The sequence below is a fragment of the Marinomonas sp. PE14-40 genome (genome assembly GCF_051623805.1).
In the GTDB taxonomy this organism is placed as follows: Bacteria; Pseudomonadota; Gammaproteobacteria; order Pseudomonadales; family Marinomonadaceae; genus Marinomonas.
Genome location: NZ_CP130700.1, coordinates 4,753,087 through 4,810,757, shown reverse-complemented (window position 1 = coordinate 4,810,757; position 57,671 = coordinate 4,753,087). Strand labels below are relative to the sequence as shown.

The window sequence follows — 57,671 nt, the reverse complement described above, 5'->3', positions numbered from 1 at the left end:
TAGTCGCAACTATCACTCTCATTGATACCTATGCAGTGTTCTCAAAAATACGACAAGAGACCTATATCGTCTATGAACCCTTACTCTTCATGACAGCGATATACTTATCTTTAGCAGGTATTATTGCTCTATTATTTAGCTATTTGGAAAAAAGAAATGGGGCACACTAGCCCCATTTCAAATATATTGATAAGAGCTTAATAGGCCTAATCCCAGTTCTTTTTACGCAGCGCCTTAACTTGACCCTTCTGCTTTTTATGGTCAACACGTTTTCGTTGAGAAGACTTAGTTGGCTTGGTTGCCCGTCTCACCTTTTCTACCTTGATCGCATCTAGAATTAAGGCTTTCAGTCTAGCAAGGGCATCCTCTCTATTTAGCTCTTGAGTTCTATGCTGCTGTGCTTTAATAATCACAACACCCTCTTTAGTAATGCGTGAATCCTTAAGCGCTAACAATCGACTTTTATGAAATTCAGGTAACGAAGATGCTTTAATATCAAACCTTAAATGAATAGCAGAAGAAACTTTATTAACATTTTGCCCACCCGCACCTTGAGAGCGAATTGCAGTCAATTCCATTTCATGATCCGCAATAGAGACTGCAATTGATATTTTTAACATGGGCATTTTCCGTACAAATAGACAGGCATTAGACTAAAGTTGTGTGATTTACCTAGTCTAGATTTGATAAAAACGGCATATTGTAACAGTTATCCTAAACATAAAGACATTTTGAGGAAGCAGAGGTTTGAATAAGGTACAATCAGGCCATATTTATTCAGCTTATTTTATGCATTTTTTTGACATTGTTTGGAGCAATTAGATTGACTAAATTTCGACCCTGTATCGACCTTCATCAAGGTAAAGTGAAGCAAATCGTTGGCGGCAGTTTGAATGATCATGGCGCTAAAGAAAACTTTATCAGTGAACATGATGCAGCTTATTATGCAGCTCTCTACAAGGAACATAAGTTAACTGGTGGTCATGTCATCGCCTTAGGGCCTGGTAATAAAGAAGAAGCCATTAAAGCATTAAAAGCCTACCCAAATGGTTTGCAGTTTGGTGGTGGTGTCAATCATAAAAATGCAAGCGAGTTTTTAAAAGCCGGTGCATCTCACCTTATCGTTACCTCTTACCTATTTGAAAATGGCGAATTTTCATGGGACAGATTAGATAGAATAAAACGCGAAACAGGGACAGAAAAGCTCATTTTAGACCTAAGTTGTCGTCGCACCGAAACCGGCTGGAACATCGCTACAGATCGCTGGCAAACAGTCACTTCTACTCAGATAAATTTAGAAAACCTTGAAGAATTAGCCGACCATTGTGATGAGTTTTTAATTCACGCTGCCGATGTTGAAGGTTTACAGGCTGGCATAGATAAAGAATTAGTTGAGTTACTTGGCCAGCATTGCTCTATACCAACTACCTATGCAGGCGGAGCAAGAACCCTTGAAGACTTAGCCTTGGTTCAAACCCTTTCAAAAGGAAAAGTCGATCTAACAATAGGCAGTGCGTTAGATATTTTTGGTGGTGAAGGCGTTACTTTAGAACAATGCATTGAGTGGAATCAAAAAACCTAATTCAATATTTTTTTGCTAGACCCGTTCTGTAAATCCCCCATATTCAGCGTCATTTAGAAGTATTTACGCTCAGATAAGTATTTAATCCTTCTTATCTGAGCGACGATTCGCTAGATCTAGCTGACTACTTTCTTCCTCAACCAGATCAAATCGAAACATCACTAAAATGAAGAGTTGCAGAACAATGGCCGCATAAATAATCAATGGCCAAGCAGAGTGCAATAGTAAGGCAGCCAATAGAGTGAGCAACCCTGAACAATAACAAATGCACTGAACCGCCCATCTAACTTTAGCTGTCACACTAAAGTCATTACCACAAAGATGACAGGTCGCTTTACCAAAAGATCCCATAAAGATATTAAATACATGCCTTAAATCGTGTCCTTGGCAATGGGGACAAGTTAACATCCCAGCCTCCTTTACATCAGTTAAAACCCGATAGCAGTTTTCTTTACTTTACTATCTCTGTTAATTCCCCTTTTAGAAATAACAGACTATTACCCAAATAGAGAACATCCTTAAAGATTAGCGTTATTTATCCTTCATGGACGAGAACTCACGGTCTAAATCAAACTTTTTAGAAGTAACGTATTTTTCCATTTCTTCAATACGACGGCTTGCTTGATTCATCCTATCTCTTGCACGCTTTAATCGAATAGATGATGAGTCCGAATACTTAAACATCTTTTTGGGGCCGTATTGATGGCGCCTTTCATCATACTCATACCTTAATTCACCGCCACCAGGCTTTAGGAAATACCAAAGGCCAATATAAGCAAACAGTGTAAAACCACCAAGAAAGAGAAAGCCTGCAAAGAAGCTAATACGTACAACCCAAGGTTCAATATCAAAATGGTCAGCAAGCCCTGCACAAACACCACCTATATAGCCTTTATCAGGGTTTCTATACAGATTCATATTCCATCCCTTTTGCTTATTCTCATTAAAAATCTGCTGACATCTAGACTTAAATTTATGCTTATTCATCCTACTCTCCTCCCGAAGAAGACTCTCTTTTAGTCTCTTCTTGATTTCGATAAGCTCCACGAGCTTCTTTATCCCGCCAGTTTGGGCTATCGATATCTAAAATTCTTTCCAATATTTCAATTCGATCCGTCAGTTTGTCTGCGGTTTTTAAAAGATCATCTAACTCCACTCTATCTTCCTCCGCTAATCCTTTCGCTGAACGCCTTTTACTAAAATAGTGCAAGACAAGCCAAAGTGGGGCGACAAGCCCCATAAAAATGATGACTGGCACAAAAAAGAAAACAGCCATATTCATAGGTACATCCTTAATAATCTATTAGGTTAAAAGCGCAAATTAATCACGAATTTACTTACTTGCCATCTTAGCTTTGAGTTGTGCTAACTCATCATTAATTTCATCATTCTCTTTTAAAGCATCAATCTCAGATTTAAGGTTTGTTTTTGCATTTGCCCCCATATCCATAGATTCAAGCTCGCCTTCCAAGGTGTCCATACGACGCTCAAAGCGCTCAAACTTATCAAAGGCATCATCCAGATTAGAGCGCTGGTTTTGTCTTCTTACTTTAAGACGATTCTCAACACTTGTTTGACGCATCAACATCGCCTTTTGTTTTGCCTTAGCATCATCTAGTTTAGTTTGAAGCTGAGAAATTTCGTCGTTCAAACTGGCTAAATGCTCATCTAATTCACCTAACTCTTGCTCAATCACATCCACTTCTTTTGCTGTTGCCTGTTTTTCAGATAAAGCGGCACGCGCCAGATCTTCACGACCTTTATCAATTGCCAACATAGCTTTGTCTGTCCACTCAGCGATTTCATCCTTAATTCTGGCAAGACGACGAGCAGCTGTTTTACGATCAGCAATCACCCTGGCAGAACTGGATCTCACTTCAACTAAGGTTTCTTCCATTTCTTGAATAATCATACGAATCATTTTTTGCGGATCTTCTGCCTTATCCAGCAAAGAAGTGATGTTGCTGTTAATGATGTCTGTCATTCTTGAAAATATACCCATTGCATTACTCCTTTAGGAATTAACTTTTAACATTAAGTCTTATGAATTTGTTATGTCTATATCAGGATGTGTGCCAAGTTTTAAAAATGCTTAATTTTCAGTAACTTAATAGATATTAGTATATTTACTGTAAGAAAACCAAAACCATAATGGTTAATAAAACCACAAAAATGGTTTTATTAACCTTAAAAAAAGGCTATTTTAACCATCTCAATTAAAGTAAATCAGACTAAATATGACCTCAAGTCCTCAAAGAGCAATAGGCAGCTCAGCTGCACTTGCCCAAGCCCTAGAACAAGCCTCGGCACTTGCTAGTATCAACCGCCCAGTTCTCGTATTAGGGGAAAGAGGGACAGGTAAAGAGTTAATCGCTGAGAGACTGCACTATCTGTCGCCCCGCTGGGATCAGGCATTTGTGTCCCTTAACTGTGCCACGATTAGTGAAGACTTGATGGAAAGCGAATTATTCGGCCATGAACCTGGGGCCTTTACTGGCGCCCAAAAAATACATCATGGTCGCTTTGAACGCGCCGATGGGGGCTCTCTCTTTTTAGATGAGTTAGGTGCTATGTCCACCAGACTGCAAGAGAAGCTATTAAGAGTCATAGAGTACGGAGAGTTCGAACGTCTTGGTGGCCACAAAACCTTAAAGGTAGATGTACGTTTGATTGCCGCAACCAATGCTGATTTAAAAAACATGGCTGCAAAAGGGGAATTTAGAGCCGATTTACTTGATAGGCTTGCCTTTGATGTAATCCCTACCCCACCTCTTAGAGAGCGCAAAGAAGACATAGAAGAACTGGCTGATTACTTTGCTATGCGTATGAGCATAGAACTAGGTTGGGAGAGCTTTGCAGGCTTTAGTGATAAAGCCATGGAAGCATTAAAACAACATGCTTGGCCTGGCAATATTCGTGAGCTCAAAAACTGTATTGAGCGCTCTGTTTTTAGACAAGGGGAAACTAACGAGCCGCTTGAGAACATCATCATAGACCCTTTTCCTCAGCATTTTAATAGCACTAATACCGAAGAAAAAGTGGCAGAAGAAACAGACAAGCAATCAGCCATAGACACTCAACATACTGAGCCAGTTAAAATATCAAACCAGAAAATTGATTTTAAACAGAGGCTAAATAAATTAGAAAAAGAGCTACTTATTCAAGCATTAGAACAAAACCAACAAAGTCAGAAACAAGCCGCGAAAGCACTAAACCTAAGTTATGACCAAATCCGCGGCTTGATGAAGAAGCATTTGAAATAAAGCAGATTGCCTACATATATAGAGCTATCACAAAGCTTTTATTTCAAGGATGATAAATGACAGACCATAACACTTCATCAGATCTCGACAATCAAGCTGCATTTTCAGACTGCGCTTATGGCGACAGAGAAAAGCTCGCAAGACGCTTCACTCAGTATCTTGATCATAGAAACACCACAAAGGGAGCTTATGTTGCCAACCTCAATGGCGCTTGGGGCACAGGTAAAACTTTCTTTGTTGATAACTGGTGTCAACAACTTAAAGAAGACAATCGACTCGCTATTAAGATAGATGCATGGGAATCGGATTATCTAAAAGATCCTTTGGCGATTATCGTGGCTGAGCTATTGGAGCAAGTGAATGAACAGTCAGGGTTAACAGATTTTACTGAAAAAGAAATTAAAATCGCCAAGCTAACTCTAAAGCTTGTCAAAAATGCCGCACCAACAATCCTTATGGCGCTTGCTAAACATTTCTTAGGCGATGATTGGAAAGAGATCGCACAAGCGCTAGGAACTAGCGCAAAAGACCTAATAGATGATGAAACAAATACAGAATCAACAAAGCTAGGTGAGTTCGGAAAAGAAGTTTTAGCAACTCATAGTAAGCACAAAGAGTTTGTTGAGGCGTTCAGAGATTCTTTTATTCAATTACTTAGTCAAGCAAATGGAAATAATGGACATAGTCACAATAAAAAGACCTACATATTTATCGATGAACTAGACAGATGTCGCCCCACTTACGCAATTGAGATGCTAGAAACAGTCAAACATTTGTTCAACATCCCAAATTTAGTCTTTGTGCTATCTACCGATACAGCTCAGTTAGAACACTCTATTAAAGCTGTGTATGGAGAAGGCTTTGATGCTAGAGAGTACCTAAGCCGCTTTTTTGAGCAAAGACTATTGCTACCAACACCAGACCATTTCACATTTCTAAAATCTAAGAACAGCTTTGAAAGCTTAGGTTTAGATGTAAATAGTCAGCACCTATTCCCAGCAATAGACACGAAAGAAAAAGTCAGTGCGGTTTTGGCGATGTTTTGTGAAGCCAGCAATATATCCCTAAGAAGAACACTCCAGCTTGCAGATAAGCTTGAGATGATTTTATTAAATGTGTTATCTCATGTTTTTGACACATCCAAACAAACTAACCTTTTTGAATTAGTCGCCTGCTTAATAACCAGAGAGCTTTATTTTGATCATGCTGAAAAACTTATTTGGTTATGCACCTATAAAACACCACCAAAAGAGGGAAAAGCTGGATATGAAAATGACCCTAGAATAGTTCATTCAGAAAAGCTAAGTGACAAAATTATGCCTCTGTTAATTTTTGAGAAAAATTTAAGCCGCAAAACTAACCTAGATCTAATAGAAAAAATGATTGAATGGTCAGATAAAGTTCGAAGTATTGGTAATTTCGGCTCGTCAAAAAGTCATATAAAAGAAACCATTCTCGGTAAAGATATAACTAGCGGGCACGATGACTATAAAACTATATTTGATTCAAGCTTTTTATCTTTATCAAACACATTTCAAACCCAAGCAATGCTTAGAAATAAAAGAGAGAGCTTTTTAAGTAAAAAGGATATCGATACTCTAGTCACTCTCAATTCAAATCAAATAGATCATTTTAATGAAGCACAGGCTGCTCCCCCTCACATTCCAGTTGGATTCAATATGTAGTTAAAAATACTCCCCAGTAATTACCCTAGCAGGCTCTCTTTGCATTATGGTTTGACCCTCTTTCACTGAGAGCAGCACTTCACCTTGTTTGCGAATTACGCTGTAGTCGTCTTCACCATCCAGTAAAATAAAGCTAGCAGGCTTACCCACTTCAATACCGTAAACATCTTCTATACAGAGGGTTTTAGCACTGTTATCTGTGATGAAACTCAATGCAGTACTAAAGTCTTGATAACCCATCATTTGGCAAATGTGTAAGGCAAAATCTAAGGTGCGAAGTAGCTTGCCATTACCAAGGGAATACCAAGGATCAAAAATAGAATCTTCCCCAAGGCATACATTGATACCCGCAGCATTAAGCTCTTTAACTCGTGTCACGCCACGGCGTTTAGGATAGGTATCAAATCGGCCCTGCAGGTGAATACTTTCTGTAGGGCAAGAGACAAAGTTGATACCTGAATTCTTTAATAAGCGAAAGAGTTTAGAGCAGTAGGCATTATCGTAAGAATGCATGGCTGTAGTGTGGCTTGCAGTCACTCTGTGCCCCATCTTATTAAACAGGGCTTCACAGGCAAGGAGCTCTAAAAAACGAGAATTAGCATCGTCGGTTTCATCGCAATGCACATCAATTAACTTGTTGTATTTCTGGGCTAATTCAATGATTTTTTTGACTGAGGCTTCGCCTAATTCGCGAGTATATTCAAAGTGTGGAATCCCCCCCACCACATCTGCGCCAATTTCTAGCGCTTCTATCATGAGGTCTAAACCGCCTTCATAAGACAGCAAACCATCTTGTGGAAAAGCCACCACCTGAATATTAATTTTACCCTTTAGCTCATCACGAATAGCACAAAGCGTTTTCACGCCAATCAAACTAGGATCTGTCGTATCTGCATGCGTTCTGACATGTTGCACGCCATTTTCAACAAGGAGCTCTAAGGTTTGATAAACTCGGTTGCGAATATCCTCTTCATTGAGCATGGGCTTACGTTCACTCCAACGCTCTATTCCTTCAAATAAGGTGCCTGAGTTATTCCAGTTTGGCTCGCCAGCGGTTAACGCTGCATCAAGATGGATATGAGGTTCTACAAAAGGCGCACAAGCAAGCTTACCTTGTGCATCAAATACGCCGTCATGCTGAGGTAAATCAAGGTAGTCATGTTGCTCATCAATTGAGGCAAATTGTCCGTTAACTATTTTAATTCTGTGAAGTTCTTTTTTGCCACGTAAGCGTGCGTTAATTAGTTCCTTCATAATTCGCCCTCAAGACTTCTCTGTATTAATTAAATAACTAGTTTGATCGCTTCGCCAGCCATTTAGTAATGATAGGTAACGCGGATGTTGGTACTTGAATAGCCCCAGCCAATGGCAAGAACATAGGCCCTAGCAATGAACCCGCGATAGTGTGAGTTAGCAACACATTACGGTTTCCCGCTGTTACCGCTGCCATAAACGCCTGCTCTTTACCTAACTTTTTATATAAAACAAAAGCGGCCACAAAAAACAAGGTCACCAAAAAGGTTGAAATCCCAATCAGCTGATATGCCAGCATAGGGTCTTGATCCCACTGCAATCTAAAATTACTGATCAAACCAAATGGGAAAGCAAATACGACTAAAATGGTATAAGGAGAAATTTTAACCAACGCCCTCCCTAGTTTATCTTCTGGTACATATTTATGAATAACAAATGAGAGCAACATAGGGCCAAAGATAAAAATAACCAAGCGCATAATATAAGCCTGCATATCTAAGCTCACTTCACCCGACTGCAGTAAAAACAAAGAAATATAAATAGCGACTGGCAATAAAATGGTGGAAGCAATCGTCATGGCCATGGAGGTCATCACGTCGAAACCTAAAGCACGAATAATCGCAGGGGTAGCAAACAATGAACCTGTCGCCGCCACTGCAACAATAGCCAAAGTAAGCGCCTCATCGGCCCCTATCATTTTGGCAAAACCAAAACTTAGTAACATTAAGAAAAATGAATGGAAGCATGCGTACCACCAGACATATAACTGCTTAAGCTTAATCACAAGCTCGTTTTGCTTCATACCAATCAAGGTTAATGTCATCAAAACAAAAAGACAGTAAGGTAAAATGGGAAAGACTTTTAAGGAGTATTCAGGCAATAAAAAGCCAAGAATGGCCGCCGCAAAAATAAATACCAAAGAATGGCGTATTAAAAAAGAAAACATACTATCTGTTGCCGAAGAGGAAAGTTAAATTTTGAAGGTTTATAGCTTTACGGCATTTTAGCATCAAGTTTTGCTAAATTGTCATGATCAGTGAATCTATTGTTTTTACAATCCAGATTCATCAATGAAAAATGGTATTTATAAAATAGAATGGAGTTTATTTTTCTCAGGCAATTCAGCTTCTTCTTCAGGCCAGTCTAATCTTGCCTTATCAAAAGCTTCTCTTAGGCGCATCAAATCTAAATCGTTCATTTGGTCGATAAGACCAAACGATTCTTCAAGACGTTCATCCTGCGTCTTAGACTCAGAAGATTGAAGTTTGTTTTTCTCATCTCTCTGAGCGGTTAATTCTTTAGGAAAACGTAGCACATTGCTCTTCATAAATTCTCTCTATTGAACTTCACTATAGATATCTATCGTTACTCTATGGATAATCTGTAACAAACGCAATATATCTTGCCCTTTATGTTACAGGATTCCCAATGAAGTTTTTAATTTCTCCCGCAAAAACATTAGATTTAGACAGCAAGTTACCGACAGAAGAATCAAGTCAGCCTATCGCTTTATCTCAAGCTCAGGCACTTATTGATACAATTAAGCCATATACTCCTGCTGACGTTGCTTCTTTAATGAAGCTAAGCGACAAACTTGCTGCGCTAAATGTAAACCGCTATCACGAGTGGGAACAAAACCACACAGAAGCAAATAGTCGCCCAGCACTATTTACCTTCAAAGGCGATGTTTATACCGGTCTTGATGCTCACTCCCTGAGTCAAGATGACATTGAATATGCTCAAGGTCATCTTCGCATGCTTAGCGGCCTATATGGTTTATTAAAACCATTAGACTTGATGCAGGCTTACCGCCTAGAGATGGGAACACGCTTAGGGAATGACAAAGGCACGAACCTTTACCAATTCTGGGGAGATGATATTGCCAATATGATTATTAACGAGCTAGCTGATAATGAGTTATTAGTGAATCTAGCGTCTAACGAATACTTTAAAGCAGTGAACACAAAAATCATTTCACAGCGTATCGTTTCGCCTATTTTCTTGGATGAGAAAAACGGTAAATTTAAGGTTATCAGTTTTTACGCGAAAAAAGCCCGTGGATTGATGGCACGCTATCTGATTCAAGAACAGTGTGAGACATATGAAGATATGCTGAACTTTAATCTAGCAGGCTACCGTTATGATCCTGACCAGTCTAAAGCCGACGAACCTGTTTTCGTTCGCCCTGAGAACATGCAACCTGCAAAATAGAAGCTTGATTACGCCTTCGTAAATAAATAATTCTGATGATACAAAAAAGCTAGGTTTTAATACCTAGCTTTTACTTTTTAGAGAGGAAAAAAACGTACCTTATATCCCTTTAGCATTCCGAATATTGGCCTAAAGTCACTCTGTCGTTACCACCATAATCTTTGCGTGTTTCTATCTTATGGTAGCCATTTTTCTCAAGTATCTTTCTAGCACCTTCACCTTGATCATAACCATGCTCAAAGGCTAACCAGCCATTTATAGCTAAATACGCTTTTGCATCCCGTGCAATAATTTCAATGTCTGAATAGCCCTTTTGCTCTGCAATCAAAGCAGTTTTCGGCTCGAACCTAACATCACCTTCATCAAGGTGATGATCTTCTGGATCAATATAAGGTGGATTCGAAACAATCAGAGTCAAATCAGTTACAGCAACATTGTCAAACCAACTACTTTGCTGAATATCCACATTAAGATTTAACTTTTGGCTATTCTGCTTAGCAAGCGCAACCGCCTCTGGAATAAGGTCAACGCCACTCACACTCGCATCAGACCTTTCACTGGCTAACGCTAACGCTACGGCACCGGTACCTGTACCTAGGTCCAAAATGCTAGGGGATTTAACATCTGCAATTAACTCAAGGCCAATTTCAACCAAACATTCTGTGTCTGACCTGGGTATCAAGGTAAATTCTGATACCGCTAACTCAAAGGTCCAAAATGCCTGATAACCTAATATATAAGCAATCGGCTTACCTTTAACTCGCTGCGCTAGCAAAGCATCAAACTTTACCCTGTCCTCTTCTGATACCAGCTTTTCTGGCCAAGTATAAAAATAAGATGTATTTACACCCAGTACTTCAGCCAATAACAGTTGAACATCTAGATCAGGTGTTTCAGTGAGTTTATTAGAACTAGAAAGGGTCGCTAATTGTGCGACCCCTTGCTGGATAACTTGATCAATTCTCATGTTATTTCATCATGCCAATTGTCATTTATCGATTCTCTTCACTCAATGCAGCAAGCTGACCAGCTTGGTGTTCATTGATAAGAGGTTGAACCAAATTATCCAAATCACCTGTGATGATTTCGTCTAGTTTATACAGTGTTAAGTTGATTCTATGATCTGTTACACGACCTTGAGGGTAGTTATAAGTACGAATACGCTCTGACCTGTCACCACTGCCTACCAAAGATTTACGTGCTTCAGACTGCTCAGCTGCATGCTTTTCATCTTCCGCTGCTTGTAAACGAGAAGCAAGTAATGCCATCGCTTTAGCACGGTTCTTATGCTGAGAACGTTCGTCCTGACATTCCACAACAACACCTGTTGGTATGTGAGTTAAACGTATTGCTGAGTCAGTTTTGTTGACGTGCTGACCACCGGCACCAGATGCTCTGAAAGTATCAACACGCAAATCAGCTTTATTGATTTCAATGGCATCCTGCTCATCCATTTCTGGCATGATAGCGACTGTGCAGGCAGAAGTATGAATACGGCCTTGGGATTCTGTCGCAGGCACTCGCTGTACTCTGTGTACACCAGATTCAAACTTAAGCAAAGAGTAAGCCCCTTCGCCGACAATGCGAGCGATAACTTCTTTATAGCCACCATGCTCACCTTCGTTACAGCTGATCATTTCAACTTTCCAACGTCGAGTTTCTGCATAACGAGAGTACATACGGAATAAATCACCCGCAAAAATAGACGCTTCGTCACCACCTGTTCCGGCACGCACTTCTACAAACACGTTACGTCCGTCATTAGGGTCTTTTGGCAATAAAAGCTTTTGTAAATCAACCAACAACTCTTCTTTTTGCATCTGACATGCCTTCATCTCTTCCACACCCATTTCTTTAATATCTGGGTCGGAATCCGTCATCATCAGTTGCGCTTCTTCCAAGTTCTCATCGTTTTCTTGGAATGCTTCAAAGCATTTAACAACAGGCTCAAGTTCTGCGTATTCTTTTGAATAAGCACGAAACAAATCTTGATTCATGATGATTTCAGCATCGCTTAATAAAGCCGCTAGCTCTTCATAACGATCTGCTAAATTTTCTAATTTTAATTTAATCGATTCTTTCATGGTTAAGGTCTTTTTAGTAAATTCTTTAAAGTGAGCACTTACGCTAGATTGTTACACGAAATAAGCTGGCTAATTTTTATCGTCTTTCAATTCTGTCATGCCCAACACTTTAAGTGCGACTTCTAGGCTTGCTTGATCATCATCAGCGCCTGCTTCACGCAAGAACTGAGTAGGCGTATGAATAAGCTTATTCATTAAATTGTGCGCCATTTTCTGTAAAACCTGTTCAGGTTCTTGGCCTGCACTTAAATTTTTCAAGGCTCTTTCATATTCAAAAGATTTAATGTCTTCTGCTTTTTGGCGATAAGAGACAATAACATTAGATACTTTACGCGAATCTAAATTACGTCTGAACTCAACCACACCCGCATCAATAATGGCTTCAGCTGCCGTCGCGGCATCCTGTCTTGATTTTACGTTCTGCTCTATCACTGAATGCAGATCATCTACCGTATAAAGGTAAACATCGTTTATGTCTTCAACTTCAGGTTCGATATCCCTAGGAACAGCAATATCAATTAACAAAATAGGTTTATGGCGACGTTTTGATACTGCTTTCTCAACCATGCCTTTACCAATAATCGGTAACTGACTGGCGGTTGAAGAAATAACCAAGTCTGCTTGAGATAAGTATTCACCTATATCAGCGAGTAAAATGGCTTCTGCCCCCATCTCTGCAGCAAGCACTTGTGCTCTTTCTAAGGTTCTGTTCGCCACAATAATGCGTTTTACACCACTCTCTTTTAGGTGCCTAGCAACTAACTCTATCGTTTGGCCTGCGCCGATCAAAAGCGCCGTGCTGCGTTTTACATCAGCAAAGATACGTTGAGCTAAGCTGACAGCAGCAAAAGCAATTGAAACTGGATTTTCACCAATAGCGGTATCTGTGCGTACTTTTTTCGCAATAGAGAAAGTACGCTGAAATAAAGATTGTAATGATTGGCCTATATATTTGCCTTCTTGAGACACGGCATAAGCGGATTTCACCTGCCCTAAAATTTGCGGCTCGCCTAATACGAGAGAATCCAGCCCTGATGCCACTCGCATAATATGCCTAACACTCTCATCATCTTGATGGGCGTAGCAGTATTGCTCTAACTCAGCGGCAGGAATTTGATGATACTCACCTAGCCATTGAATAATTTGCTTGATACTCGCGCCTTCTGGCACGGCACAATAAAGCTCCGTTCTATTGCAGGTAGAAACGATAACAGCCTCATCTGCTCGATCACGGGTGATCAAGGAAGATAAAGCGTCGAACATTTTCTCCGGCGCAAACGCAACTTTTTCTCGTATCGCAACGGGTGCTGTTTTGTGGTTGATACCAACCGTAATTAGCGGCATTAAGGGAACTCTTCACAGGTAATGAGATCTTAGCATCTAAGCTAAGTAAGGCTTTTTAAACCAGGCCTCAAAAATTAAGGCCTCGCATTATACGTGTAAACATCACATTTTCGCACCCCATGTGATCAATAAAAACGAGAAAGCTTGTCGTAATGTGATGGATACACTACTGACATTACTATTACTAAGGGATAGTATAAGGAAATAACTTGAACAATTGTTTTAATCTATTTCTGTTAAACATTAGGTTTTTAGCATCTTTTAAGATCAAATCAATATTAAACAGGGTTTTATAACTCATGACATCGCCTATTTCTAAAAAAGGATTTGCTGTCTTAACAGGATTAAGCCCTCGCTTTAACAAGTTAAAACAACAGCCTTTGTTAGCATGGATAAAACCCAAGCAAGCATTCATAGCAGGATTATCACTGAGTCTTCTTGCCTGCTCTTCTGCCTCAATACCTTTAAATACTGCAAGCTCAAGCAAACAATTAAGCATCATTGATGAAACACCTATTGCAACAACTGAAATTGAAAGTAAACAGAATCCTTTGCTTAAGCAGATGCTTGTTGCAGAGTTCAACCTGCATAGAGGCAATTTAAATGCAGCCTACAAAAGCTACTTAACACTGGCACAAGAAGAGCAAAATTTAACTGCGGTTAGCCGCGCAACAGACATAGCTGTCGCTATGAACAACTTATTTTTGATCGAACAAGCCAGCACCCTCTGGCTTACATTAGAAAACAACGAAGTTAGACCCTACAAGTTGAATTACGCGATTCAAATTAATTACTTAAAAAGTGAAGCTGGCCGAGACATTCTACAAAAAGCCTTAGAAAATCAGGTTGAGATACGCTTTATTCATGAAGAAATTAATAAAAACGCAAGAAAACCAGAACAGATCGACAGCATTAAAGAGAGCTTAGAGCAATTAAAAGCGGATTACCCCACTAATGTTGATCTTGACGTTGCCATCGCTCGAATCAATTTTTTACAAGGTGACTTTGACGCCGCTTTAGCCAGCAGCAAACGCTTAAAAGAGACATTAGGTGATGACAAATTTGGCATTGAGAGCTATCTCATTCTGGCTTTTAGTCAAAACCAAAATGATCAACATAAAGAGGCTATTAAGAGTTTAGAACAAGCCTCTCAATATCATAAAGACACACTAAGAATTCTGACACCTTTACTCAACTTTTTACTGCAAGATGATCAAGTTGAATTATCCAAGCAATATTATCGAGATCACTCATTAGCGCCGCAAGAGTCAACTCAACTTTCGCTTAACTATATCGGCCAACTCCTTGAGTACAAGCATAACGAGCTTGCCCTAACATTATTGAAAGAGCTTGATTACCCATCAACAGGTCTTGCTGATCAGTTCTATTATCTAGAAGCAAACGCCCTCTCTCAGCTAAATAAAAAAGAAGATGGCGTAGAGCTTTTATTAAAAACCACTGGCCCACTTAAGTTGAATGCAACTGAACAAGCTGCGTCTTGGCTTTACGAATTAGGACAGGAAAGTCGCATTAACCCTATCGTCATGTCACGAGTAAATGAACAACAGAACTTAGACATGGTGCTAAGCATCTGCTTTTTACATGAGGATGAAGGCCGCCTTGACCTTGCCGATCAACTATTAACATCCGCTTTAGATATTTATAAAAATGCCAACTCGATCCGTTATAAAAGAGCGTTACTTGCGGATCAAAGAGGTCTTTGGCTAGAAACCGAAAAAGAACTCTCTTATTTGATCTCCCTTGAGCCAGAAAACCCTCAATATCTAAATGCATTAGGCTACACCCTTTTGCAATATACAAAGCGCTTAGACGAAGCGATGCAATTGATTGAAAAAGCCTACCAAATTAACGCCGATGATCCAGCCATTATCGATAGCCTTGGTTGGGGACACTTTTTACTGGGCAATAACGATCAAGCCATTTTTTACCTTAAGAAAGCATGGAGCTTATTAAAAGACCCAGAGATAGGTGCTCATTTCGGAGAAGCCTTATGGCAAAAGAACCCAGAACAAGCCAACCTTATCTGGCGACAAGCATTAGATAATGAACAAAATCACGACACATTAAAGGACACTATTAAGCGCTTAAACCCAAGCTTTGAATTTCCAAATAATGATATACAACCACCTTCACCCTATACGGACGTAGCACAGGACCAAACACCATGATAAGAGCGTTTTTTCTCTTATGTATCACCATTTTAATTACAGCCTGCTCAACCAACTCAAAAGTCGTCGTTCCTGCACCAGAAAGTGTCGATGCCATCACTCAATGGCAAACGAGCGGTCGAGTCGGTATTAGAACGGATGAAGATGCCATTTCAGGAAACTTTAATTGGCAACATAATCCAACGGGATTCAACTTAGTTATCAGCGGCCCTTTTGGCCAAGGTACAACTAAAATTTACCAAGATGAAAGTCAGCTAGTCACCCTTGAATATAAAGACACAAAGGCAACAGGACCTGATTCTCAACGTTTATTAGAACAGCACTTTGGTTGGCAGTTCCCTGTAAAACAAATTGCATATTGGGCGAGAGGTCTAGCTGAACCAAACTCAGCAGCAGCATTTAGCTATAATGTCGATACGCAATTACTTGAAGAAATCGCTCAAGATGGCTGGATAGTTAAGTATAAAGAATTTACTCAAGTGGAAGGCTTAGACTTACCAAGAAAGCTGCAAGCTATTAAAGCCCCCTTTAGAGTCAACCTTATCATTAATGATTGGTCGATCCAGTAACCGGCCTTCATACCAACATCTAGCAAAGATTTTTAGCATAATGAATAGATCGACTATCACACTTCCTTCACCGGCTAAGTTGAACCTCTTTTTACACATCACTGGCCGTCGTGAAAATGGTTACCATGAACTTGAAACTATTTTTCAGTTTATTGATGTCTGTGATGAACTCACTTTTAGTTTGGATGAAAAAGATGAGATTCAGCTTTTAAATGAGATTCCAGGCGTTCAAAAGGAACAAAACCTCATTTATAAAGCTGCAAAAATACTATTACCCTTCAGAGCAAAGAATGTCTCAGAAGGTATTAAAATTAGCATTAATAAACAACTCCCTATGGGGGGTGGAATAGGCGGTGGCAGCTCTAATGCAGCAACAACTTTATTAGCCCTTAATCAACTTTGGCAATGCCAATTGAACCTCGATAAACTTGCCGAACTAGGCCTTGAATTAGGTGCCGACGTACCGATTTTTGTCTTTGGTAAAAGTGCCTTTGCACAAGGCATAGGTGAAGAGTTTACTCAGGTAGAACCAAACACCCCTTATTACCTACTATTGAAACCAGATTGTGAAGTGGAAACTGTTCAAATTTTTACCGATAAATATTTGACAAGAGACACCCCTCCCATCAAAATACCGCACGCCTTGAAGCTGGGTGGACATAACGATTGTCTTGAGGTTGTAAGAAAACATAATCCTAAAGTAGATGAAGCGTATCTTTGGCTTAAAAATCAAGGAGATGCAAAACTTACAGGAACGGGATCATGTCTTTTTGCAGCGTTCGATAGTCGAGACGATGTTTTGAGAGTTTTAGCACAAGTACCTGACAAATGGCTAGCATGGCAATGTCAGGGTCACAATGTGTCTCCAACACATCAAGTTCTTGACCAGTGGATTGAGCATAATTGGGGTATCGCCAAGCGGTAAGGCAACAGGTTTTGATCCTGTCATGCGTAGGTTCGAATCCTGCTACCCCAGCCAAACTCTATTCACCATGAAAATACAAAGGGTATCCAAAGTGTCCAAGTTAATGGTTTTTACCGGTAATGCCAATCCTGAACTCGCTCGTAGGGTTGTGCGCCGACTAGGTCTTCCTATTGGCAATGCCACAGTAGGAAAATTCAGTGACGGAGAAATTACGGTTGAGATCAATGAGAACGTTCGCGGTAAAGACGTTTTTATTATCCAATCTACCTGTGCACCTAGTAACGATAACTTGATGGAACTCATCGTTATGGCTGACGCGTTGCGTCGTGCCTCTGCCTCACGCGTAACGGCTGTTATCCCTTATTTTGGTTATGCAAGACAAGATCGTCGCGTACGTTCTGCTCGTGTACCAATTACAGCGAAAGTTGTTGCTGATATGATTTCAGCAGTAGGTATTAATCGCGTATTAACAGTTGATCTGCACGCAGATCAGATTCAGGGTTTCTTCGACATCCCTGTTGATAACGTTTATGCCACACCATTATTACTTGACGATCTACAACGCCAAGGCTATGACAATGTTACTGTCGTTTCGCCTGATGTTGGTGGTGTTGTTCGTGCTCGCGCATTCGCTAAACTGCTTGATGATGCTGACCTTGCTATCATTGACAAGCGTCGCCCTCGTGCGAACGAAGCACAAATCATGCATTTAATTGGTGATGTTGCAGGTAAAACATGTGTTCTAATTGACGACATGTGCGATACTGGCGGCACTTTATGTGCAGCAGCAAAAGCACTAAAAGATCATGGCGCAGAAAGAGTGTTAGCTTATGCTACTCACCCTATTCTTTCTGGCAAAGCGATCGATAATATTACTAACTCGGTACTTGATGAGTTAGTTGTTTCAGACACTATTCCGCTAAGTAAAGCAGCGCAAGAATGTCCACAAATTCGCCAGTTGTCTATGTCAGACATCATGGCAGAAGCTGTTCGTCGCGTATGCAACGAAGAGTCTATTAGCGCCATGTTTGGGGCCTAATTAAAAAATAAAACCAAATAATACGTTCGGATTTGGTCGCACTTCTGGACATTTAACTTTTTAAATTTAGGAAATAATCAAATGACATTATCTATTAATGCCGTAGCACGTTCTGAAGAAGGTAAAGGTGCGAGCCGCCGCCTTCGTCTAGCAAACAAAGTACCAGCTGTAATCTACGGTGGCGATACTGCACCTCAGTCTATTACTTTCGCTGAGAACGAGCTGAAAAAAATCACAGAAAACCAAGACTTCTTCACAACTGTTGTTGAAGTAGTTACTGATGGTAAAGCTGAGAAAGTTATCGTTAAAGCACTACAACGTCACCCTGCTAGCCCAGCAGTTATGCACGTTGACTTCCTACGTGTTGACGAAGCTCGTGTAATCACAACTCGCATCCCTCTTACTTTCGTTGGCGCTGCAACATCTGAAGGTGTTAAGAGCCAAGGTGGTCGTCTGAGCGTTGAAGCTAAGCTTGCTGAAGTTCGTTGCCTACCAGGTAACCTACCAGCTGCACTAGAAGTTGATTGCACTAAAGCTCAACTAGGTGATATTTACCACCTATCTGATGCTCAACTACCTGAAGGCGTAGAGCTAGTTGCTCTTCTTAAAGGTAACGATCACAACCAACCTATTGGTCGTATCGGCAAAGCTAAGAAATAAGATCTGATTGAAAAGGCGGTATTGTGGCAAGTTTCAAGTTATTAGTTGGTCTAGGTAATCCTGGCACCGAATATGAGAACACTCGCCATAATGCCGGCGCTCAATTGATTGAAGCACTGGCTCGCCAGAGTCAGTGCTCTCTTAAAAACGAAAGAAAGTTCTTCGGCCAATTTGGCAAAGTTTATATAGGTGGGCAGGAATGCTATCTCCTTATTCCCTCCACCTATATGAATTTAAGTGGTAAAGCGGTTCAGGCTGTTTGCCAGTTTTATAAAATCCTTCCCCAAGAAGTACTCGTCATTCATGACGAACTAGATATTCCTCCTGGCACAGTAAAAATCAAACGCGGCGGCGGTCATGGCGGTCATAATGGTTTAAAAGACATTATTTCCAAACTGGCAAATAACCGTGAGTTTGGTCGTTTACGCCTTGGCATAGGCCATCCAGGACATGCTAGTAAGGTTGCAGGTTATGTATTAACCAAGGCACCACAAGATGAGTATCAACAAATTGAAGCAACAATTGATGAATCACTTCGTCATATTGATAGCATAATTACAGGGGATTTAAACCCTGTAATGAACCAACTACACAGCTTTAAAGCTTAATTACTAAGCTTAGCGTTAACACTATTTAAGATAACAATTCAGGACTTATTATGGGCTTTAATTGCGGCATCGTTGGCCTACCCAACGTCGGTAAATCAACTCTATTCAACGCACTAACCAAAGCAGGTATTGGCGCGGAGAATTTCCCTTTTTGCACGATTGAGCCAAACGCAGGTGTTGTTCCTATGCCTGACCCACGCTTAGATGCTTTAGCAAAAATCGTTAACCCAGAACGCGTTTTAGCGACAACAATGGAATTTGTTGATATTGCTGGTTTAGTAGAAGGCGCATCTAAAGGTGAAGGTCTAGGTAACAAGTTCCTAGCTAACATTCGCGAAACTGATGCGATTGCCCATGTTGTTCGCTGCTTTGAAGATGAGAACGTGATACACGTATCTAATCACGTTAACCCAAAAGCAGATATTGAAGTTATCAACTTAGAGCTTATTTTTGCCGACCTTGAGTCTATTGATAAGCAAATCTTCCGTACTGCTAAAAATGCGAAAAGCGGTAACAAAGAAGCTATTGCCCACAAAGCCTTCTTAGAAAGCATCAAGGCTCACCTTGAAGATGGCTTACCAGTCCGCTCTATGGACTTAACAGATGACCAGCAGAAAGAAGTGAAGCTACTTCACCTTTTAACCACCAAGCCAACTATGTATATCGCTAACGTAGCTGAAGATGGTTTTGAAAATAATCCTTACCTTGATCAAGTCATCGAAATTGCAAAATCAGAAAATGCAGTTGTCGTACCTATTTGCAACCAGCTAGAAGCTGAAATATCAGAGCTTGACGCTGAAGAGATGCAAGAGTTCCTAGACGAAATGAGTATGACAGAACCAGGTCTTGATCGTGTGATCCGTGCTGGTTATGAATTATTAGGCCTACAGACATACTTTACCGCTGGTGTTAAAGAAGTACGTGCTTGGACTGTTAAGCAAGGTGCAACTGGCCCACAAGCAGCTGGCGTTATTCACACTGACTTTGAGAAAGGTTTCATCCGTGCTGAAGTTGTAGCCTATGATGCATTCATTGAATATCAAGGTGAAAGTGGAGCAAAAGACGCAGGTAAGTGGCGTCTAGAAGGTAAAGATTACATCGTAAAAGACGGCGATGTGATGCATTTCCGTTTTAATGTATAAAAAAATTAAATTGTTTAGATATTTTCAGAAAAAAGCTTGACCCGATAAGGGCTTATATGAATAATATCGCACCCAGAGACAGGGGATCGAATAAAAGATAATTTGTTTCTGGTTTGCAATTGGGGTATCGCCAAGCGGTAAGGCAACAGGTTTTGATCCTGTCATGCGTAGGTTCGAATCCTGCTACCCCAGCCATTGCAAGCAAAGTTAGGAAAGTAATTATGGCTATGTAGCTCAGTTGGTTAGAGCACATCACTCATAATGATGGGGTCACTAGTTCGAATCTAGTCATAGCCACCATTAATTACTTAGAGATTGGGGTATCGCCAAGCGGTAAGGCAACAGGTTTTGATCCTGTCATGCGTAGGTTCGAATCCTGCTACCCCAGCCATTATCACCTAACAAAGTTAAGGCTATGTAGCTCAGTTGGTTAGAGCACATCACTCATAATGATGGGGTCACTAGTTCGAATCTAGTCATAGCCACCACTTATTTTTTGATTGGGGTATCGCCAAGCGGTAAGGCAACAGGTTTTGATCCTGTCATGCGTAGGTTCGAATCCTGCTACCCCAGCCATTATCAACACCATTCTTTATTTACACTTCCTTTCACTAAACTCTTATTCTGCTTAATCTTTTCTGATACTAAATAGCATTCTTACTTTATTTAACTTTAGTTCTTACGCCATATCATCTTATAATTAGCCAAAGTTCACATTCTTACAATTCGTAACTTATATCCAACAAAAGGGAAGATATATTATGAGACCCGCACTTATTCTTGGCTCACTATTAGTGGCTGCAAATGCAAATGCTGACTTTCTTGGTTTAACTGCAGAAGTTGGTAGTTTTTCTCCTGATGCTGATACCACAGCAGCAACTACTGGCACATCTGTATCAAGCAACAACATGGATGCGGATTCAGGTACCTACTATGGTATTGCCTTTGAACACCCAATCCCTCTTATCCCAAATGTACGTATTCAAGGCACTGAACTAGAAGCGGACGGCACAAGTGGCGGAAACGCGACTATCGTTGATATGTCTCATACTGATTACACCGCTTACTATGAGCTTCTAGACGGCCTACTATGGCTTAGCCTTGATGCTGGTATCAGTTTCCGTCAATACGACGGCAGCGTTTCTATCTCAGGCTCAGAAACAGACCTAGATGAAACTGTACCTATGTTTTATGCAGCCCCTGCTTTCTCAATCCCTGGTACAGGCCTTTCTGTTGTTGGTGAATTCAAAGTTGGCTCATTCGATGACAAAGACGTAACTGACACAACGCTTAAAGTGAAATGGGAATCACCATTCCTAGTGGGTATCGAAGCAGGTTACCGTACCCATGACATCGATTTTGAAAATGTTTCAGGTCGTGATGTTGTGAGTGAAAACTCTGGTGTTTTCTTAGGTGTTAATATCGATATCTAATAGATCGCAGCAAAGTAATGCAATTCAAAAAAGCCCAGTTTTTACTGGGTTTTTTTATGTCTGAATCCCATTAAAATCCCCCCAAACCTAAAGAGCCTAAAATAATCACCGATAAGCTTAGATAGATGTTATTTAAAATGAATACGCTGACGCTTTAAATTAACACTTAAAGCATCACCCTATATAAGGAAGAAAACAATGAAACACGCACTGGTTCTTGGCACACTCCTTATTGCAGCTAATGCAAATGCAGATATTCTCGGCTTAACAGCAGAGGTAGGCTCTTACTCACCCGATGCTGATTTATGGGCTGCTGATACCAATACAACAGGTACAAGTGATATGGATGCAGATAGTGGCATCTATTATGGTATTGCGCTTGAGCACCCTATTCCAGTTATCCCTAACATTCGCATACAAGGCACAGAGATAACCGCTGACGGTACTGCCACTGCAACCTATAACGGCACCACATATAATAATGCAGCAGCCTCTATCGACCTATCACACACAGACTTCACTTTGTATTACGAATTATTAGATGGCTTATTCTGGCTCAATTTAGACCTAGGTATCACCTTAAGGCAATATGATGGGTACGTGGAAATTTCGAATGATAGAACAGATCTATCAGAGACATTACCTATGCTTTACGCTTCTCCTTTCATCAATATACCAGGCACTGGCTTATCAATTGGTGGCGAGATTAAATACCTGTCTTATGATGACTCAAGCATCACAGACACAAGCATCAAGGTTAAGTGGGAATCACCTTTCTTGGTAGGCATCGAAGCAGGCTATCGTCAACACGAGATAGATTTAGTCGATGTATCCGATCTGGATGTATACAGTGATAATTCAGGTGTCTTTATCGGGATCAATATCGACATTTAATAGGTATTAAGACACAAAAAAGCCCAGCTTAACTGGGCTTTTTAACTTTCTCTACAAGTACTCTTAGCTATTCAAAAACTCAGCGCGAGTTTTATCACTCTGCTTAAACAAACCACCTAATGCAGTTGTTTGCGTTGAAGAGCTCGCATCCATAACACCACGTGCTTTCACGCAATAGTGAGTAGCATCTATAGTAACAGCCACATTATCTGTCTCTAACAAAACTTGTAAAGTGACTAAAATTTGCTGAGTTAACCTTTCTTGCACTTGAGGTCTTTGCGCAAAGAATCTCACAATACGATTAATTTTAGAAAGGCCAATAATTTTATTTTTAGGAAGATAAGCCACTTTTGCCATACCATCGATTGTGACAAAGTGATGTTCACAGGTACTAGTAAAGCTAATGTTTTTTACTTTCACCATTTCATCAACTTTCATCTTATTATCGATGACAGTAATCTTTGGAAAGACGTGATAATTTAGACCAGAAAAAATCTCTTTCACGTACATTTTTGCAATACGGTGAGGCGTTTCAGCAAGGCTATCATCAGTAAGATCAAGCCCAAGTGTCGTCACTATATCTACAAATGAAGCTTGAATACGCTGATACTTTTCTTCTGTGCTCAAACCATTATCTATCATGGGCGTTTCTAGCCCATGCTTAATCAAAGCGTCACGAACACGAATAGCCTCAGAACTTAAAGGTAATTCATTAATAACAGGCTGAGTGGCTAATACTGTTGTCATATTTGTGTCCTAATGTGCTGTCGCATCAAGGGTGTCATAAATTTCCGCTATTCTACACCAATTTTTATACAAGTTAATACCATCAAAACGACAGGATAAGAACAAGCTAATTAACTGAAACAAACACAAATTATTCACCTCAATTTAAGCCAACCAATAAATACAACAAACTGAGTTTATTAACAACGCAATCAGATTAAATCTAAGAAACAGAAAATGCACATAAGACATTAATCAAAAAGGTAAATCATAGCCAGTTTGTTAGCATAACCCCTATTCCTAAACTGCGAACGTGATCGTCATACTCTGCTAACGATTGTCCGTAACCATCGAAGTACTGGATATAACCTCGCGTTTTACCCCACATAGGGAATGTAAAACCTAGTTGAATAGCGCCTTTGTTTTCTGCCCTTAAGTTATTTCTCAACATAAGATCTATACTATAGTCGTCCAACACATATACTGCATTTAACTCGCCATAACCTAAATATTTTTCAATATTAGGATTGTCGTCATCTTCACTCCCCTCAGGTATTCGATACCAGGGTTTCAAAGAAATAACCGCACTCTCACTTTCAAAGAAAAATTCAGCATAAATACGATTCCAAGAACGTGATAAAGGTTCAGTACGTCCATTTGACTGGTGGTTAAAGCCCACGGAAATGTATTTTGCTTTTAAGCTTGAGGTTATTTGCCTTTCAAAATCAAACAGTACAAAACTTTCAGGTTCATAATTTGTCTCCCTAAATGGAGAAGATATTTTAGTATTATAAGATTGCCACAGAGCTTGCTGAGTATAAGCTCCCCATAAGCTAGCTTTAGTACCAAATAAGTTATGAGCTAAGGGAAACTTCACACTCAACTGAAATTTAAATTCAACATCTTCAAGTTCACCGCTAAAAGCAGAAGCATCACTTGCATCTGTATCATCTTGGAACTTAACGGGTAAGAAGTAATTAGGTTTATGAGGGGTAATCACAAAAGGGCTTTGCAAGGATGCAGATTCTATTTCGACCCTTTGTTCAATCAGACCATTCGCCTCATCTGCTCTTTGAGAAATAGAAGCTGGCTGTTCAGGTTCAACTAAAATCGGCGTTTCATCTTCAACTTGTTCCGCTTCAAAATTAACTTCTGGTGATTCAGCAAACACAGCAAAGCACGATAAACCTATTAGGCAAAAGAAGGGTTTCAACACAATATGGAATCCAAGATAACAAGAGAAGCACTCATTTAATCAAGCAAGTGCCTATAAAATTCAAACAAACGGGTGAAAGCTAATAACCCTTACCCACATCAACACCTTCAGGAACAATCCCTTGCTGTCGATAGTTATTAATATTCGTCGCAACTATCCTACTAGCAGAAACTGGGTTTGTTTGAGCTGAGATATGAGGCAAAACAGTAACCTTATCATTCGACCAGTATTCGCTCTCTGACGTTAATGGCTCTTGCTCAAACACATCTAAAACAGCATGATCAAGTTCTCCAGCGTCAAGCGCAGCAAACAAATCATTCGAATTAATGATACCACCCCTAGCAAAGTTAATAAGCTGAGCGCCATCTGGTAAATGAGCGATAAATTCTCGGTTAATCAAACCTCTAGTCATATCAGTTAAAGGCAATAAGCAGATTAATATGTGAGTCTCAGTCAACATGGTTTGCAAGCCTTCCTCACCATGATAACAACTCACCCCTTCCAAGTTTTTTTGCGAATAACTCCATCCAGAAACGTTAAACCCTTGAGCTTGTATGACCTTTGCAGCCTCCTGCCCTAAAGCCCCAAGACCTAGGATAGAAACATGTCGATCTTTTGGTTCTATGTATTCTATCTGATGCCATACTTTTTGAGATTGTTGCTTGGCGTATTTAGGCATATCGCGATGAAGATACAAGGTCCAAGCCAATGCTGCTTCAGCCATTGTCTGGCTCAGCATAGGATCAATCAAGCGAACCAAGGTTAGCTTCATTTTCTTTACTGCTTTCACTAGGGATTCAACACCGGCCCATAAACTATGAGCCCACACCAGATTTGGCAGACTTTCTAGCTGCTCAAGAAGTGGGTTAGCAATAATCGCAATGTCACAAGCTAACCTTTGCTCATGATTCATTTGGCTAAATATCACGATGTCTTCGGCAGGCATTTGCTCTTTAAATAATGCCAACCAAGCTTGGTTTTTAGCATCACTGAGTTGAGTAACCAGTGCAATCATAAAAATGTAATCTCATTAAAGCCAGATTAAGTAATAGAGTCGTTCTGAAATGATACTGCTAGTAGATGATTGAACGTAAACTGAGTTGCAGAAACTGGACGACCAAACAAGTAGCCTTGATAGTTTAAACAACCCATATCTTCAAGTCTCAGTAAGTGTTCTTGAGTTTCAACCCCTTCTGCTAACACTTCAATATCCAGCGCGCCAGACATAGCGATAACCGCACCTACAATTGCTGCATCACCACTATCGACTAATAAGTCTCGTACAAAAGATTGATCAATTTTAAGCCTTTCGATCGGCAATGTTTTCAAATACTGCAAAGAAGAATAGCCAGTACCGAAGTCATCAATTGACAGCTTCATCCCAAGAGATCTGATATGTTCCATTTTTAAACGGCTAGCCTGTAAATCAGTCAGTAACATATTTTCTGTAATTTCAATATCGATCAGACTTGCTGGGATATTGTATTTTAATAGCAGTTTTTCCAAAATAATCAGAAACTCGGGGTGCTGAAATTGGATAGGGCTCACGTTGATAGATAAGGTCCATTCAGGCTTCCACAAATCACGTTTAAGCCATTGTGAGAGTTGATAGAAAGCATTCTCCATCACCCACTCACCTAGCTCGATAATCAAACCTATCTCTTCTGCGAGCGGAATAAACTGTGCAGGCGGAATAAAGCCATTGTCTCCATCATGCCAACGTATCAAGGCTTCAGCACCTAATAGCTCACCTTTAACATTATTCTGGGGCTGGTAATACAACTCAAACTCATTATGAGTCATGGCTCTATGCAAGGCTTTCTCAAGTTTTAACCTGTCATCCGTCAACACTTGCATTTCAGCTTTGTAGAAACGATAAGTATTACGACCAGCATCCTTAGCTTTGTACAAGGCCGTATCTGCCTGTTTAAGCAATACACCAACGTTATCTTCAAAACCATCAAATAAGGTAATACCGATACTGACCGATATATGCATTTCATGAGCACCAACAAATTTAGCCCGACTAAATGACTGTATTATTTGCTGCGCAAAGTTAGACACTTTCTCTGTTATAAGCTCAAGGTCACCTTCTAAGAATGGGAAAAGGAAGACAAACTCATCTCCTCCTAACCTAGCAACACAGATATCACCTTCAGCTAATACCTTAAAGTCATTAGCAACCACTTGTAGCAACTGGTCACCGACATCATGGCCTAAAGAGTCATTAATATTTTTAAATCTATCGAGATCTAAAAATAAAACAGCGCCTTTCACTTTTCGCTCACGACTAATCGCCATAGAAGACTCTAAAGTTTCCATAATCCAGTGGCGATTTGGTAAGTGTGTCAGAGAATCAAAGTAAGCAAGATGATTAATCTTATCTTCCGCCTCTTTTCTTGCCGATATGTCACGGGCAAGAATTAAGACTTCAATAGAGTCTTGTAACACATATTTGATTAAACGTATTTCAGTCGGAGTAATCACTCCTGACGAGTGGCGATACTGGGTTTCAATTGTTAAAGGTGTATCTAGTGGTTGTTTCACCAAGTCTTGATAGAATTTTGTCCAGCTATCTTCAGCATGAAGGCTACGTAAATGAGAGTGTGTTAATTGATACTCATCTACTCCTACCATTTTTACAGCCGCTTTGTTTACTAGGGAAATTTGACCTTCCATATCAGATAAGAAAATAGCATCACCCGCTTGAGAAATAATAGCCTTGGAATGGGCATCACTTCTTTCTAACGCTTTAAGAGTGCTTTCAAGTTTCCACCAAATTTCACTAAATGCATCACTTAAAGCACCTAGCTCGTTATTCACAAACTCTGTGTCATCAAGTTTAGGCAAAGGCTGGGACAAGTCTTCACTGTGAGCCAAAAGAATGGTGGTAAGCTTTTTAAGAGGCCTAGTTACAATCACGAAGAAAACGAGGGAGATGAGTGACGCTAAGAAGATGTCTTTTAATAAGCTCAGAAAAAGTCCATCTAAACTTTCACTAATAAAGTTTTGCACCACTAACTCTTGGTCTACCCAAATGCTCAGTTTCCCAACAAACAAAGCACTGCCTTCATAAGTCAAAGGGATACTATAGTGAGCAACATCAGGCAGTAGAAAATCTGCCAGAATTTTATAGAAGCGGCTTTTGAAATCGTCACGTCTAGCAACACCCAAAAGTGAACCATCTTCACTTGCAAGCTCAGCACGATAGACTAACGTTTTTTTAGTGAGGCCATTTACTAATTGATTAGCAAAGACGGTATCAAAACGAAAAGCAGCCTGCTCCGCTGGTTTTTCGATTAATTCCAGTAGCTGAGTAAACTCTTTGTCCACCTCACTTCTAACTTCAATGATGTCCGTATAAAACTTTATTAAGCTGGCAACAAGACTCAAGCCTACAGCAAACAGCAGTGTATATAGGGCTTGCTTTAGAAAAAGTGGTTTAGTTAATGCTGATCTCACTCAAAACGCCTTTTCATCATGTTATACAAACTAATATTATAGTCAGTTCCAGCTTAGACACATGAAATGCTCGACATGAAAGATGCAAAAAATCATGGTTCAGTAAATTTGTTTCATATTCGCCATAATTTTATACAAAATCAATATAATTTTTTAAGGATATTGGTAACTTGGAGCTATGATAGAAGCTATTGATAATTATAGTTTAATTCCTTCTATACTCCAGAAGAAACATACCTAGGCTTAATCGGTTAGACCGACAACCCTATTTCGTCCTGATTTTTTCGCTTGATATAGCTCTTTATCCGCTCGATCAATTAACTGATCAACATTCATATCCGTCGAAATTAAACTCGATATTCCAGCACTGATGGTGATACTAAATTGACCTAGTTTAGTCTCCAAGACCTCTCTATCGCAGGTATTTCGGATATCTTCTGCCAATTGCATAGCTTCTTGTGCCTTTGCTCCTGGCATAATAATCAAAAACTCTTCACCGCCATAACGGCCAAAATAGTTAGGCTCTTGCACCAAACTTTGACAGCGTGTTGAGAAAGCCTTTAACACTTCGTCACCCGCACTATGTCCATAGTTATCATTTATCTGTTTGAATCTATCTAAATCAATAAGAATACAAGCAAGCGCGGATTTTAAACTTCTTTCTAATGCAAAAAATTCCGCGGCTTTATCCATTAAGAAACGGCGGTTAAATAATCCAGTCAACGAATCTGTCATTGCCATCATGGTCAGCTTTTGCTCCATCCTGACTTGCTCACTGACATCAACTAAGGTTGTCTGTATGGCATCCTCATCATTCCAACTCACTTTTCGTTCAACAAGTTCAACCCATAAAACAGAACCATCTTTTCGGCGATTTTTAAACCTTAATTTAGGATCAGGCGCTTGGTTTGATAGGATTTGAGACGCACGTATTAAAGGCTTCTCAATATTATTATCTGAAAAAAAGATACTAATATCGGGTAACGCCATAATTTCTTGAGGAGAATCATAGCCATGCATATTGGCGTATGCTTGATTAACCATGAGAGGTTTAAAGTCTTTATGTATCACCATGCCTTGAATGGAGCCTTCGATAAGGTCTCTAAACTTCTGCTCACTCTCTCGTATCTTGGTTTCAGCTTGCGTTAAAGCTGAAATATCAATGTAGGTAATTTGTAATGCTGGCTCACCCTGCCAGTCTACGATGTGCTCAATCGCAAGAATGAAGTACTCAATCTCGTTTTGATCCAGATGCCTAAAAGACCTAACTTGGGGCTTCACCTCACCACTCATTAAAGCCTTATAGTTTTCTAACGCGACTTCCTTTTGATCCTCATTTACCAAAATAAAAATACTTGGCAATTCAAGAATATCTTGGCCCGTTTTAAAGCCAAAGAACTTAGCGTAGTTATCATCTGCATAGAGTGGAACAAAATCTCGATGAATAACCATTCCATAATTCGGATCAATTAAATCCCGTCTTTGTTTATTCATATAAAACACTGCCAAAATTAGTACTTTAGGAATAACTTGAATAAATATGTTTGGACTCTTAAGTAAGCTATCATAGTAATTTAGATAAATTAAAATGCTTTTAACAACTATACTCGCAAATCAGGGCTAGCGGAAAGAGAGCTTGCCTATTAGTTACTTTTTTGAATATACATCAAGTAAATTTTTCTTTTACTTAATTGTAAATGGACTTCACTATATAAGGCGCAACTAGAGCATCTGTTGTGCCATTTTTAAAACTAACATAAGTAAGCCTATTTCCAATATGATATCGCTAAGACTACTTATTTTTTGTGTAATGACCTCAATTACCTTAATTCCGATTTTTGGTTTGTCCCTTTGGACCAACAAAATTATCAAGGAACAGGTATATGAGGCGGTTAACGAAAAACATCTATTAATAGCGAACAATATTACATTTGCCTTAAATCGTTATACCAAGGATTTAAGTAGCGCACTCAAAACATCCGTTATTTCACGTAATACAAATACCAATAAAGAAGTCACTAACCGATTATTACAGCAGTTAAATATACACACCTTAGGCAAATATAATCACAAAGGTCGTCGCATCATGACCTACTTTGGCGACACTATATACACGCCTAATTCCCTTTTTAGTCTAAGAATAGATAGCCAATCCATCACTAAAAACAAGGTATATTTTTCGGACTTAAAACATGGTTTTCTACCTGAGCCCAGCCTTTTCCTTTACCTTAAAGACGATCAAAATCAACTTTGGTTAGCCGCATTAAACCGAAAGTATATTAAAGAAATTCAATCACTTATCAGTTTTGGAGAAAAAGGTCACGCAGCTATAGTCGATAAAAAAGGGCGAATACTCGCCCATCCAAATAGTGACTGGGAAAGCTCGGGTAAAAATATTTCCAAGGTATCAATTGTCAAAAAAATGATGGCTGGAGAAACTGGCGTTAGTCAGTTTTTCTCTCCTGCATTAATGCAAGATATGATCGCAGGCTTTAATGTTATCGATCGAACAGGTTGGGGTGTAATGGTGCCACAACCTATTGGCGAGCTTGATGTCAGTATTGATAGAATTAAACAATTAACTCTGATTATTGCTTTAATCTCATTTTCGACTGCAGCACTACTTAGTTGGTGGATATCAGGCATTATCACTCACCCAATAAAGGCGTTAGCAAAAAGAACAAACCGTATTGCAGGCAGCTTTGACAGCAAACCTAATGGCAAGAAAAGTAGAATGCCGCCTACTAAAGAGTTTTCTGCCCTCATGCTAAGTTTTAATCACATGGCGCAGCAAATTGAAAAAGACAAATCAGAGCTTTCAAAGAAAGTGCATGAAAGAACAGTCGAACTAAAAGAAGCAGAAGAAAAAAGCCGAAATCTAGCAAATCTTGATTTTATTACTGGGTTAGCAAGTCGTATGTCAGCTATCAACACCCTTGAAGAGCTTACAGAAAAACAAGAAGATTTTGCCCTATTATTTATCGATCTGGATAATTTCAAACCGATAAACGATAAGTACGGTCACATTACTGGGGACAGATTACTTCAAGCCGTTGCTAAACGCATCCGTTCTGAAAATACGCGGAAAAATAATTTAGCTGCGCGCTATGGAGGGGATGAATTTTTAATTATTATCCACCACCCTGGAGATTTAGATAACTTAATGTCTGAGGTTAATCAAATTTTAGATTTACTGACGACACCTTACATTATAGATGGATTAGAACTGCATATTGGTGCTTGTATTGGTATCACAAGAAACATCCCAACGAAAAAGACGACAGCAGATCAGCTGATTCACCAGGCAGATCAGGCAATGTACCATGCAAAAGCAAAAGGCAAAAATAAAGCCATCCTTTATTCCTCTACACTCAAAAAATAAAAAAGCGTAATAGATCAGACCTATTACGCTTTCTTGTTTTACTCTCGTATATTACTTATGAGCAAAAGCTGTTTTTGTACAATCACCTTCAATTTTAGCTTTCTCTTCTTCCAGTAGCTCATCAGGAAATTGACTCATAAAGCAGCAACACACGCCTTCGCCTATCATGGTTCTTGGACCTAATGGGTGCGAGATATGCTGATACACACCATGGCTATGCTGATGGCCGTCGCCATGACTATGGGAATGTCCATGACTATGGGAATGTCCATGACTATGGGAATGTCCATGACTGTGAGAGTGGTTATGATCATGAGAGTGGCCGTGATCATGTGAATGACTGTGGTCATGTGAATGACTGTGATCATGAGAGTGACTGTGGTCATGTGAATGACTGTGATCATGAGAGTGACTGTGATCATGAGAATAATCAGCCTGAGACGCCCCTTGCGTATCATCTTCTGGATCAACAAACTCAGCATGGTGGTGATGTACATCTATTTCACCCGCCGCTAAACGTCGTTTAAAGGAGGCCATTAAGCTTTCTTCGCCTAACTCATCTCCGTTCACAATTTCCATCACACGATTTTCAAAGGCATCGATCACTTTAGGGTGATCATTTAAATAAGGTGTTTGCACAAATTCAATACCAGGGTTTTCTGCTGCCACTTTATCAACATAACCTTGGATTCGCTTAATAAGACGGCCAGTAAACAAGAAGTAAGGCGCAACAACAATACGCTTAAATCCTAGCTTCATTAGCTTCTCAAGACCCACTCCAACGGAAGGATATGTCACGCCAGAATAAACTGTATCGGCCCAACCAAAGCCCATATTTTCATTCACAATACGGGTCAGTTTTGCCGCTTCCGCATTAGCACCTGTATCAGAGGTACCACGACCAACGACCACCAACATGGTGTCATATAAATTTTCTGGCGGGTTTTCAGCATCTAAGCCCAGAGACTCATAGATACGAGCCTGAAAAGCATCAATCATATCGTCTTGTAAACCAAGCTCACGGCCGTACGTCATCCCTACGTTACCCTGCTTTTCAGCAAAGGTAGTCAATACAGATGGAATATCGTTTTTAGCATGTGTTGCTGCGAACAACATGCCTGGAACAGCATAAATATGTTCAACACCTTGTTTGATTAAACGATTTAATCCCATATGAATATTAGGAGCAGAAAACTCTAAAAAGCCATACTCAACCGGCACATCAGGAAAACGTTCCTTTAAGCCTTTTGCAACCAAACCAAATTCACGTTCCGCATCTTTATCGCGACTGCCGTGCCCGCAAATCATGATGCCGGCATTCGCGGCTAATTTATTTGTCATCTTCACTCTACCGTCTTAAATATAATTGTTTTAGTACTAGCGCTTGTGGCACTAGCTAAGTTAATTCGCCTGTTCTTGCCTCATATCGAGTTCAAGTAGTAGGTCTTGTAATTTCGTATCATAGCCATTGGGTTCTTGCCACATACCACGCTGGCAGGCTTCTAATAAGCGTTCGGCCATTTCTTCTAGGGCATTAATGTTATTTTGCTCTAGAAATTCTCTATTGGCCGCGTCAAATACTAAGGCATCAGAGACCTTCTCATACTGATAATCCGCAACCAAATCGGTTGTCGCATCATAAGCAAACAAATAATCTATGCTAGCTGCCATTTCAAAGGCGCCTTTATACCCGTGTTCTTGCATGGCTTCAATCCATTTAGGATTTAGTACACGAGAACGCACCACTCTATTTAGTTCTTCCTTAAGAGTCCGCACTTTGGGCACACTTGGATTCGAGTGATCATTGAGATAAACCTCAGGGGACTTTTGCGCTAATTGAGTTACCGCATTCGTCATCCCACCTTGAAACTGATAGTAATCATCAGAATCTAAAATATCATGCTCACGGTTATCCTGATTTTGCACCACGACTTCTAACTGAGAGAGTCTATGCTCAAAAGCACTTTTCGCTTCGATTCCCTCGCCTTTAAGATGCTTAGCCCCATAGGCATAACCGCCCCAGTTAACATAAGCTTCTGCTAAATCTGCTTGTGTATCCCAGCAGCGTTCATCAATAAGCCCCTGTAAACCAGCGCCATAGGCCCCAGGTTTACTGCCAAACACGCGATAACTGGCTTCTTGCCTCGCTTCTTCTTTTGTTAGACCCTGCGCTTCTAGGGTTTGCTGGCGAGCGAGCACATTATTACGAATCAAATTACCTGTACCTGGCTCTTCAAAATCCACTATCGCTTGTACAGCAGCATCATAAAGCTGCATAACGCTAGCAAAGGCATCTCTAAAAAAGCCGGAAACTCTTAGAGTGACATCGACTCTGGGTCTACCTAATCGCATACAAGATAAAACCTCAAAGTCAGTCACGCGATTAGAACCAGCAGCCCAAACAGGCCTGACTCCCATCAGCGCAAACGCTTGGGCAATATCATCCCCACCAGTTCGCATAGTGGCGGTTCCCCAAACTGACAGCCCCAACTCTTTAGGATAATCACCATGTTCTTGAAGGTGTCTTAAAATGAGAGCCTCAGCTGACTTTTCTCCCAAGGCCCAAGCCGCCTTTGAAGGAATAGCCCGATTATCAACGGAGAAAAAGTTACGACCGGTTGGTAAGGTATCTAAACGACCTCTGGTTGGTGCCCCACTTGGCCCTGGCGCGACAAATTTACCTGCTAAGCCTTTGATGATGGCATTTATTTCTTCTCTTTCGCTTTCTTTAAGCGCGACTAATAATGTCTGTTTCGCATGACTTAATAGCGCCTGAGTTCTAGGTAAATCAGCAAGGTCATAGTTGTAACCACTGGCGTTATCAGTCGGCCTATCATCCGACTGATCATTTAGCTTTTTATCCAATAAGTGCTCAAGAATCAGCTTTTGCGCAAATACTTCTAGACGTTCCTTAGTATCAGCGTGGGTACGCCAATGGTTTTCTAGCAAACCATCAAGTATCTCAGGTTTATTATTTAACCAAGGCGCTGAAATTGCTTGGCTAGGGTCAAAAGCAAGATCGTCTTTAACAGACTCAATAGAACCAGAAGCACCAATAAAACCAAAATCGTGAGCCAAACTGTGAATGATGCCTTGTGACTCGATACTTGTCCCCCTAGGCAGCCTTAACAAAGCAACCAAGGTATCTGCAAGCTTTTCGCTATCGGGTAATTGTCCTAGTCGATGCAAACCATGACGAATTTGAGACTCTTTGATTTCACATAAATAGGTATCAAGTTCAGCGAGTACTGCCTCATCTTCACCTGAGTTTGGCGCTAATTCATCTAATACATGTGTTTCTTTTACCAGCTTTAATATTTGTTCTTTCAGCCAGTTTTCACGTCGTTCATCCATTCCCATGGCTTGATAAAATTCGTCTACCAAGTTTTCAAGTTCAGCCAGTTCACCATAGCTTTCAGCTCGAGTCATAGGCGGCATTAAATGGTCGATGATAACGGCTTGTGTACGACGTTTTGCTTGTGATCCTTCACCTGGGTCATTCACAATAAAAGGATAGAAATGAGGCATGGGCCCCATCGCAATATCAGGCCAACACTCGTCAGATAGAGCTGACCCCTTTCCCGGCAACCATTCTAAATTGCCATGTTTACCCACATGAATAATGGCATCGACTTTGTAAACATGTCTTAGCCAAAAGTAATAGGCTAAATAACTATGGGGCGGTATCAAATCTGGATCGTGATAATTCGCAGCCAAATCAAGATTAAACCCTCTAGCAGGTTGGATACCAACAAAGGTTTGACCTAAACGAATCCCTGCTAGCATGATACGAGCTTGGCCGTTTTGAACTCGGCATTTATGGTCTGCTTCTGGCTCTCCCCAGCGAGATAAAACGGCTTCTTGAGATGCTTTAGGCAGCAAGGCAAAGTGTTTATTATATTCATCAAGACTTAGGCTTTGCCAACACCCTAAGTGATGCAAGGTATTAGGGTTGTTTGTCACACTACCAAGCAAACTTTCTATCAGCGCATTGCCATCTTCTGGTATCTCATTAATGGGATAGCCTGACTCAGCTAACGCATTTAAAATAGTCACTGTCGAGGCTGGTGTATCAAGCCCAACGCCGTTACCAATACGTCCATCCTTGGTTGGATAGTTAGCCAAAATTAAAGCGATACGTTTTTCGCTATTAGGTTTCACAGCAAGATTGGCAAACTTTTTTGATAATGCTGCAACAAAATGCGCTCTCTCTTGATGAATGGCATAACGGATCAAATCAATCTCGCAAGCCTGATCATAATAGCTTTGTTGCTTAAAACTCACCGCTCGGCTAATGATACGGCCATCCATTTCCGGCAAGACCACTTGCATAGCAAGGTCGCGATTTCGTAGGCCTTGGTTTTGTTCCTGCCAATCTTCTTCAGTACTACTAGAGAGAACCAATTGTAAGACAGGTAAAGGCCGTTCGAAGCTCGACTGAAAATCAGTTGGAGATGGCGCAAGATCAGGACTAGGGGCACGATTACTAGCAAAACCAGTAGTATTGAGCACCAACTTAGCATCCGTACTCTCGATCAAACCATTAAGCATTTGCAAAGATTCTGCATCTTTAAGGGACGTCACAGCAACCGCTAAGGGTACGAGGCCATGCTCCTCTAAAATACTAATTAATTGGTCGAACATTTGCGTATTAGCACTTTGCAAATGATTGCGATAAAACACCAACAAACAAACAGGCTTTGAGCCAGCTTTTTGTTGCAACTGGTCTACATAATGAGAGCGCCACTCAACAAGGCTAGACGCCCCCCCCTTCAAGTAAACGAGGCAAGAAGCCAGTGCCTTAGGCTCTTGCCAAGTGTATTGGCTAAGCCCAAACATCTGATCAAACAAAAAGTGCCAAAAGGAAGACAGATTCTCTGTGCCACTTTCGCGTAAAAAACGCCAAACCTTATGGCTTTCAAGATCCCCTAGGTTAGAGGCAGCTGCAAGCTCTGGATCTGGCACATCATCCCCCGGCACCATAACCAGAGTACGACCAGGTTTCGCTCTAGACCAAGCCACTAGCCTTTCATAACCGTAGGGCCAGTAATGCTTACCCCCTAAAAAAGACACTACGACTAACTTGGCCTTTTCAAGCACCTTATCTTCATAAAGGTCATAGGCAGCTGGTTTTAACAATTGCATCCAATTAGCGAGGCGTATACTAGGCCTTTGCCTATCATCCAGCGTTTTATCAAGGGCTGTTACACCTTGAGCCAAGGCAGACAGCAAGGAGTCAGCAGCAGCTAAACACACAATATCAGCAGGGCTTTGATCAAGGTCGATAATACCTTCATCATCGACAAAGCCACCCGGTTTCGCTGCTAAAAGATGCACTTGTTATTTCCTATTTCGTTTATTCAATCAGGCTTAAAACTAATCTAATCAAAACCAAAGCTAAGCCAAGGCTTTATTTAATTCAGCCTCAACAGCGTCTTTAGAAATGCCTTTACCAATAAAGACTAATTGAGTTTGGCGTGCTTCTTCTGCATTCCACAAACGGTCAAAGTATTTATCAAGACGTTTACCTACTGCTTGGAAAACCTGACGCATAGGTTTACCTGCAACCGCTGCAAAGCCTTTGGCACGATAGATATTGTGGGACGCAATTAAACCATTTAGAACCTGCTCTAAGCGATCAGAGTCCACTTCGCCGATACTAATCACGAAAGAGTCAAAATGGTCGTGGGCATGATCATGATGCTCACCATGAGCATGATGATGGTCATGGTGATTATGTACATGGTCAATTCGGGTTTCAGACGCGGCATCTATTCCTAGTAACATGTCTAGTGACGCGACGCCATTGTCGATGTAAACGGTTTTCACCGTATCGGGTACTTTATGGGCAACCACTTTTTTAACTTGCTCATGCTCAACTTCAGCTAGTAGATCACTCTTACTGACGACCACTAAATCTGCTGCACTTAACTGATCATCTAATAACTCTTGCAGACTTGGGTCATGATCCAAGCTCTCATCAGCTAAGCGTTGCTTTTGCACTAACGCTTCATCGTGAGCGAATCGTCCCGCTGCAACCGCCGGACCATCGACAACAGTAATCACAGCATCAACCGTGCAATACTCTTGAATACCTGGCCAGTTAAAGGCTTGAACTAATGGCTTAGGTAACGCCAAACCACTGGTTTCAATCAAGATGTGATCGATATCATCACGACGTTCTACCAGTTGTTTCATCACAGGTAAAAACTCTTCTTCCACTGTGCAACAAATACAGCCATTTGCTAGTTCATAAAAACCATCTTCACCGTTTTGTGTTGAACTTGTTTCTTCATCATCACAATCTAGTGGGCATGAACGTAGTAGATCAGAGTCGATATCAAGCTCACCAAACTCATTCACAATCACAGCAATACGCTTGCCTTGGGCTTGTTTTAATACATTAGACAGTAAGGTAGTTTTACCACTGCCTAAAAAACCAGTAACGATAGTTGTTGGGGTTTTATTAAGTTGCATTGTCTAGTCCTTGTTCTCGTTAAGCGTCTTATCTGCCTTTGGAGCACGCTGCTTTTTACGGAATAAATTAGGTTGATTTTTGTCGTATAAATAAGAGTCATTAAAGTCGTCAGTATCCAGCACATGACCCACCAAAATAAGGCTAGTAAGGGTGAATTTTTTCTCACGTACTTTTTGTACTATGTCAGCTAAGGTGCCAGTTACATAGTCTTGATCAGGCCAGCTTGAGCGATAACAAACAGCCACAGGGCAATCAGCGCCATAGTGAGGCATTAGCTCTTCAACTATTTTATGTATCTTGGTAACGCCCAAATGAATCGCGAGCGTTGCACCACTTTTAGCAAGCGCCGGTAAACGCTCTCTTTCAGGGAAAGGCGTTTTACCTTCATAGCGTGTCATTATGATGGTTTGCGACACACCAGATAAGGTCAGCTCTTTACGTAGTAATGCAGCAGAAGCTGCAACAGCGCTGACACCAGGAATCACTTCATAATCAATGTCTAGTGCTTCAATACGACGAATCTGCTCGCCAATTGCGCCATACAAAGACGGATCACCACACTGTAAACGGGCCACATCTTTACCTTCTAGATGCGCCTTTTCAATTACTGCGGTAGTTTCATCTAAATTCATTTCTGCTGTGTTATAAATCGCTTCCGCGCTTTCTTCCACACTGGCAATCACTTCTCTTGGAATAAGGGAGCCTGCATAAAGTACAACAGGGCAAGCACTCAAGGTTTTCATGCCCTTAATTGTCATTAAATCAGGGTCACCAGGACCTGCACCAATAAAGTAGACTTTCATTTTCTCTGCCTTAATGTCTCAGTATTAGAGTTTTTTAGAATAGCCCCTAGGCGTATAAATCCAATCTTTCTCACCATTTTGAATATGACGAGACTCACTGTTACCCACACTGACCATGGTAAACATATCCACATCTTTAGCATCTAACTCCGCTAAGGTTGTAAAGATAATCTCTTCATCAGGGCGTGTTAATTGCCTCCCTATCATGACGGGAGTCGTCGCTGGACGATACTTCAATAAAACATCACGGGCATGATTTAGTTGCCAATCACGCTTTTTTGATACCGGGTTATAAAAAGAGACAACAAAATCACCTGCACCAGCGGCATGAATGCGTTTATCAATGCTTTCCCATGGGGTTAATAAATCAGACAACGAAATGGTACAGAAGTCATGCCCTAACATAGCACCGACTCTGCTAGCACCCGCTTGCATCGCAGAAATACCTGGCACTACTTCAATGTCAACATCTAACCATTCAGGATGGGACTCTTTACCTTGTAACTGCTGATCTAACAATTCAAACACCAAGGTCGCCATGGCATAAATACCAATATCTCCACTCGAAATTAGAGCCGTGGTTTTACCTGAAGCAGCCAGATCCAAAGCTAATCGCGCTCTGGCAATTTCTTCACCTAAAGGTAAATCATGGTGGGTTTTGTTGTGACAAATATCGCCTAACAGATCTAAATAATAACCGTAGGCCACCATGTCTGTGCTGGCTTTTAATGCAGCAAGGGCTTTAGGTGCGACGAGATCCAGATCTCCGGGTCCCATTCCAATTACAAATAACTTACTCATGACAAACCTGTACTCAAATAATAACTTAGTGATTCTTCGCGAATGGGCCGCATTGTACAGGAGTTCTTGATAAGACGGCATGAAAAGGCTTTATGAAAGTGTGAAGTCTTTTCAGGTCAAACTAAATTAAAACCAAAAAGTGAGTCTCAAAATTTAATACTTTTTCAGGGAAACACACTCAAACATGAAGTTATCTGCATATTGGTATTATTAGGGTCGGCATTTTTATTAGACTTTATCCTAAGAAATAAAAATGTATGCCCAGACTCTCAAAAAGAAACTAGGCTTATGGCTTGAAAAATCCAGTTAATAGCGCCTTATAGCAATCTAAATTTAGATTTGTTTTTTGGGGTATTAATGATTACTTAAACATGGAAAAAAATGGAAGTCTCTATGAAAAATATATTTGTAATGAGCCTTGTTACCAGCTCGATTATCTCTGTCGCTGCCCATGCTGCTAGCACCTCTTCAAACCCTGTTGCTGATAGCGTCATTGCAAAACAGAGAGCCATGCTAGAAAGCAATACAGCAGGTAAAGGTTATGGCCCACAATCTCCCCGTGACATTGACTCCTTACAAGGCGATAACACCATTGTGTTTGGCTTATCGCCTGCTTCCACTCAAATGAATTTATGTAACATACATTTTCATAAAAATGCCGAGCACAAAGGGGGAGAGTTTACCCACTTTGCAGGTAATGGCGATGGGCACGGTTATCAAACAGGCTTTGAGTACACAGGCAAGTTTAATAAGAGCGAACTCATGCCCTATAACCACACAGTGGGAGAAAGTGAACATGGAGGTTTATTTCCGGGCGATACCATCGAAGTTCACTATGTTTATTCAACAGCTAAAGTTACTCCAGGCCCAACACTTGGATCTTGCCTAACCAAAGAAAATGGCAACCCACAATTAAGAGTTGAAACGCAAGTCTATGTATTAGTGAATGATAAAAAAGCACAAAACTTTTTATATTTAACCGCTGTAGACACTGTTAATGATAGGCCTCAAGCACCAAACATCCCCTCAAATACAGGTCAAGCCGTTGAATATATTGGCTCAACCACTGGCCCTGGTTACAACGAAAAAGCGTCTCCTTATCAAGTAACCTGGAATGTTAGACCGCAAGTGGTCAAAGTAAACATTGCCACAGTCGATGAGTGGCTAAAAGACAATGTATTTGAAGAAGATCATGCCCATGGGGTTAGAAACTTAGTCACAAACTTGAACCTTCTTTCAAGCATTAAAAAATGATTAAATAGTTCTTCATAGCCTTAAATCTCAGCAAGAGGAGTTGCTGAGATTTAAGGCTTAAGTGAAGCTAGTAAAAAAAGTTTTAGTCTGAGTTTAAGAGTAACTCTTTTGATAAGACCCTCAACTTAAAGATAATGCTTTGAACTCGCCCCAAGCCTTTGAGTAATCCCAATTCGGCATTTCAGAACCCCTTTGTGATGACTTTCTCGAAATATATCTAGATTACGTCAAAGTCACGCCTTTTTGATAAAAACAAAGCAAAGGTAACTAATCCTTTGATTCCTTAGCACAACTAGCGATAATCTAAAAGTCATCACCATGGCCAATCAAAACGTTTACCCCATCAATAATTGTTTATCATGAAAGTTTTGATTCAGCTACTTCAACTTAAAAACTTTTAATTATTTCCCTATTTATTATTAACAATATCTATTTACAAAAATTCAAGTAAAGAAGTCGAAAAAAATACAACTTTATGTATAAACCCCTATATAAGCCCCACCTAATACTCTTAAAAATTTAATTATTTTTATCATTCTGAAGATAAAAGATATTTTTCAGTATATTTTCACAACAATTGTTCATTATTAAACAAAAATAAGAAATATTTAAAAAAAATCAATATATATCAACATCTTAAAAAAATGAATGTATTTAGAATTTTAATTCAAGATTTTCACCAAAATGAACCTATTAATAATTCATGCTATTTTTGTAATCGAACAAGAGTCAAAAGAAAACAAACATTGATCTTTAAGAGAGAATGTGATGGATAAAATAACCGCATTTGAAGTTTTTTCTGAAGTAGCAAAAAGAAAAAACTTCACTATTGCAGCCGATAGCCTAAATATGTCGAGAACAAAGGTTACTCGTTATATCAATGATTTAAAAGATTGGCTTAATTGCCGCCTTTTTAACCGCTCCACTCGTAGCGTATCACTCACCTTTGCAGGCGAATTACATTTATCTAAAGCATTAAGGATATTAGATTTAACTACAAACTTAAAAAACATCTCCCAAACAACGACAGCAACACCAAAAGGAAAACTAAGAATTTCAACCAGTACTGCATTCGGTGAAGCGCATTTAAGTACTGCAATTGCTGAATATTTAAGGGAGTATCCAGATGTAGAAGTAGACTTAATGATTCATGATAAAAACCTCAATCTAGTTGAAAACCGTATCGATGTTGCAATAAGGTCGACAAATGACTTAGATCCTAGCCTTATTGCTAGACCCCTAATTACAGCAAAAGCGATTATTTGCGCATCACCTAGTTATTTAGAAATGAATGGTGTGCCTCAAGAACCAGAAGAATTAAAAAATTATAACACTCTAATTTGTTCAGCCTCCAAGCCGTATGATAAGTGGACTTTTAAGAAAGAAAATAAAACCACTGATGTACCTCTCAAAAGCTCATTGAACTCGAATGAAATATTAGTATTAAGTCGTGCAGCTTTGGCTGGTGCAGGTATTGTTAGGTTACCTTGCTTTCTTGCCGTTCCTTTAATCGTTGAAGGTAAGTTAGTTCCTATATTAAAAAAATGGGAAACCTATGAACATACGATTTGGGCAACTTATATAAGTCGTGACCATCAACCAGCAACAGTCAGAACCTTTATTGATTTCATGGTTAACTATTTCAATGAGAAAAAAAGAATTTATAGTGTCCAGTGTACTACTTAATTTTGCTTATTTTCAGACTACAAAAGACATCGTAAACAGACCAGAGCAATTCATAAAAACATTACATCATGTATTTACACATACTCACACCTTGAAAATCATAACCCTCTACAAACATCATTTAATTTAATAAAGTAAGAAGTATTGACGATATTCTAGGCATTTCATACCAATTATTTTGATTTAAAAGCAGTTAATTTCAGAGATAACTAGGCATATTTAATGCTTAATATAAAATTTTTATAACTTTTGCTATAATTAAAATGAATATAATTATAATTTTTTAGAATAAAGGTCTTAACATAAGTTTCAACGTGTGATTATATTTATAGCCTCTTCAAAATAACTTTAATTATAAAATAGGGAAATAGAGATGACATTTACACAAAAGAAACTTAGCAGTCATATAGCTGCTGGTATTTTAGGCTTCAGTTTAAGCGGCATGGCAGTGGGAGCAGGACAGGTTGCAGACACGATCGCCCCTGAACTTTCCAATGCCTGGTTAAACAAGGAACTGGTCAAATCTAATCACTTCATGGTGGCCGCTGCAAACCCCATTGCAACACAAGCAGGTTATAAAGTACTTAGCGAAGGCGGCTCAGCCATCGATGCGCTCGTTGCAGTACAAATGATGCTAGGCCTTGTGGAGCCACAGTCTTCTGGTTTAGGTGGCGGTGCTTTTGTAGTTTATTATGATGCAAAACTTAAAAAGCTGACTACTTTTGATGGCCGCGAAACAGCTCCGCAAGAAGCAACACCAGAACTTTTCCAAGATGAGAATGGCAAACCACTCAAGTTCTATGATGCCGTTGTCGGAGGCCGTTCTGTAGGTACACCAGGTACAGTGAAACTCATGGGTGACTTACATGAAAAGTATGGCCGTTTATCTTGGAGTCGATTACTTCAACCTGCTCAAGAAACAGCTGAAGATGGCTTTGAAGTTTCAGCTCGCCTAGCAAGTTCTATTGAGGGTGGCAAAGAAAGGCTAGCAAGGTATCCTGCCACTAAAGCTTACTTTTTTGATGCTGAAGGCAAACCATTAAAAGAAGGCACTTTACTTAAAAACTCAGCCTATGCACAAACCTTAGATACCCTTGCTAGCGATGGCGCAAATGCGTTTTATACAGGTCATATTGCCAAAGATATCGTCAAGAAAGTACGAGGTATTGAAGATAACCCAGGTGTCTTAAACGAAATCGACTTTGCCAGCTATCAAATTAAAGAAAGAGCAACAACCTGCCTTGCTTACAAGCAATATGATATTTGTGGCATGGGTCCACCAAGCTCTGGCGCCCTTACAGTTGGTCAAATCATGGGAATAACAGGAGAATTTGACCTTGCTTCTATGGGACCAGATTCGGCAACAGCTTGGCAAATTATTGGGGATGCATCACGTTTAGCCTTCGCAGACCGTGGCCGCTATATGGCTGATACTGACTTTGTTCCTATGCCGCAAGGTCTGTTAGATGCCTCTTATTTAAAAGAAAGAGCAGCACTAATCACACCTGGAGAAGCGCTAAAAGAGGTAAAACCAGGTAACCCAAGTTGGAATCACCCTATTGCGCAAGCGGATGATATTTCTATCGAACTTCCATCCACCAGCCACATTTCGATTGTCGATGCAGAGGGTAATGCCGTATCTGTTACAACCACAATTGAGAATGGCTTTGGCTCACGTGTCATGAGTAACGGCTTCTTATTAAATAATGAATTGACCGACTTTTCATTTAAAGCTCATAAAGATGGCTTTCCGATTGCTAACCGTTTAGAACCGGGTAAGCGCCCTCGTTCGTCTATGTCACCAACTATCGTGCTTAAAGAGGGTAAACCTTATCTAGTATTAGGTTCTCCTGGCGGTTCTCGTATCATTGGCTATGTGGCTAAAGCCTTGATTGCTCACCTTGAGTGGGGAATGGATATTCAATCAGCAATTAGCTTACCGAATATGCTTAACCGTTTTGGTACCTATGATATTGAAAAAGGAACCAGTGCAGAAAAGTTAGGCTCCAAACTGCATAAAATGGGCTTTAAAGTGAATGTGCGCGATTTGAACTCGGGTTTACAGGGCATCATTATTGATGAAAATGGCTTCCAAGGTGGTGCAGACCCAAGACGTGAAGGTATTGCTTTAGGCGATTAATCACTTCTAACCATTTTAATTAGGCTAAAAAAACGGGCTTCACTTAACATGAAGCCCGTTTTGTTTATTTATATCTAGTAACTAAGTTAACCCCAGTCTTGTATAGCATCCACAAAGACCTGTAAGAAACGATTAGTTTGATGGGCATCTAAGGCTCTATGATCCATAGAAAGAGAGACGTAACACATGGGCTTGATCACCATGGTATCCACCCCATCCACCTCTTTTACTACCACTCGCTTATCCAGTTTACCTATACCTAAAATCGCCACTTGTGGCTGATTAATAATGATAGGTGTTGCGAGCAAACTACCGCTTACACCGTGATTAGAGATGGTGAAGGTGCCATTTTTCATGTCACTGGGTTGAAGCTTTCCAGTACGAGCTTTTTCTGTTTGTTGATTAAGGCCATAAGCAATTTCAAACAGGTTCATTTCTTGAACTTGCTGTACAACAGGCACAACCAAACCATCATTTGCTAATGCGGTTCCTACTCCGATATTAATATCTTTAAAGAGTTCTAAACCTTCTTCATGAAAACGCGCGTTAACCTCTGGCACAGCTTGTAACGCTTTAACACAAGCGGACAAAAAGTAAGCCGTATAAGTCAGGTTAACCCCAAGCTCAGCAAACTCTTTCTTATGCCATTTTCTATGTTCAATAATGTTTGTCATATCCATTTCAAACACGCTAGTCACATGGGGAGATGTATGTAACAAGCTTTCCGTCATGTGTTTCGCAATACTCTTACGCATACTAGTATGCGGCTTCATCTCACCCACTAAGGGTCTAGCATCATGATCATGGCGAGTTAATGGTGATTTAGTCACACGCTTTTGACTAACACTTTGAGGAACAGCCTCACCCATTTGTGCAAGGTGCGCTTTGACATCACACAGGGTCACTCGACCATATCGACCTGTGCCTTGTATCTGAGACAATTCAAGACTGTTTTGTCTCAATAAACGCCTAACAGCCGGACCAACAAGCTTACTAGCAGACTGTTTATAGGTCTCTTTATCTGAATGAAATACACCCTCTTCTTGTACTGGAACCACTGTCTGAACAAGGTCAACCTTTTGCGTGACTACAGCAGATTCTGAAAGACGCCCTAAAATACCTTCAACAGGAACATCATCCCCTTCGTGCATCATTATTTCAGCTAACACACCATCCTGATTAGCACATATCTCCATAGCTACCTTATCGGTTTCTAATTCAATAATAGGATCGCCTTGCTTAACTTCTTCACCCACATTAATTAGCCATTTACTTAATACTGCCGAGGTGCCTTCTAACTGATCTGCTGGTAATACAATATCTACAAGTGCTTGCATGCTAATCCCCTTAAATCTCAATCAAATCTTGCATCGCAAGTTCAATACGTTCAGTCGTCGGTACAACAGCATTTAATAAATTGATATTGTGCGGAACAGGCGTATTTGGCATGGCCAAACGTTCAATCGGTGCATCCAAATCGAAGAAAGCTTCTTTCGCGAGTATCGCAGCTATTTCAGCGCCAAAGCCTGCCGTCATATTGTCTTCATGGACGATCAAACAACGGCTGGTCTTCTTAACAGATGCAAGCACAGCTTCTTTATCCCAAGGTTGAATAGTGCGTAAATCGATGACTTCGATACCAAGATCTAACTCAATCGCGGCTTGCTCACAACGCTCTACCATAGCACCCCAACACACCACAGTTAGCTTGTCTCCTTGGGTGAGCGTTTTGGCTTTACCAAATGGAATCACATAGTCATCACCAGGATAAGGTCTACGGGCCCAGCGGTTATCAAGCAGGGTTCTGTGCTCAAAGAAGATAGTCGGGTTATTATCTCTTAAGGCGTAACGTAACAGGCCCGCTGCGTCTTCAGCATTAGATGGCATCACGACTTGCCAACCCGTTTTGTGCGCCCATTCCACTTCGTCCGACATAGAATGCCAAGGGTCGCCACGACCAGCAAAACCACCAGGAATACGTATTACCATAGGGGCTGCAAATTGGTTATTGGTACGCCAGCGCATAATGCCAGTATCGGTGATTTGCTCACTAGCAGGCTCGGCATATTTTCTAAATTGAATCTCAGGTACAGGCATCAAACCCGCTAACGCCATCCCCACAGCACGGCCAATAATGCCCTCTTCCGATAAGCTAGTATCGAAGACTCTTAAATCTCCATAAGCTTCGTTAAGTCCTAAGGTTGCCGCATGCACACCACCTTTGGGCCCAACGTCTTCACCAAATACCAATACCTTAGGGTTAGTTTCTAACTCATGGGCAAGCACCTTACGAATCGATGCCAGCATATTTAAACGAGCACCTTCTGGTTTGGCTTGCTCGCTTACTTGTGGAAATACATGATGATCCGCATGTAAGCCACCTCTTAACTGTAATTCAGCTTGGCCTTGCTCATCTTTTTCGGCATATACATAACGGGTGATATTTTCTATTTTAGGCTCAGGTCGAAGTTTAACTCTTGCCACAGCGGCTAACACTTCCGCATGGGTTTGCTCTTCAAGTGCTAGCCATTGCTGCTCATCCATAATGCCTTTGTCTTGTAAAAATTCGCGCAGTTTAGGCAATGGATCTTGCGTTTTTTCTTGGGCAAGTAAATCAGCAGGTTTATAGGTTTGGGTATCTTGGAAAGTATGGCCACACAAGCGTGGCACTTTTAGCCTTAGAAGGCATGTCCCTTTACCACTTCTCACATACTCAACCGCTTCTTCAATAAGAGCAGGCGCTGTATATGGGTCGGTACCATCACCGTCAATAATTTTTAAGTTCTTATAAGCAGCAAGATTTGCTACCTGATCGCCTCCAGGCGTTTGTACAGTTTGTGGAACAGAGATGCCGTAACCATTATCTTCAATGTAAAAAAGGTGAGGTAAATTGTTAGTCGTTGAGATGTTTAATGCCGCCCAAAAACCACTGGTAGACATAGAGGAGTCCCCCCCCATAGAGAGACCAATAGCCCCTTTAAAAGCGTCGTCTTTAAGCTGATCTCTATGGTAAACGATAGACTGAGCCCAACCTGAGATAGGTGAATACTGAGAACCAACGCCACCACACATAGGAAATAACATGGCACCATTTCGCTCTTGGTTAGCATAATTGCACACTACACCAATATCACGTCCATCACTGTAGCCACCAGATTTTGCCATACCAGAAGCAAGCGCATCATCCATAGATAAACCAAGAGATAAAACAAAAGGACGAGAGCGATAGTAACCCGTTGCGCCATCGTGAGGATGAGTTAAAAAGGAACCTAAAAGAATCTGGGCGAAGTCATGTCCACGAGCTGAGAATTGATTAAAGACAAGTTTTGCAGGTACTAAATCTTGTTCTTCAACATCGTCCATATAGCGAGAAGTAAGTAAGGTATGTACTAATTGGAACCAGTCAGTTTTCGGCTTCAGCCAAGTTGCTTTATCCAACTCGTTAAAGGGTACATCGTTATTCTTTTCGATCTTAGCTGCCGAAAGGTTTGCTGCCAAAGATTGCATTATCCTGTCCTCTATTTCCCTTCATCACGTCCTCATACAAAAGCCTATTGCTTTCAAACCTATCTAAAAATAAGCCCTTGCGTGAAAACACATCTTCATCAGGGAGGTAATTTTATTATTATTTGCAAGCATCAATGGAAACCCAAGGTTTCACAAAGTGCCTTACCTGTTTAAATTCTAATCTATGTTTTGAGAAACGTGATTGCTTTTTGTTTGGTGTTTTTGCCACAATAAGAAACATACGTATCTCAAAACAACAAAAAACAGAGAAATAGTTGCTATGTCATTAGATAGAGTTGATTCTGAAATTCTAGGTGCCCTACAAGAAGACGGCCGTTTGTCCAATCGAGACCTAGCGGAAAAGGTCTCCTTATCCAATGCGCCTTGTTGGCGCAGAGTGAAACGTTTAGAAGAAGATGGTTATATCAAAGGCTATGCCGCCATCATTAATTCAGACAAAATTGGTCTAAAGATTTGTGCCTTTGCCGAGGTCACTTTAGACAACCATCACCCAGACACTGTGGCGGATTTTTTAGCCATGGTGAACCGCTGCCCTGAGATTTTAGAGTGTCATGCCGTATCTGGTGGCTGTGACTATTTATTGAAAATGTTGGCCAAGGATATGGAAGCCTATCAGGAGTTTTTAACCCAGAATATTTTGAATCATAAAGGGGTTCATAACGCCAATACTCTCTTCTCAATGAAACAGCAAAAAGTCTCGGTTGAAATTCCGTTAGATTTATAGAAAAGCATGAGATTTAGCGAAGACGTTAGACTTATTAAAAGACGTGAAATTTAGATAATAAAAAAGGGCGTACTGCTAAATTACCAGCACGTCCTTTTTAGGTTTTCTTTTAGCTTAACCTACACAATGTACTTCAACAGTACGCGGTGTATAAATACCAAATGTCACCACACCCAGTAAGCCATTTAAAAATGTCTGCTTAGTCAGCACTTGTGCAACCTTATCGGCACTGCCACATACTTCTGCGGCATTCACTTCAGTCTTTTGACCAATACCACTGATATAGAATGATTGAGACGTTGAAAGACTTGCTTCAGAAGTTAGATCAGCACCTGGATTGACATTGAATTTTTGAGTAGAACAACCCGCCAGAATAAGCGTGCTAAGAGCAGCAACAGCTAAAGTTTTTTTCATTTGAAATACACCTATTTAGAAAGCCAAATCGTTAACGTCATACTGACAAAGATGACGCATAATATAGGTCTGCAAGTAAGCAATATAACGCCGTGTTTTTCAAATTAACTATTTGTAATCTTTTGGAAAAAATCAGAGATAAACAAGCCTTAATAATACTCAAACCACAAGTACAAAAAAGGCGTGCTGTTAAGATAACAGCACGCCTTTTTCAAATCTGTTTTAGGCTTAGCCTACACAACGAACTTCGACAGTACGAGGTGTGTAAATACCAAAAGTCACAGCGCCCAACAAACCATTAATGAAAGTTTGTTTAGTCAGTACTTGAGCTACTTTATCAGCACTACCACACACTTCAGCAGCATTAACTTCAGTCTCTTGACCAATACCGCTTACAAAGAAAGTTTGAGATGTTGTAAGAGCCGCATCAGAGGTTAAATCAGCACCTGGGTTCAAGTTGAATTTCTGAGTAGAACAACCTGCTAAAAGAAGAGTACTAAGTGCTGCAACAGCTAATGTTTTTTTCATTTTGAATTACCTATATATCCATTTTAAAGTAAAGATCCCTATAAAACTAAACACAGTATTAATGGCCTAGTTTTATCACGGCGTAGTAGGCCCCAATAGCCTAGATATTGCAAATAGTTTATGGGTTATTTTTAGTAAAAAAAAAGATTATGCATGAGGTAAATTAAAATCAAATAAGTGGCGCTTAGATTCAATAATTCTATCTAATACGCCTATCAACCATTTCAATGCTTGTGAGTGATTATTACGACTGTGCCAAGCTAAACTGATTTTAATACTTGGGAGTTTTAAGGGCACTGGTTTTAAAACTAAATCACCTGCGGCGAGATGCTCAGCAATAATAGGGTACGGCATAGTAATAATTAAACGAGTTTGTTTGATAAGGTTAATTGCACTGGCAAAGCTGTTTACTGTCATAGCGGTTCGTCGCTTACTATCAAGCTCTGCAAGCTTATCATCTACTATGCCGCATATATCTCCTGATAAAGACACTAATAAATGCTCAGATTTTAGATAGTTTTCAAGGGTCAAAGCTTGCTCTGCAAGATCATGATCTGCCCGCATAACAGTCACAAAATGATTTTCATACATGGTTTTAGATTTGATCTCATTACTAGTGCCATCATAATAATCAAACACCAGATCCACATCGGCATTATTTAATAACAGCTCGCCATCCACTTTATAGGGCACAGCATAAATATTAATATTTGGCGCTTCTTGCTCGATAATATGCCTAAGTTCAGGCCAGACAATGGAGGCAGATCCGTCCGTGATACCTATGCGGAAACTGGCTTTAGAGGTTAATGGATCAAAATAATCGGGGGCAATCGCATGGCTAATTTGAGCAAGAGGTTCTGCCACACTTTTCCATAGTTTACTGGCATAAGGAGTCGGTCTTATACCTCTGCCATCCTTCACAAATAAAGGATCTTTCCAAGCGTGACGCATACGAGAAACCGCATTTGAAACCGATGGCTGAGTCATAGCAAGGCTATCTGCCGCTGCTGTGATGGATTTCTCCTTCATGATGGCATCAAAAATCACAACAAGATTGAGATCCGTCTTCGCCATTTCCACTCTCCTTTTGATAAAACGAAATTATTAAAAGCCATTAAGTTAGACAAACCTTATATAAACACATCATTTTTATCAATGCTTTTCATACCAACCATTAATTTGAAGATATGTGTTTAATCTTCAATACTGGCATTAACTCGAATACAGCCTAAAAGGCAAAATACACAGGGAATAAGACAATGAATAAGAGCATTAAAACTCAAATGAAAGCCGCCTTTATCAATCAATATGGAAGCCATGAAAACTTACAAGTTGGCACGCTCGATACACCTCAAATTAATGCAGACCAAGTCTTAATCAAGGTCGCAGCAGCCGGCGTAAACCCAGTTGACTTTCATATTCGTAACGGCATGCTAGCAGGAACAGGCACCCACCAGCTTCCCCTTGTATTAGGCTGGGATTTAGCCGGTGAAGTGGTCCAAGTAGGCAATGATGTCAGTGGCATTACGCTTAATGATCAGGTATTTGCTTTCACTGATATCGGCAAACAAGGCACTTATTCTGAGTATGTGGCAGTTGATGCCGAATTAGTAAGGTTAAAACCAAGTAAACTTAATATGCAGCAAGCCGCAGCCGTCCCTTTAGCTGCGGTGACAGCTTGGCAGGCACTCACCCGAGATGCAGGGCTCAGCTTAGACAATGCCAAAGACAAAAAAGTCTTTATTCAAAATGCATCTGGGGGGGTGGGTGGTTTCGCTGTACAAATTGCTCACTATCTTGGAGCTCATGTCATCGCTAGTGCATCAGGCGCAAAAGAAACCTATGTTAAAGGTTTAGGGGCCGATGAGTTTATTGATTATAAAACACAAGATTTTAGCGAACTTGTTGAAGGAGCAGACATAGTATTAGCAGCCATTGGCGGTCAAGAAAATCTCGTCAAATCATTAGATGTGATAAAACCTAACGGCCAACTTATTTCGACCTTAGATGAGCTCCCAGAAGATACTCAAGTTACCAATAATATCCAGTTTACGCGTATGTGGGTAAAAACTGACGGAAACGATCTTGGCAAAATTGCAGAGCTAATCGATGCAGAAAAAATCACAGTACATCTGGATTCTGTTTACCCTCTAGAAGAGGTGAAAGCAGCCCATCAGCGCAGTGAAGCAGGTAAAGCGACAGGGAAAATAGTGTTAGATATCGCAAGCCACACATTTGCTTGAAGTAGACTAATCATTTAATTAGCAAATAGCATAAGAGAGCTGCCTCTCTTATGCTGACCTATGAAAGCACTATCTAGAAACTGACAGGACCAATTTGCCAAAATAAGCTTTATTTAAGAAGTCCGTTTGCGCTTCTTTAATCTGCGCTAATTCATACACCTTGGAAACCAAAGGTTTGATCTCACCATCGTTGATATAACGAACCAAGTTTTCAAACACTGAGGCTGGCTGAAAGGTACAACCATAATAGGTTAAATCTTTTAAATAGAGTGTCCGTACATCCATCTCGACGATCGGCCCTGCAATGGCACCCGCTACCGCATAACGACCGCGCACTTTAAGTACATCAATCAACTCAGACCAGCTATCTCCAGCAACAAGATCTATCACTACATCAACAGATTCATGAGCTTGGTGTAATAAAATGCTTTCTTCTCTTGCTAGCACTTTATCCGCTCCAATAGCCAATACACTATCGGCTTTGGATTTAGCACAAACAGCAATCACCTTAGCTCCCCGACGTTTTGCTAATTGAATCGCCGCTGAGCCGACACCGCCAGACGCCCCGGTTATCAAGACGGTATCTGTTTCATTTACTTGTACTCTGTCTATCATGTTTTCGGCAGTTGAATAAGCACATGGAAAAGACGCCAACTCGATACTGCTAAGGCTTGAATTAACTGGGTAGCACTCATGTGCTAGAGCTTTAGTGTATTGAGCAAAGCTACCATTGCACTCAGAACCCATGGTAATGCTTTTAAGTTCACCATTCTGATTTAGATTTTGCTGCATAGGTCTAATAAGAATGCGCTCACCAATACGGTTTTTATCAACTCCTGCACCCACTGCAATAATTTCGCCACAGCAATCCGCTCCTTGTATAAGAGGAAACTTTAAAGGCTCTCCAGACCAACTGCCATCATCCGCGTTATCCGTTAAGCCGTTTTCTACCACCTGATTTGTATCGCCTGTCACCGTTTTTGAATACCAACCAATGCGAGTATTGATATCTGTATTATTGACCCCTGCGGCATGCACTTTAACTAAGACTTCATTATCAGCAGGCACAGGCAAAGGGAGCTTGTCTCGATATTCCAATTTTTCTAGCCCGCCGTGGCCTGTCAAAACGACCCCTTCCATAAACCCTTTTGCTAAATCAGTCATGCATCACCTCAAAATTTAATCACTTTATTAATAGAGAATATAAAGGCAGAATAATTAAGACAAACTAATATTTTTAATTAACTAGTTCAGAAATATTGAACTAGGTTTATTTTGATAAAACCAGAGAAACCTATGTCCCCTATTTTAGATTTAGACCTACTTAGAACCTTTGTGGCCATAGTCAAAACAGGCCAATTAAAGTTAGCAGCCGAAACAGTTTCTCGCTCCCAAGGTGCTGTGAGCATGCAGCTTAAACGTTTGGAAGAAGTCACTGGCAAACAGTTATTGATTCGTAGCAACCAAGACTTAAAACTCACCCAAGCAGGCATAAAACTATTAAGTTACAGCGAGCAACTGCTTAGCCTTAATCATCAAGCGGTGCAGGCACTTACCGTAAAAGAAGAAAAAAGCCATCTCGTCTTTGGTATCCCAAGTGATTATGCTCAAGACTTCATTCGTCATTTCATGCCCCTGCTAAAAAGCGAACTCCCCTTGTTAGATGCCAAGGTAATCTGTGATTCAAGCCGTAATTTGCGTAAACGAGTAAACAGTGAAGAAATTGATATTGCGATAGTGACAGGGGAAGGCGCCAAAACAAGCGCAAGCTCCCTTTGGATTGAGCCCTTAGTTTGGGCAGCCCCCCACGGTTTTGATCTAAAGGCTTATGAAGAGATACCTTTAGCAAGTTTCGAGCAAGACTGCATAATTAAAGACATTGCCAAGCAAAGCATGAAAGAGAGCAAACGAGTCTTTAAAACCAGTTTTGAGAGCCCTGTATTAGAAAACCTAGTGGCAGCGGCTGAAGCAGGATTAGGCATCGCCCTTCTGCCCGCTTCCCTAGTGAATGAAAACCGTCTGCAATCCCTAGAGACTTTATCCCTGACTCAGAAGGTAATCTCGACAGAGATAACCCACTCAACCAACCTCGCCAGTGAATTAGTGCAAAGCATTTCATCTGTATTTAAAAAGGCCGAAAAAAAGCGCACGTCAATGCAATAACATTAAGTGCGCTTTTCTATGAGTTAAGACAAAATGAGAAAAAACTCTCTCTTTTACATTGCAAGGCTAGCTAATACAGCTTTCTAAACTCACTTTTAATTGCTCAACATCCAAAGCTTTAGCAAGGCTGATAAAAACCAATTCGGTTTTTTTAGTATTCTCAACCCAATCATATAATGGAGAAAGCTCGACACGACTGCCCACTAGATGCAAGCTGCAGGCGGTTTGAGGGAACTCACTTAAATAGCACACCCCCTTAGCGCGATAAACCTGTGTTGGTAATGAATACAACACCCGCTTTAACGTATCTAAATTAAGGGCTTTTTCGCTTATCCAACTCCAGCTATTAAACAATTCACTATGAGGTATCACAGCAGCGCTATCATGATCTGAATGATCACAATTTATAGAAATCTCACCACTTAAGGTAGAACTAGTTTGTGGAACGAGATCGAACAAAAGCGCTAATGGCACTTTCGCGTAACTCGTTTCTATAATGCGGGCTTTAGGGTAGAGCCACTTTTGTTTTAAATTCTGAAGCGCTTCACTGCTAATAATATCCGTTTTATTGATAACAATAATATCGGCCACATCCAACTGCTCACAGGCAAGCTGAGCCATGTCGCCTTCTAAGTTATCAAACTGTGCCGCATCTAATACTGAAATAATGCTATCGATATATAAATGATCACGAAATTCTGGATAACGTACTGTCGATGCAATTTTGCTAGGGTTAGAAATCCCACTCGCTTCAATTAAAATATGCTCAGGCCCTGCTACTCGGTCACGAAGAAGAGCGTTAAGTTGAACAATTAAATCACCTTCAACGGTACAACAAACACAGCCATTAGCGAGATTGATCGTGGTTTGAGTTTGACTAACTATCAGCTTACTATCAATATTAATCGCACCAAAATCATTCACCATTACAGCCATTCTCTTGCCTGTATCTATGCTTAAAATATGGTTAAGAAGCGTCGTTTTACCAGCACCTAAGAACCCACTTATAATGGTCACTGGTACTTTTTTATCAACTGAATATGCCATAAGTCGCTCCTTAGTAATCAAAGTTAGGCGCAGGTGCTTGCCATATTGCCTGTAAAGGAGTGTTTGCAAACAAACCTTGAGAATCCCAGCTAACTTGCCCTTCTATTAGCGTTAATAAAACATTAGTTCCATGAAGGTTACCCCTGGCAGGTGAGGAGAAAGGGTTGCGATCAAGTAAGATCAAATCAGCAGATTTACCTGCGCAAATGTTCCCTGCTATATTGTCTATATTCATCGACTTTGCGCCATTGATTGTCATGACTTTTATCGCTTCATCAAGCTCTATTCCCTGTCCGTAGAAGGTTTCATTATCATCTGTACGAGGATTTTGTCGTGTAATCATGGCTTCAAACCCTATCCAAGGATTAAGACTCGAAACAGGCCAATCTGTGCCCATGACAGCATTCCCCCCTTCACCTAAGACACCTTTAAAATTGTAAGCGCGTTGCATTCTTTCTTCTCCGAATACAGATCGGGCGTTAGCAAAGGATGAAGGAAACCAACCAACTGGGGAAAACTCAGCAGTGACATTTAACGATTTAAAACGCGGTAAATTTTTATCAAGTAAGCTAGTACTATGAGCGCATTGATGGCTTATTTTACCGTTTGGGTTCGCCTCTCTAGCGGCAGCTACTGCATCAAGGAAAATATCTGAAGCACCATCACCAGTACAATGAGCAATGACACGTATGTTTTTACGGTCCATGTCCACAACCATGTCTTTAATATGTTCAGGCGTTAAGTTTAAGTGTCCACGCCATTCACTTTCGCCAGGCCATGGCGTCGATAGATAAGAAGATTTTGATTCATGCGTGCCATCAAAGTGAAATTTAACCGCATTCGCATTGAGACGATTACTACGATAAAAATGACGCTCACCAGCCAATAGTTCCCAGCGACGCTTCACAGGGAAGATATCATCTTGCCAACTAATAGCCGCTTCGATACGGGCACTTAGTTTGCCTTTTTGATCAATTGCACGAAGTGCATTAAGACGATGCTCACAAACATGTACATACTTAGTACCCACCACACCACGAGACGATTGATAATGAAGCCCTTCGCGATAAGCACGTTCTAGAGCATGTTGCGGGGTTGGAGGCATAGCAGCATGAATCATCGCGTAGGCGCCATCAACTAGGATGCCATTGGCCTCGCCCGTCAAACTATCACGTTCAATGTAGCCATGTTTGGGATCTAAAGTATCCGCTGTAATTCCCGCTAACTCTAATGCTTTGCTATTTACTAACATACAACCCCATGAACGATCCAAGATGGCCACAGGTCTATCGCTGATTATGCTATCTAGCCAATGACGGTCCGCAACTATCCCTGCTTGTTTGAAAGTGTAACGAACAAAGTAAGATCCATAGACCCACTCTTTATCAGGGTTTTGAGTCGCATAATCTAATATTGCCCGTTCAACTTGCTCAGGTGTTGGGTCGGGAATTGCAATGTCTAAATAACCAGCATAACTGGGTGCCAAAGCGAGATCAGGGTGAGTATGCATATCGTAAATACCTGGCATAATAAACTGACCTTCAAGGTCAATTACCTGAGTGTATTCATCGATATGGGCCTGCATATCCTGATCATTACCCACAGCTAAAAAGGTACCATTTTTAATCGCTACAGCCTGACTCCATGGCTGTTGTGGATCTACGGTATAAATATGAGCATTTTTTAGAACAATATCTGCACTTAAGCGAACAGACTGAGGCGATAGATTGGCAGACATAAAAATTTCCCAAGAAGTGATTGTCAAAAAAATGGTGAAGCGAGCGGCATACCAGCACATTAGTAACCGCTCTTTGTGAAGGTGTTAGCCCACTAACCAATGGCCAAAAAAGGCGAGGATAGGTAAAGAAATAACAACCCTAAGAACATAAATAGCGAGTAGATCCAATAGGTTTAAACCTATTTTTGCACGTACTAAGACAATAGCGACTTCGGTAAAGTATATAATCTGAGTGACAGCAACACCTGCAAGTACAAAGCGTGTGACCTCACTTTCAATGCTAGCGCCAAGTAGTGTTGGCATGATGCTATCAACAAGACCAGCTAGTAAGGCTGTGGCAGCAAGCTCTGCTTCGGGCAGTTGTAAAAGCTGTAAGTAAGGGACTAATGGCAAAGATAATGTTTGAAAAACATTAGTAAATTCAATGACAGCAAGGCCTGTACAACCTATTACCAT

General features: G+C 40.5%; 52 protein-coding genes and 6 tRNA genes (2 of these 58 only partly in view). 27 read left to right on the top strand and 31 right to left on the bottom strand.

Annotation, left to right across the window (positions count from 1 at the left end; genetic code table 11):
- Window positions 1–170 carry the final stretch of an ABC transporter permease gene (locus Q0A08_RS22300; RefSeq protein ID WP_438463719.1) on the top strand. The gene continues 670 nt to the left of window position 1, outside the view, so only the last 170 of its 840 coding nucleotides appear in the window; its start codon lies off the left edge, out of view; it ends in the stop codon at window positions 168–170.
- A 36-nt stretch (window positions 171–206) separates the two neighbouring features.
- Here Q0A08_RS22300 and arfB read toward each other — a convergent pair whose 3' ends face one another.
- Window positions 207–620 carry an alternative ribosome rescue aminoacyl-tRNA hydrolase ArfB gene (gene arfB, locus Q0A08_RS22295; protein ID WP_438463718.1) on the bottom strand — a complete coding sequence of 138 codons (414 nt, stop codon included), beginning with the start codon at window positions 618–620 and terminating at the stop codon, window positions 207–209.
- A 203-nt stretch (window positions 621–823) separates the two neighbouring features.
- On the opposite strand from arfB, the gene hisA reads away from it, so the two are divergent.
- Window positions 824–1,582, top strand: a complete 759-nt coding sequence (gene hisA, locus Q0A08_RS22290) for a phosphoribosylformimino-5-aminoimidazole carboxamide ribotide isomerase (protein ID WP_438463717.1) — start codon at window positions 824–826, stop codon at window positions 1,580–1,582.
- An 81-nt stretch (window positions 1,583–1,663) separates the two neighbouring features.
- Here the strand turns inward: hisA and Q0A08_RS22285 are convergent, their stop codons facing one another.
- From Q0A08_RS22285 to pspA, 4 genes are all read right to left on the bottom strand, one after another.
- Entirely contained in the window at window positions 1,664–1,990 is a 327-nt protein-coding gene (locus tag Q0A08_RS22285) for a hypothetical protein (protein WP_438463716.1), read from the bottom strand.
- 123 nt (window positions 1,991–2,113) lie between these two features.
- Window positions 2,114–2,569 (bottom strand): PspC domain-containing protein, encoded by a 456-nt coding sequence (locus tag Q0A08_RS22280; RefSeq protein WP_438463715.1) that lies wholly within the window; start codon window positions 2,567–2,569, stop codon window positions 2,114–2,116.
- A gap of 1 nt (window position 2,570) precedes the next feature.
- Window positions 2,571–2,864 carry an envelope stress response membrane protein PspB gene (pspB, locus tag Q0A08_RS22275; RefSeq protein ID WP_438463714.1) on the bottom strand — a complete coding sequence of 98 codons (294 nt, stop codon included), beginning with the start codon at window positions 2,862–2,864 and terminating at the stop codon, window positions 2,571–2,573.
- A gap of 51 nt (window positions 2,865–2,915) precedes the next feature.
- Window positions 2,916–3,584, bottom strand: a complete 669-nt coding sequence (gene pspA / locus Q0A08_RS22270) for a phage shock protein PspA (RefSeq protein ID WP_438463713.1) — start codon at window positions 3,582–3,584, stop codon at window positions 2,916–2,918.
- A gap of 235 nt (window positions 3,585–3,819) precedes the next feature.
- On the opposite strand from pspA, the gene pspF reads away from it, so the two are divergent.
- Both pspF and Q0A08_RS22260 read left to right on the top strand, forming a co-directional pair.
- Window positions 3,820–4,845, top strand: coding sequence for a phage shock protein operon transcriptional activator (pspF, locus tag Q0A08_RS22265; protein WP_438463712.1), 1,026 nt, complete (start codon window positions 3,820–3,822; stop codon window positions 4,843–4,845).
- Window positions 4,846–4,901: 56 nt separating this feature from the next.
- Window positions 4,902–6,530 carry a KAP family P-loop NTPase fold protein gene (locus Q0A08_RS22260; RefSeq protein WP_438463711.1) on the top strand — a complete coding sequence of 543 codons (1,629 nt, stop codon included), beginning with the start codon at window positions 4,902–4,904 and terminating at the stop codon, window positions 6,528–6,530.
- Here the strand turns inward: Q0A08_RS22260 and codA are convergent, their stop codons facing one another.
- The 3 genes from codA to Q0A08_RS22245 form a co-directional block, all read right to left on the bottom strand.
- Window positions 6,531–7,784 carry a cytosine deaminase gene (gene codA / locus Q0A08_RS22255; protein ID WP_438463710.1) on the bottom strand — a complete coding sequence of 418 codons (1,254 nt, stop codon included), beginning with the start codon at window positions 7,782–7,784 and terminating at the stop codon, window positions 6,531–6,533.
- A gap of 37 nt (window positions 7,785–7,821) precedes the next feature.
- The gene (locus tag Q0A08_RS22250; protein ID WP_438463709.1) at window positions 7,822–8,730 is read right to left on the bottom strand and encodes a hypothetical protein; all 909 of its coding nucleotides are present in this window, start codon (window positions 8,728–8,730) and stop codon (window positions 7,822–7,824) included.
- Between the two features lie 138 nt (window positions 8,731–8,868).
- Window positions 8,869–9,111 (bottom strand): hypothetical protein, encoded by a 243-nt coding sequence (locus Q0A08_RS22245; RefSeq protein WP_438463708.1) that lies wholly within the window; start codon window positions 9,109–9,111, stop codon window positions 8,869–8,871.
- Between the two features lie 101 nt (window positions 9,112–9,212).
- On the opposite strand from Q0A08_RS22245, the gene yaaA reads away from it, so the two are divergent.
- Window positions 9,213–9,995 (top strand): peroxide stress protein YaaA, encoded by a 783-nt coding sequence (gene yaaA, locus Q0A08_RS22240; RefSeq protein ID WP_438463707.1) that lies wholly within the window; start codon window positions 9,213–9,215, stop codon window positions 9,993–9,995.
- A 109-nt stretch (window positions 9,996–10,104) separates the two neighbouring features.
- On the opposite strand, the gene prmC is transcribed toward yaaA, so the two are convergent.
- The 4 genes from prmC to Q0A08_RS22220 form a co-directional block, all read right to left on the bottom strand.
- Window positions 10,105–10,962, bottom strand: coding sequence for a peptide chain release factor N(5)-glutamine methyltransferase (prmC, locus tag Q0A08_RS22235; protein WP_438463706.1), 858 nt, complete (start codon window positions 10,960–10,962; stop codon window positions 10,105–10,107).
- A 25-nt stretch (window positions 10,963–10,987) separates the two neighbouring features.
- Window positions 10,988–12,079, bottom strand: coding sequence for a peptide chain release factor 1 (gene prfA, locus Q0A08_RS22230; protein WP_438463705.1), 1,092 nt, complete (start codon window positions 12,077–12,079; stop codon window positions 10,988–10,990).
- Between the two features lie 69 nt (window positions 12,080–12,148).
- Window positions 12,149–13,423: a glutamyl-tRNA reductase gene (gene hemA / locus Q0A08_RS22225; protein WP_438463704.1), complete on the bottom strand. Its 1,275-nt coding sequence runs from the start codon at window positions 13,421–13,423 to the stop codon at window positions 12,149–12,151.
- Between the two features lie 184 nt (window positions 13,424–13,607).
- The gene (locus Q0A08_RS22220; protein ID WP_438463703.1) at window positions 13,608–13,925 is read right to left on the bottom strand and encodes a hypothetical protein; all 318 of its coding nucleotides are present in this window, start codon (window positions 13,923–13,925) and stop codon (window positions 13,608–13,610) included.
- A 49-nt stretch (window positions 13,926–13,974) separates the two neighbouring features.
- Here Q0A08_RS22220 and Q0A08_RS22215 point away from each other — a divergent pair, with 49 nt between their 5' ends.
- From Q0A08_RS22215 to Q0A08_RS22145, 15 genes are all read left to right on the top strand, one after another.
- Entirely contained in the window at window positions 13,975–15,612 is a 1,638-nt protein-coding gene (locus tag Q0A08_RS22215; protein WP_438463702.1) for a hypothetical protein, read from the top strand.
- Window positions 15,609–16,181: a lipoprotein insertase outer membrane protein LolB gene (gene lolB / locus Q0A08_RS22210; protein WP_438463701.1), complete on the top strand. Its 573-nt coding sequence runs from the start codon at window positions 15,609–15,611 to the stop codon at window positions 16,179–16,181. Before Q0A08_RS22215 ends, lolB begins: the two co-directional genes overlap by 4 nt.
- Before the next feature lie 40 nt (window positions 16,182–16,221).
- Window positions 16,222–17,106 carry a 4-(cytidine 5'-diphospho)-2-C-methyl-D-erythritol kinase gene (gene ispE, locus Q0A08_RS22205; protein ID WP_438463700.1) on the top strand — a complete coding sequence of 295 codons (885 nt, stop codon included), beginning with the start codon at window positions 16,222–16,224 and terminating at the stop codon, window positions 17,104–17,106.
- Window positions 17,086–17,160, top strand: a tRNA-Gln gene (locus Q0A08_RS22200). The genes ispE and Q0A08_RS22200 overlap by 21 nt, the downstream gene beginning before the upstream one ends.
- A 37-nt stretch (window positions 17,161–17,197) precedes the next feature.
- A complete protein-coding gene (locus Q0A08_RS22195; RefSeq protein ID WP_438463698.1) occupies window positions 17,198–18,145 on the top strand; it encodes a ribose-phosphate pyrophosphokinase in 948 nt (315 codons plus the stop codon).
- 81 nt (window positions 18,146–18,226) lie between these two features.
- Window positions 18,227–18,805 carry a 50S ribosomal protein L25/general stress protein Ctc gene (locus tag Q0A08_RS22190; RefSeq protein ID WP_438463697.1) on the top strand — a complete coding sequence of 193 codons (579 nt, stop codon included), beginning with the start codon at window positions 18,227–18,229 and terminating at the stop codon, window positions 18,803–18,805.
- A gap of 23 nt (window positions 18,806–18,828) precedes the next feature.
- Entirely contained in the window at window positions 18,829–19,413 is a 585-nt protein-coding gene (gene pth, locus Q0A08_RS22185) for an aminoacyl-tRNA hydrolase (RefSeq protein ID WP_046016939.1), read from the top strand.
- A gap of 50 nt (window positions 19,414–19,463) precedes the next feature.
- Entirely contained in the window at window positions 19,464–20,555 is a 1,092-nt protein-coding gene (ychF, locus tag Q0A08_RS22180; protein WP_438463695.1) for a redox-regulated ATPase YchF, read from the top strand.
- Window positions 20,556–20,675: 120 nt separating this feature from the next.
- A tRNA-Gln gene (locus Q0A08_RS22175) sits at window positions 20,676–20,750 on the top strand.
- 28 nt (window positions 20,751–20,778) lie between these two features.
- A tRNA-Met gene (locus tag Q0A08_RS22170) sits at window positions 20,779–20,855 on the top strand.
- A 16-nt stretch (window positions 20,856–20,871) separates the two neighbouring features.
- A tRNA-Gln gene (locus Q0A08_RS22165) sits at window positions 20,872–20,946 on the top strand.
- 20 nt (window positions 20,947–20,966) lie between these two features.
- Window positions 20,967–21,043, top strand: a tRNA-Met gene (locus Q0A08_RS22160).
- 13 nt (window positions 21,044–21,056) lie between these two features.
- Window positions 21,057–21,131, top strand: a tRNA-Gln gene (locus Q0A08_RS22155).
- Window positions 21,132–21,316: 185 nt separating this feature from the next.
- Window positions 21,317–21,988, top strand: coding sequence for a TIGR04219 family outer membrane beta-barrel protein (locus Q0A08_RS22150; RefSeq protein ID WP_438463693.1), 672 nt, complete (start codon window positions 21,317–21,319; stop codon window positions 21,986–21,988).
- A gap of 198 nt (window positions 21,989–22,186) precedes the next feature.
- Window positions 22,187–22,882, top strand: coding sequence for a TIGR04219 family outer membrane beta-barrel protein (locus Q0A08_RS22145; RefSeq protein ID WP_438463692.1), 696 nt, complete (start codon window positions 22,187–22,189; stop codon window positions 22,880–22,882).
- A 63-nt stretch (window positions 22,883–22,945) separates the two neighbouring features.
- Here the strand turns inward: Q0A08_RS22145 and folE are convergent, their stop codons facing one another.
- From folE to Q0A08_RS22120, 5 genes are all read right to left on the bottom strand, one after another.
- Window positions 22,946–23,629: a GTP cyclohydrolase I FolE gene (folE, locus tag Q0A08_RS22140; protein ID WP_438463691.1), complete on the bottom strand. Its 684-nt coding sequence runs from the start codon at window positions 23,627–23,629 to the stop codon at window positions 22,946–22,948.
- Window positions 23,630–23,876: 247 nt separating this feature from the next.
- Window positions 23,877–24,824: a phospholipase A gene (locus Q0A08_RS22135; protein WP_438463689.1), complete on the bottom strand. Its 948-nt coding sequence runs from the start codon at window positions 24,822–24,824 to the stop codon at window positions 23,877–23,879.
- A gap of 79 nt (window positions 24,825–24,903) precedes the next feature.
- Window positions 24,904–25,839 (bottom strand): 2-hydroxyacid dehydrogenase, encoded by a 936-nt coding sequence (locus Q0A08_RS22130; RefSeq protein WP_438463688.1) that lies wholly within the window; start codon window positions 25,837–25,839, stop codon window positions 24,904–24,906.
- Window positions 25,840–25,865: 26 nt separating this feature from the next.
- On the bottom strand, window positions 25,866–28,286 hold the full coding sequence (locus Q0A08_RS22125) for a putative bifunctional diguanylate cyclase/phosphodiesterase (RefSeq protein ID WP_438463687.1): 2,421 nt from the start codon (window positions 28,284–28,286) through the stop codon (window positions 25,866–25,868).
- A gap of 243 nt (window positions 28,287–28,529) precedes the next feature.
- On the bottom strand, window positions 28,530–29,780 hold the full coding sequence (locus Q0A08_RS22120) for a sensor domain-containing diguanylate cyclase (protein WP_438463686.1): 1,251 nt from the start codon (window positions 29,778–29,780) through the stop codon (window positions 28,530–28,532).
- Between the two features lie 283 nt (window positions 29,781–30,063).
- Between Q0A08_RS22120 and Q0A08_RS22115 the strand changes: the two genes are divergently transcribed.
- Window positions 30,064–31,668, top strand: a complete 1,605-nt coding sequence (locus tag Q0A08_RS22115; protein ID WP_438463684.1) for a diguanylate cyclase domain-containing protein — start codon at window positions 30,064–30,066, stop codon at window positions 31,666–31,668.
- Between the two features lie 51 nt (window positions 31,669–31,719).
- On the opposite strand, the gene Q0A08_RS22110 is transcribed toward Q0A08_RS22115, so the two are convergent.
- The 5 genes from Q0A08_RS22110 to cobJ are packed head-to-tail and all read right to left on the bottom strand — an operon-like array spanning window position 31,720 to window position 39,750.
- Window positions 31,720–33,009, bottom strand: a complete 1,290-nt coding sequence (locus tag Q0A08_RS22110) for a sirohydrochlorin chelatase (RefSeq protein WP_438463683.1) — start codon at window positions 33,007–33,009, stop codon at window positions 31,720–31,722.
- A gap of 60 nt (window positions 33,010–33,069) precedes the next feature.
- Window positions 33,070–37,005: a cobaltochelatase subunit CobN gene (gene cobN / locus Q0A08_RS22105; RefSeq protein ID WP_438463682.1), complete on the bottom strand. Its 3,936-nt coding sequence runs from the start codon at window positions 37,003–37,005 to the stop codon at window positions 33,070–33,072.
- Window positions 37,006–37,065: 60 nt separating this feature from the next.
- Window positions 37,066–38,145 (bottom strand): cobalamin biosynthesis protein CobW, encoded by a 1,080-nt coding sequence (cobW, locus tag Q0A08_RS22100; protein ID WP_438463681.1) that lies wholly within the window; start codon window positions 38,143–38,145, stop codon window positions 37,066–37,068.
- Window positions 38,146–38,148: 3 nt separating this feature from the next.
- Window positions 38,149–38,949 carry a precorrin-4 C(11)-methyltransferase gene (gene cobM, locus Q0A08_RS22095; protein WP_438463679.1) on the bottom strand — a complete coding sequence of 267 codons (801 nt, stop codon included), beginning with the start codon at window positions 38,947–38,949 and terminating at the stop codon, window positions 38,149–38,151.
- A 24-nt stretch (window positions 38,950–38,973) separates the two neighbouring features.
- Entirely contained in the window at window positions 38,974–39,750 is a 777-nt protein-coding gene (gene cobJ, locus Q0A08_RS22090; RefSeq protein ID WP_438463678.1) for a precorrin-3B C(17)-methyltransferase, read from the bottom strand.
- 393 nt (window positions 39,751–40,143) lie between these two features.
- Here cobJ and Q0A08_RS22085 point away from each other — a divergent pair, with 393 nt between their 5' ends.
- From Q0A08_RS22085 to ggt, 3 genes are all read left to right on the top strand, one after another.
- A complete protein-coding gene (locus Q0A08_RS22085; protein ID WP_438463676.1) occupies window positions 40,144–41,004 on the top strand; it encodes a delta-class carbonic anhydrase in 861 nt (286 codons plus the stop codon).
- 768 nt (window positions 41,005–41,772) lie between these two features.
- On the top strand, window positions 41,773–42,690 hold the full coding sequence (locus Q0A08_RS22080) for a LysR family transcriptional regulator (protein WP_438463674.1): 918 nt from the start codon (window positions 41,773–41,775) through the stop codon (window positions 42,688–42,690).
- 373 nt (window positions 42,691–43,063) lie between these two features.
- On the top strand, window positions 43,064–44,830 hold the full coding sequence (gene ggt, locus Q0A08_RS22075) for a gamma-glutamyltransferase (protein WP_438463672.1): 1,767 nt from the start codon (window positions 43,064–43,066) through the stop codon (window positions 44,828–44,830).
- 86 nt (window positions 44,831–44,916) lie between these two features.
- Here the strand turns inward: ggt and Q0A08_RS22070 are convergent, their stop codons facing one another.
- Both Q0A08_RS22070 and Q0A08_RS22065 read right to left on the bottom strand, forming a co-directional pair.
- Entirely contained in the window at window positions 44,917–46,167 is a 1,251-nt protein-coding gene (locus Q0A08_RS22070; protein WP_438463670.1) for a dihydrolipoamide acetyltransferase family protein, read from the bottom strand.
- 10 nt (window positions 46,168–46,177) lie between these two features.
- On the bottom strand, window positions 46,178–48,337 hold the full coding sequence (locus tag Q0A08_RS22065; protein WP_438463669.1) for an alpha-ketoacid dehydrogenase subunit alpha/beta: 2,160 nt from the start codon (window positions 48,335–48,337) through the stop codon (window positions 46,178–46,180).
- 280 nt (window positions 48,338–48,617) lie between these two features.
- On the opposite strand from Q0A08_RS22065, the gene Q0A08_RS22060 reads away from it, so the two are divergent.
- Entirely contained in the window at window positions 48,618–49,082 is a 465-nt protein-coding gene (locus Q0A08_RS22060) for an Lrp/AsnC family transcriptional regulator (RefSeq protein ID WP_009833848.1), read from the top strand.
- 114 nt (window positions 49,083–49,196) lie between these two features.
- Here Q0A08_RS22060 and Q0A08_RS22055 read toward each other — a convergent pair whose 3' ends face one another.
- The 3 genes from Q0A08_RS22055 to Q0A08_RS22045 form a co-directional block, all read right to left on the bottom strand.
- Window positions 49,197–49,496, bottom strand: a complete 300-nt coding sequence (locus Q0A08_RS22055; RefSeq protein WP_063337411.1) for a Bor family protein — start codon at window positions 49,494–49,496, stop codon at window positions 49,197–49,199.
- Window positions 49,497–49,724: 228 nt separating this feature from the next.
- Window positions 49,725–50,024: a Bor family protein gene (locus Q0A08_RS22050; RefSeq protein WP_009833849.1), complete on the bottom strand. Its 300-nt coding sequence runs from the start codon at window positions 50,022–50,024 to the stop codon at window positions 49,725–49,727.
- A gap of 147 nt (window positions 50,025–50,171) precedes the next feature.
- Window positions 50,172–51,098 carry a LysR family transcriptional regulator gene (locus Q0A08_RS22045; protein ID WP_438463667.1) on the bottom strand — a complete coding sequence of 309 codons (927 nt, stop codon included), beginning with the start codon at window positions 51,096–51,098 and terminating at the stop codon, window positions 50,172–50,174.
- Window positions 51,099–51,283: 185 nt separating this feature from the next.
- On the opposite strand from Q0A08_RS22045, the gene Q0A08_RS22040 reads away from it, so the two are divergent.
- The gene (locus tag Q0A08_RS22040; protein WP_438463665.1) at window positions 51,284–52,267 is read left to right on the top strand and encodes an NADP-dependent oxidoreductase; all 984 of its coding nucleotides are present in this window, start codon (window positions 51,284–51,286) and stop codon (window positions 52,265–52,267) included.
- Window positions 52,268–52,336: 69 nt separating this feature from the next.
- On the opposite strand, the gene Q0A08_RS22035 is transcribed toward Q0A08_RS22040, so the two are convergent.
- Entirely contained in the window at window positions 52,337–53,431 is a 1,095-nt protein-coding gene (locus tag Q0A08_RS22035) for an alcohol dehydrogenase family protein (protein ID WP_438463664.1), read from the bottom strand.
- 132 nt (window positions 53,432–53,563) lie between these two features.
- On the opposite strand from Q0A08_RS22035, the gene Q0A08_RS22030 reads away from it, so the two are divergent.
- On the top strand, window positions 53,564–54,430 hold the full coding sequence (locus Q0A08_RS22030) for a LysR family transcriptional regulator (RefSeq protein WP_438463663.1): 867 nt from the start codon (window positions 53,564–53,566) through the stop codon (window positions 54,428–54,430).
- A gap of 66 nt (window positions 54,431–54,496) precedes the next feature.
- Here Q0A08_RS22030 and Q0A08_RS22025 read toward each other — a convergent pair whose 3' ends face one another.
- The 3 genes from Q0A08_RS22025 to Q0A08_RS22015 all read right to left on the bottom strand — a co-directional run.
- Window positions 54,497–55,477 carry a CobW family GTP-binding protein gene (locus tag Q0A08_RS22025; protein WP_438463662.1) on the bottom strand — a complete coding sequence of 327 codons (981 nt, stop codon included), beginning with the start codon at window positions 55,475–55,477 and terminating at the stop codon, window positions 54,497–54,499.
- 10 nt (window positions 55,478–55,487) lie between these two features.
- Entirely contained in the window at window positions 55,488–57,215 is a 1,728-nt protein-coding gene (locus Q0A08_RS22020) for an amidohydrolase (RefSeq protein ID WP_438463661.1), read from the bottom strand.
- Between the two features lie 84 nt (window positions 57,216–57,299).
- Window positions 57,300–57,671: the 3' portion of a YjiH family protein gene (locus tag Q0A08_RS22015; protein WP_438463659.1), read on the bottom strand. The gene runs 1,011 nt beyond the window's last position; only the last 372 of its 1,383 coding nucleotides appear in the window; the start codon falls outside the window, past its right edge; its stop codon occupies window positions 57,300–57,302.

Excerpts from the sequence above, each read along its gene's own strand:
- Q0A08_RS22250 (WP_438463709.1), bottom strand. The coding sequence starts at position 8,730 with ATGTTTTCTTTTTTAATACGCCATTCTTTGGTATTTATTTTTGCGGCG.
- Q0A08_RS22280 (WP_438463715.1), bottom strand. The coding sequence starts at position 2,569 with ATGAATAAGCATAAATTTAAGTCTAGATGTCAGCAGATTTTTAATGAG.
- Q0A08_RS22065 (WP_438463669.1), bottom strand. The coding sequence starts at position 48,337 with ATGCAATCTTTGGCAGCAAACCTTTCGGCAGCTAAGATCGAAAAGAAT.
- folE (WP_438463691.1), bottom strand. The coding sequence starts at position 23,629 with ATGACAACAGTATTAGCCACTCAGCCTGTTATTAATGAATTACCTTTA.
- ychF (WP_438463695.1), top strand. The coding sequence starts at position 19,464 with ATGGGCTTTAATTGCGGCATCGTTGGCCTACCCAACGTCGGTAAATCA.
- Q0A08_RS22145 (WP_438463692.1), top strand. The coding sequence starts at position 22,187 with ATGAAACACGCACTGGTTCTTGGCACACTCCTTATTGCAGCTAATGCA.
- pspF (WP_438463712.1), top strand. The coding sequence starts at position 3,820 with ATGACCTCAAGTCCTCAAAGAGCAATAGGCAGCTCAGCTGCACTTGCC.
- Q0A08_RS22220 (WP_438463703.1), bottom strand. The coding sequence starts at position 13,925 with ATGATGCTTAATTGTTTGCTTGAGCTTGCAGTATTTAAAGGTATTGAG.
- pspA (WP_438463713.1), bottom strand. The coding sequence starts at position 3,584 with ATGGGTATATTTTCAAGAATGACAGACATCATTAACAGCAACATCACT.
- Q0A08_RS22130 (WP_438463688.1), bottom strand. The coding sequence starts at position 25,839 with ATGATTGCACTGGTTACTCAACTCAGTGATGCTAAAAACCAAGCTTGG.
- Q0A08_RS22060 (WP_009833848.1), top strand. The coding sequence starts at position 48,618 with ATGTCATTAGATAGAGTTGATTCTGAAATTCTAGGTGCCCTACAAGAA.
- Q0A08_RS22070 (WP_438463670.1), bottom strand. The coding sequence starts at position 46,167 with ATGCAAGCACTTGTAGATATTGTATTACCAGCAGATCAGTTAGAAGGC.
- cobW (WP_438463681.1), bottom strand. The coding sequence starts at position 38,145 with ATGCAACTTAATAAAACCCCAACAACTATCGTTACTGGTTTTTTAGGC.
- cobJ (WP_438463678.1), bottom strand. The coding sequence starts at position 39,750 with ATGAGTAAGTTATTTGTAATTGGAATGGGACCCGGAGATCTGGATCTC.
- Q0A08_RS22025 (WP_438463662.1), bottom strand. The coding sequence starts at position 55,477 with ATGGCATATTCAGTTGATAAAAAAGTACCAGTGACCATTATAAGTGGG.
- Q0A08_RS22085 (WP_438463676.1), top strand. The coding sequence starts at position 40,144 with ATGAAAAATATATTTGTAATGAGCCTTGTTACCAGCTCGATTATCTCT.
- yaaA (WP_438463707.1), top strand. The coding sequence starts at position 9,213 with ATGAAGTTTTTAATTTCTCCCGCAAAAACATTAGATTTAGACAGCAAG.
- Q0A08_RS22040 (WP_438463665.1), top strand. The coding sequence starts at position 51,284 with ATGAATAAGAGCATTAAAACTCAAATGAAAGCCGCCTTTATCAATCAA.
- prmC (WP_438463706.1), bottom strand. The coding sequence starts at position 10,962 with ATGAGAATTGATCAAGTTATCCAGCAAGGGGTCGCACAATTAGCGACC.
- Q0A08_RS22045 (WP_438463667.1), bottom strand. The coding sequence starts at position 51,098 with ATGGCGAAGACGGATCTCAATCTTGTTGTGATTTTTGATGCCATCATG.
- Q0A08_RS22285 (WP_438463716.1), bottom strand. The coding sequence starts at position 1,990 with ATGTTAACTTGTCCCCATTGCCAAGGACACGATTTAAGGCATGTATTT.
- Q0A08_RS22120 (WP_438463686.1), bottom strand. The coding sequence starts at position 29,780 with ATGAATAAACAAAGACGGGATTTAATTGATCCGAATTATGGAATGGTT.
- Q0A08_RS22245 (WP_438463708.1), bottom strand. The coding sequence starts at position 9,111 with ATGAAGAGCAATGTGCTACGTTTTCCTAAAGAATTAACCGCTCAGAGA.
- ggt (WP_438463672.1), top strand. The coding sequence starts at position 43,064 with ATGACATTTACACAAAAGAAACTTAGCAGTCATATAGCTGCTGGTATT.
- Q0A08_RS22115 (WP_438463684.1), top strand. The coding sequence starts at position 30,064 with ATGATATCGCTAAGACTACTTATTTTTTGTGTAATGACCTCAATTACC.
- Q0A08_RS22050 (WP_009833849.1), bottom strand. The coding sequence starts at position 50,024 with ATGAAAAAAACATTAGCTGTTGCAGCACTTAGTACTCTTCTTTTAGCA.
- lolB (WP_438463701.1), top strand. The coding sequence starts at position 15,609 with ATGATAAGAGCGTTTTTTCTCTTATGTATCACCATTTTAATTACAGCC.
- Q0A08_RS22190 (WP_438463697.1), top strand. The coding sequence starts at position 18,227 with ATGACATTATCTATTAATGCCGTAGCACGTTCTGAAGAAGGTAAAGGT.
- ispE (WP_438463700.1), top strand. The coding sequence starts at position 16,222 with ATGAATAGATCGACTATCACACTTCCTTCACCGGCTAAGTTGAACCTC.
- hemA (WP_438463704.1), bottom strand. The coding sequence starts at position 13,423 with ATGCCGCTAATTACGGTTGGTATCAACCACAAAACAGCACCCGTTGCG.
- Q0A08_RS22035 (WP_438463664.1), bottom strand. The coding sequence starts at position 53,431 with ATGACTGATTTAGCAAAAGGGTTTATGGAAGGGGTCGTTTTGACAGGC.
- Q0A08_RS22150 (WP_438463693.1), top strand. The coding sequence starts at position 21,317 with ATGAGACCCGCACTTATTCTTGGCTCACTATTAGTGGCTGCAAATGCA.
- pspB (WP_438463714.1), bottom strand. The coding sequence starts at position 2,864 with ATGAATATGGCTGTTTTCTTTTTTGTGCCAGTCATCATTTTTATGGGG.
- Q0A08_RS22030 (WP_438463663.1), top strand. The coding sequence starts at position 53,564 with ATGTCCCCTATTTTAGATTTAGACCTACTTAGAACCTTTGTGGCCATA.
- arfB (WP_438463718.1), bottom strand. The coding sequence starts at position 620 with ATGTTAAAAATATCAATTGCAGTCTCTATTGCGGATCATGAAATGGAA.
- Q0A08_RS22020 (WP_438463661.1), bottom strand. The coding sequence starts at position 57,215 with ATGTCTGCCAATCTATCGCCTCAGTCTGTTCGCTTAAGTGCAGATATT.
- Q0A08_RS22055 (WP_063337411.1), bottom strand. The coding sequence starts at position 49,496 with ATGAAAAAAACTTTAGCTGTTGCTGCTCTTAGCACGCTTATTCTGGCG.
- Q0A08_RS22110 (WP_438463683.1), bottom strand. The coding sequence starts at position 33,009 with ATGACAAATAAATTAGCCGCGAATGCCGGCATCATGATTTGCGGGCAC.
- prfA (WP_438463705.1), bottom strand. The coding sequence starts at position 12,079 with ATGAAAGAATCGATTAAATTAAAATTAGAAAATTTAGCAGATCGTTAT.
- Q0A08_RS22260 (WP_438463711.1), top strand. The coding sequence starts at position 4,902 with ATGACAGACCATAACACTTCATCAGATCTCGACAATCAAGCTGCATTT.
- cobM (WP_438463679.1), bottom strand. The coding sequence starts at position 38,949 with ATGAAAGTCTACTTTATTGGTGCAGGTCCTGGTGACCCTGATTTAATG.
- codA (WP_438463710.1), bottom strand. The coding sequence starts at position 7,784 with ATGAAGGAACTAATTAACGCACGCTTACGTGGCAAAAAAGAACTTCAC.
- Q0A08_RS22080 (WP_438463674.1), top strand. The coding sequence starts at position 41,773 with ATGGATAAAATAACCGCATTTGAAGTTTTTTCTGAAGTAGCAAAAAGA.